Consider the following 53,435-nt stretch of genomic DNA (forward strand, 5'->3'; position numbering starts at 1 on the left):
CGGCCGTCGATGCGCAGCAGGTCGCCGCTGCGCGCCAGCGCCGGGCGGGTCCGCCCGACACGTCGGCGCACGGTCATCTCCAGGCGGGCGTCGACCCGGTCGGTCTCGGCGATCTCCACTCGGCCGGCGGCCAGTCGAACCTCGACGGCGCCGACCCCCGCCACCGTCTGCCCGATCTCCGCCGGCGGCCGGTACAGCAGCGCGATGCCGCCGGCTGCCGCGCACAACAGGATGACGGCCGCTCCGACCACGACCACGGTTGTCATCCGTTCCCCGTTCTGTGAGCAACTGATTCGTTGAGCAACTGATTCTCCGAGCGACTGATTCGTCGAGCGACCTGCTCGTCAAGCGACTGGTTCTGTCAGCGAATGCGATCCACACATTCTCGCTGGTGGCGATCCCCTGAGGAGCAGGATGCGTACGGTCATCGGCCCGACCGACAGGATTGTGATCGTGGGGGCGGGCCTGGGCGGACTGTCCGCCGCCCTGCGGCTGGCCGGCGCCGGCCGGCAGGTCACCGTGGTCGAACGCGAGGACGTCCCCGGTGGGCGGACCGGGCAGCTGCGCATGAGCGGCTACCGGTTCGACACCGGGCCGACCGTCCTGACCATGCCGGACCTGATCGCGGACGCCTTCGACTGCGTCGGGGAGAACCTTGACGACTGGCTGCAGCTGCGCCCGGTCGACCCGCTGTACCGGGCGCGCTACCCCGACGGATCCACACTCGACATCCACGCCGACCCGGACGCGACCGCCGATGAGATCGCCCGCGTGTGCGGGCCGGGCGAAGCCGCCGGTTACCGCCGGTTCGTCGCATTCGTATCACAGCTGTACCGGGCGCAGATGCGCGACTTCATCGACAACTCGATCGACTCACCGCTGGACCTGGTGCGGCCGTCCCTGGCCCGTCTGGTCGCCCTGGGTGCCTTCCGCCGCCTCGATGCGGTGGTGGCCCGGTACCTGCACGACGAGCGCACCCGCCGGGTCTTCTCGTTCCAGGCGATGTACGCAGGCCTGTCCCCCCACGACGCGCTCGCCGTGTACGCGGTGATCGCCTACATGGACTCGGTAGCCGGGGTGTACTTCCCGGTCGGAGGAATGCACGCCGTTCCGGTGGCGATGGCGCTGGCCGCCGCCAAACACGGAGTGACGTTTCGCTACGGCACCACCGTGACACGGGTGGAGACCCGCGGTCGGCGGGCGATCGCGGTCCACACGGCGACCGGTGAACGCATCGCCGCGGACGTGGTGGTGCTCAACCCCGATCTTCCGACCGCCTACCGGGAACTGCTGCCCACCTCCGTCACGCCGCGGCGGGTCCGCGACCTGCGCTATTCACCGTCATGCTTCCTGCTGCTCGCCGGATCGAGCGCCGGCTTCGGCGACCAGGCCCATCACACGATCCACTTCGGACGGGCCTGGCAGCGCACCTTCGATGAGATCATCAAGCGGGGTGAGCTGATGAGCGACCCGTCGTTCCTGGTCACCACGCCGACGATCGGCGACCCGTCGCTGGCCCCGGCCGACCGACACAGCTACTACGTGCTGTTCCCGACGCCGAACCTGACCGCGCCGCTGGACTGGTCGGTGCTCGCCCGACGCTACCGCGACGAGGTGGTGGAGACCCTTGAACGGCGGGGGTACGCCGGCTTCGGTGCCGCGATCGAGGTCGAGCACACGATCACACCCGCGGACTGGCGGGCCCGGGGAATGGCCGCCGGTACCCCGTTCGCCGCCGCCCACACCGTCGGTCAGACCGGTCCGTTCCGCCCGTCGAACCTGGCCCCGGGTCTGGACAACGTGGTGTTCACCGGCAGCGGTACCCAGCCCGGCGTCGGCGTGCCGATGGTGCTGATCTCGGGACGACTGGCCGCCGAGCGGGTACTCGGCCGGGACCGGGCCTACCGCTCCCGGGCACTTCGCTGAGCACAAACCCGAATGGACCGCAAACCGAATTGATCGCCAACCCACGCTGACCGCCAGTCCGATTACCGTGAAGCGAGAAATCCTAGATTTCCCTTAAGTCATTGTTCGAACTGGCTGACCACCCTCGTTTCAGGTCTCGATTCCCGGCATCCGCTGCGAGACTGAGGCCATGGACGAACGGCAGGCTCCAGCGACCGCGCCCACCGCGGACGGCCCCAGTCCCGTCCCATCCGACTCCGACCAGGGCGGGAAGAGCCTGGCCGACCCGGACACGATCACCGATGCCGATCATCTTGAGCGCGCCCTCTTCGAGGTCAAGAAAGTGATCGTCGGCCAGGATCACATGATCGAGCGCATGCTGGTGGCCCTGCTCGCCCGCGGGCACTGTCTGCTGGAGGGCGTACCCGGAGTGGCCAAGACCCTGGCCGTCCAGACACTGGCGACGGTGGTCGGCGGAACGTTCGCGCGTATCCAGTTCACCAGCGATCTGGTCGTGTCCGACATCATCGGTACGCGGGTGTACCGCCAGACCCGGGAAACCTTCGACGTCGAGCTGGGCCCCGTCTTCGCGAACTTCGTCCTCGCCGACGAGATCAACCGGGCACCCGCGAAGGTGCAGTCGGCACTGCTGGAGGTCATGTCCGAGCAGCAGGTCTCCCTCGGCGGCGTCACCCATCGGCTGCCCGCGCCGTTCCTGGTGCTGGCCACGCAGAACCCGATCGAGTCCGAAGGCGTGTACCCGCTTCCGGAGGCGCAGCGCGACCGCTTCCTGATGAAGATCAACGTACCGTATCCAAGCGGCGTCGAGGAGCTCGAAATCGTCCGACGCATGGGCGTGGCGCCGCCGGCGGCCGAGCGTGTGCTGGACCCGTGGACCCTGATGAAGCTGCAGAAACACGCCACGGAGGTGTTCGTCCACCACGCGATCGCCGACTACGCCGTGCGGATGGTGCTGGCGACCCGCTCGCCCGCCGAGTTCGGGATGCCCGAGCTTGCCGGCCACCTGGCCTACGGCGCGTCGCCGCGCGCCTCGCTCGGTCTCGTCGCGGCCGCACGGGCACTGGCGCTGCTGCGCGGGCGAGACTACGTCGTACCCGATGACGTCGCCGCGGTGGCTCTCGACATACTGCCGCACCGGCTGGTCCTGTCCTATGAGGCTCTCGCGGAAGGCTTGTCCGCGGACGCCATCGCCGGACGCGTCCTGGCCGCCACCACACCTCCGCAGGTCGCTCCGCGCCAGCATGGCTACGCCGGGCGCTGGACCACGAACCCGCATGGCTTTCCCGAGTACCACGCCGAGTACCAGACCGGGCAGCAGGCCAGATACCAGGCCGAACACCACGGCCGGAGGACCACCGCGTGAGCGCCGTGGGGCCCTCCCCCGGGTCGGGAACCGGCAAGCAGCTCGCCGCGGATCCCGCGATCGAGCGCACCCTGCGGCGTCTCGAGCTGACCGTCACCCGGCGTCTGGACGGGCTGCTGCTCGGTGACCATCTGGGCCTGGTACCCGGGTCCGGTACGGAAAAAGCCGAAAGCCGCACCTACCACGTCGGCGACGACGTCCGGCGGATGGACTGGGCGGTCACGGCCCGTACCACCATCCCGCACGTCCATGACCTCATAGCCGACCGTGAGCTGGAGACCTGGGCGCTCGTCGACCTCACGGCCAGCCTGGAATTCGGCACCGCGGCTTGTGAAAAGCGCGACCTCGCGATCGCCGCGGTCGCCGCGGTCGGCTACCTGACCGCACGCAGCGGCAACCGCCTGGGAGCGTATGTGCTCTCCGGCTCCGGCCCACGGGTGCTACCCGCCCGTACCGGTCGCGACGGCCTGCGGGCCCTGCTGCGGACCCTGTTGGCGACGCCGCGCACCGCGCTGGACCGCCCGGCCCGATCTCCTGACCTCTGCGCGACCACCGACCTCGCGGTGGCCGTGAACGGGCTGCGCCATCCACCCCGACGTCGCGGCCTGGCTGTGGTGATCTCGGATTTCCTGTCGACGGACATGTCGTGGGAACGGCCGCTGCGCGCGCTCGCCGGGCGCCACCAGGTACTCGCCATCGAGATCATCGACCCACGCGAGCTGGAACTCCCGCAGGTGGGGCTGCTCACCGTCATGGACCCCGAGACCGGCGCGATGCTGGACGTGCCCACCTCGTCCCGCCGCCTGCGCGAGTCCTACGCCCGCGCGGCCGCGACACACCGCCGCGAGGTGGCCGCGGCGCTGCGCCGGGCCGGTGCCGCCCACCTGGTGCTGCGGACCGACACCGACTGGCTCGCCGACATTGTCCGCTTCGTCCTGACCACCCGTCGAAGCCGCGGCGCGGGCAGGCGCCCGCGGGTCACCTCCCAACCGGCCGGGACGCCGCGATGAGCTTCCTCGCCGGCTACTGGCTGTGGCTGCTGCTGGTGGTCGCCACCCTGGCAGTGGCCTACGTCCTGCTGTCGATGCGCCGGGGTGTCTATGCGGCCCGGTTCGCCTCGGCGGGACTGCTCGCGTCCGTGCTGCCGCGGCGCCCACAGTGGTGGCGCCGCCATGTGCCGGCTGTTGTCCTGCTGCTCACGCTGGCCACCATGGTGTTCGCCCTCGCCCGCCCGGCGCGCACGGAACGGATACCCCGCGAACGCGCGACCATCATGCTGGCGATCGACGTCTCGAACTCGATGGCGGCCATCGACATCACCCCCAACCGGCTCGAGTCGGCCAAACAGGGCGCCGAGTCGTTCGTGGATCAACTGCCACCACGGATCAACCTGGGCCTGGTGTCGTTCGCGGGCTCCGCGGCTGTTCTCGTCCCGCCGACCACCGACCGCGAAGCGGTCCGCGCCAGCATCCGCGGCCTGCAGCTGGGTCCGTCCACGGCGATCGGTGAGGGCATCTTCGCCTGTCTGCAGGCCATCAGCACGCTCGGCGACCAGGTCACCGCAGACGGCCAGCCGCCGCCGCCGGCGGCCATCGTGCTGCTCTCCGACGGTGAAACCCAGCGGGGACGCCCGAATGCCGAGGCCAGCGATGCCGCGCTCGGCGCCCGGATACCGGTGGACACGATCGCCTACGGCACCCCGGACGGCACCCTCGACGTCGGCGGCCAGCAGGTTCCCGTCCCGGTCAACGAGGCGGCGCTGCGCGAGATCGCCCAGACGACCGGCGGGTCCTACCACCGGGCCGCCTCCGGCGACGAACTGCGGTCGGTGTATCAAGGGCTCGGCAGCTCGATCGGATATCGTACCGAGTTCCATGAGATCACCATGTGGTTCGTAGGATTGTCGCTGTGCCTCGGCCTGACCGCCGCGGCGCTGTCGCTGGCCTTCTCATCCCGACTCCCCTGACCCGAAAGCAGCACTGTGCGCGCGCGCGAGCTGACCGCCGCCGGTATTACCACACCGGAGTTGAGGCGCTCCTACCTGGAATGCCGCCGGCTCAACGCCGCCCATGGCCGCACGTATTTTCTGGCGACCCTGTTGCTGCCCGCCTGGAAACGGCCCTATGTCCATGCGCTCTACGGGTTCGCGCGCTACGCGGACGAGATCGTCGATGATCTCGACTCCACGCTCCCCGACCGGGAACGGGCGGCCTGGCTGCACGGTTGGAGTGCGGAATTTCTCGCCCAGGCGCGCTCGGGCCTGCGCGCGGCACCGCGGGACGGAAAGGCCCCCGGGGGCGGGGGCACCGGGGGCGGGGGCACCGGGGGCGGGGGCACTGCCGCGGCATCGGTGCTACCGGCGGTCATCGACACGATCGGGCGGTGGGGCATCCCGCTTGAGTACTTCAGGGCGTTCCTGCAATCCATGGCGATGGACCTCACCGTCACCTCCTACGCGACCTGGGAGGATCTGATGGCCTACGTCCACGGATCGGCGGTGGTGATCGGCCTGCAGATGGTGCACGTCCTGGAGGCCGCCGGTCCCGCCGCCCTGCCCTACGCACGCGATCTGGGCGCGGCGTTCCAGCTCGCGAACTTCATCCGGGATGTCGGGGAGGACCTGCTCCGGGGCCGTGTCTACCTGCCGCGGGAGTCGCTGGACCTGTTCGGCGTGACCCCGCAGCACCTGCGCGCCGGTGTGGTGGACGGCCCGGTCCGCCGGCTGCTCGCGTTCGAGATCACCCGCGCCCGGGAGCTCTTCCGCGCTGCCAGGCCCGGCATCCGACTGCTGCACCCGACATCGCGCGATTGTGTCGGGACCGCGTTCCGGCTCTACAGCGGCATTCTGGACGAGGTGGAACGCGCCGATTACCAGGTGCTGGACAGGAGGGTCAGCGTCGGGCTCGCCCGACGCGTCGCTGTCGCAGGCCCGGGAATCGTCCGCGCCGCCCATATCCGCCGGATCCACGCCGACCCGGGCGTACGTCCGCCGGGTGACGCCCCCTACTATCGGCCGGGGTTTTGACGAGTCATATCCGTCAGGGGGGAGTGACCCGATGCCTCGGGTTCTGCTGGGTCCTGCACACAGCCAGGTCCGGCCCGGCCAGGTAACGTCAAGTGTCCAGATGGCCACATGCTGACACGCGACGGCGATCCGGCGACCGGGGATGGCGTAGCCGCCAACGACACCGACACCGACACCGCTGCCGCTGCTGCCGCCGCTGCCGCTGCTGCCGCTGCTGCCGCCGCTGCCGCTGCTGCCGCTGCTGCCGCTGCTGCCGCCGACGACGGTCCGGGCGCGGCACCGGTCAGCGTGGTGATACCGGCGCACAACGAGCAGGCGGTCATCGACCGTTGCCTGCGGGCACTGCGCATCGGAGCGCCCGCAGGCGCCCTGGACATCGTCGTGGTGTGCAACGGATGCACCGACCGCACGGCGGAGCTCGCCCGGGCTGCCGGGGCGCGGGTGGTGGAGACACCGCGTCCAGGCAAAGCCGGGGCGCTCAATCTCGGCGACGCGGCGGTGACGTCGTTCCCCCGCTTCTACGTGGACGCCGACGTGGTCGTGCGCGGTGACGTCCTGCTCAAGACGGCGGATCTGCTGCGCACGGACGCCGCGATGGCGGCGGCGCCCCGGCTGGCCGTCGACCTGACCGGGGTCAGCTGGCCGGTGCGCAGCTTCTACCGACTGTGGATGCGCCAACCGTTCGTCGGCGACGGCCATGTCGGCTCCGGGGTGGTCGGCCTCAACGAAGCAGGGCGGGGACGGTTCGAGCACTTCCCCGAGATCATCGCCGACGATCTCTTCCTTTACACCCTGTTCAGCGCCGACGAGCGCCGGGCCGCCCGCCCCGGGGTGGAGTTCACCATCTTTCCGGCCCGGACTGTCCGCGCCCACCTGCACCGACTCGTCCGCGTCTATGCCGGCAACCTCCAGCTCGGCCAGACGGAGGCGAAGCCCGACACCAGCGTCAACGGCCGCAGCGGCTGGGCCCGGGTGGTACGAGAAGATCCACGCAGAGCCGTCGACATACCCTGCTATGTCGGCATGGTGGTGCTGGCCCAGCTACTGGCTCACCGCAAGCTACGTCGGGGGGACGTGAAAACATGGGAACGCGACAACACCAGCCGGACCACCAGCGCGGGCGCAGCCTGAGCAGCGCGTTACGGGCGGCACGCTCGCTACTCGACCCGCTGGGCTATGCCCACCTCCTGCGGGTCGCGCACTTCTACGGCTACTCGCACGTGCGGCCGCGCCGCCTGCTGACCATGGGGCCCGGGGTGCGCCTGGCACCCAACGTCTCCATTCGCAACGGGGAGCGCATCACCATCGGCGCCGGTGCCGAGATCGGCGAACGCTGCTACCTGTGGGCCGGTGACTCGGCCGGCCGTATCGACATCGGCGAACACGCGCTGTTCGCCCCCGAGGTCTTCGTCACCGCGTCCAACTACCGGACGCCGCCCGGTGTGCCCGTCATGCACCAGGACAAGGACGAACGCGACATCCGTATCGGCGCGAACGTCTGGCTGGGCGCCCGGGTGGTCGTCGTCGCGGGTGTCACCATCGGCGACGGATGCATCGTCGGCGCCAACTCGGTGGTGACCAGGTCGCTGCCGCCGGATGCCATCGCGGTCGGCGCACCCGCTCGGGTGGTCGGCCACCGCGGCGACGCGAGCACCGCAACACCGCCCGTTGACAAGCAGACCGTTGACGAGCAGGCCGTTGACGAACCGGGCTCAGGCAAACCAGTCGGAGACGGGCCGGCTGAGAACAAACCGACCGCAGACACGGCGACCGCAGACCCGGCGACCGGCGCTCCCAGCGACAACGGACGGGGGACAGCATGGCCGTCGACGTCTCTGTCCTGATCATCTCCTACAACACCCGTGAACTCACCACCGCCTGCCTGGACTCGCTAGTCCCCGGAGCGCTACAGGGCCAAAGGGCGTGCGACGATCGTCAGATCGCCCGCCCGCAGGCCGCAGGTCCCGCAGCGCTACAGGCTGCGCCGGACACCGTGAGCACCGAGGTGGTCGTCGTCGACAACGCCTCCAGCGATGACACCGTCGCTGTGCTCAAGGAGCGCTACCCGTGGGTGCGGCTGATCGAGCAGCCGACCAACCTCGGCTTCGCCCGTGCGGTCAACATCGCGGCGAGCGCCGCCACCGGCCGCTACGTGCTGCTCCTCAACTCCGACACGGTGGTCATCGACGACGCGGTGGGCCGCCTCGTCGCCTTCGCCGAGCAGTATCCCCACCACGGGGTGTACGGCGGACGCACGCTGGCGCCCGATCGGACTCTCGACCCCAGCTCGTGCTGGGGTGCGCCCACGCTGTGGAGCCACCTGTGCTTCGGTCTCGGCCTGACCACCGCGCTGCGCGGCTCGCGCCTGTTCGACCCCGAGGCGCTCGGCGGGTGGCAGCGCGACAACGTCGCATCGGTCGGGGTGGTCACCGGCTGCCTGCTGTTGGTACGTCGGGACCTGTTCGCCCAGCTCGGCGGGCTCGACCCGCGGTACTTCATGTACGGCGAGGACGTCGACTTCTCGGTGCGGGCCCGGGCCGCCGGCTACGACCCGGTGATCACTCCGACGGCAACCGTGATCCACCACAGCGGCGCGTCCTCGTCCCACCATGCCAACAAGACGATCCTCACGCTGACCGGCAAGACCACGCTCGCCCGGACACACCGGACCGGCTGGGCGCGCACCTTCTGCCTCGCGATGCTCGCGCTGGGTGTGGTCCTGCGGGCCGGTCTCGCCATGGCCGCCGCCCGCGCCGGCCGCGGCACAGGCGGAAACCAGGGCAGCTGGCGGACGGTCTGGGCGGCGCGGTCACGCTGGTGGCCCGGCTACCCGCCCTACCCGGTCGACGCCCCGGGGCACCTGAGCACCGCACGCTCCCCTGCCGACGTCCCGGATACCGCTGTCTCCGGTCGGTAACCGCCCATCCAGGCTGTAATCCGGCCATCCAGGCTGTGATCGGCGCGAGTTTGTCGCTATGTACGCTCGGGAGCCGAAAAAGCGTACCCAACGACAAACTAACGTCGATCATGTCGCCCGGAAGCCCCCACCGATCGCGCGCCATCCATCGTCGTGTCACGTATGGTGACACGACGGATGCAAGAGCCCCCCAGGAGCGGGCAGGCGGTAGGCATGGCGGTAGGACGACAGGTAGCATCAGGGGTATGAAAATTAGCATCAGTCTGCCGGACGACGATGTGAGTTTCATCGACGAATTCGGTGCCCAGAGCAGCAACTCGTCGAGGTCCGCGGTCATCCACCAGGCTGTCGGGCTTCTGCGCGCGGCCAGCATCGAGACCGCCTACACCGAAGCCTGGGACGAGTGGGCCGCCACCAAGGACGCCGAACTCTGGGACGCCATTGCGGCTGACGAACTCGCCGATGCGTCGCGGTGACATCTACTGGGTCGATCTGGAACCGGTCCGAGGATCGGAGGCAAACAAGACCCGACCCGCGGTCATCGTCAGCAACGACGCCGCCAACCGTGCGGCAGGACGTGCCGGCCGCGGTGTGGTCACCGTCGTACCCATCACGTCCAGCACCGACCGCGTGTTTCCCTTCCAGGTTCTACTGAAGGCCTCCGACTGCGGCCTCACCGCTGACTCGAAGGCCCAGGCCGAGCAGGTACGAGCCGTGGCCGCGGATCGGATCGGCAACCGGATCGCAGAAGTCCCGCCCGCGACGATGGCCGCGCTGGACAACGCCCTGCGGCTGCACCTCGCGCTCTGACGCGATCGCCTGCCTTCACGTCCGCTCGCGCTCAACCCTCGCTCCCGCCGGCGGGCCGGAACCTACCTTCGGGATCGCCGATAGCGGGCAATGGTTAGGATCGCCACAGTGCACCGGGGGGATGATGAGAAAGTATGCGCCGTTAGGCGTCCCAGACACCGCGCGGCCATCGAAACATGACTGTTGACCAGGCGCGGGTGGCGGCCGCGTTACCCGACTACACACTGGGCGCAGAGCGGGCCAGGGGCGCCTTCGGGCAGGTGTTGACTGGCAGGCACCGCAACCTGAACCGCAATGATGCGATCAAGGTGCTGGCCGCGAAGCATGACCAGGATGCGACCGGCTTCGCCACCGAAGCGCGGCTGCTCGCAGCCCTGAACCATCCCCACATCGTCCAAGTCCATAATTACGCTGCAACCGACGACCTGCATCTGATCGTCATGGAACTGCTGGCCGGGGGGACGCTAACCCACCGCCAGGCAGGCATGTCGCCGGAAGCCGCCTGCGCGGTCGGCCTGGCAGTTGCCGCGGCGCTGTCCTTCGCGCACGACAAAGACGTGCTCCACTGCGACATCAAGCCGGACAACATCCTGTTCGACACCGCCGGCCTGCTCAAAGTCACCGACTTCGGCATCGCGAGGCTCTTCACCGGGAACAGGCCTACCCTGATGGCTGGCACCCCGACCTACATGGCCCCCGAACAGGTCGCCGGCGGCCAGCTGAGCCCGGCCACCGATCTGTACGCGCTCGGGAGCGTCCTGTGCCAGCTGCTCACCGGCGCGTCGCCACCCGCCCGGCGCCACATTGACAGCCTCCCACCCGCGCTGGCTGAGGTGATCCAGCAGGCGCTGGACCGCGACCCGGCCCACCGCCCGCAGTCCGCGCGCACCTTTGCACTCGCTCTGGCTGGTGCCGCCGCCACCGCCTACGGTCCGGACTGGATCACCCAGTCGGGGATCCGCCTGTACGTCGACAACGACATCCGCGCCGCCGCCGGCCAGCCGACCCCGACCCCTGACTCCGACGTCGCCTCCACGTCCGATCCGAAAGACATACCTTCCGATACTCCGCCGGATGTCGCACCGCAGCGGGACTTGCGCGGTGTGCCCGGCCGTGTGCTTTCCTGGCTGCGACGGCGGCGCTGGCGCGTCGCCGCAGGAGTGCTGCTGGTCGCGCTCGCCGGCACCATCGCGGCCTTCATCTTCGTGCACCCGCCCCCGCACCCGCCCCCGCCCACCACCCCTCCCGCGTCGCAGACGCCGGCCATCCCCGGCCCGCTGGCCAAGCCGCTGACCGGCCACACCGGCTGGGTGTCGTCGGTGGCGTTCGCCCGGCACGGCAGCACGCTGACGCTGGCCACCGCTGGCGCGGACCGGACAATACGGCTGTGGGACGTCACCGACCCGGCCACACCCCGGCTGCTCGGCGTGCCACTGACCGGGCCACTTGGCGGCCACACCGACGCCGTGACCTCAGTGGCGTTCGCCCCGGACGGCAACACCCTGGCCAGCGCCGGCTGGGACCGCACGATACGGCTGTGGGACGTCACCGACCCGGCCACACCCCGGCTGCTCGGCGTGCCACTGACCGGGCCACTTGGCGGCCACACCGGCGCCGTGTTCGCGCTGGCGTTCGCCCCGGACGGCCACACCCTGGCCAGCGCCGGCGCGGACAGGACGGTGCGACTGTGGGACGTCACCGACCGGAACGCGCCCCGCCCGCGGAGCGAACCGCTGAAAGGCCACACCGACTGGGTGACCTCGGTGGCCTTCGCCCGGGAGAGGAACATCCTGGCCAGCGCCAGCTACGACGGCACCGTGCGGCTGTGGGATGTCACCGACCCGGCCGCCCCCCGCCCGCTGCGCGAAGAACCGCTGACCAGCCACACCGGCGCCGTGTTCGCGCTGGCGTTCGCCCCGAACGGCCACACCCTGGCCAGCGCCGGCGCAGACGGGATGGTCCGGCTGTGGGACGTCACCGACCTGAAGGACCCCCACCAGCTGAGCGAACCGCTGACCGGCCACACCGACTGGGTGACCTCAGTGGCCTTCGCCCCGGACGGCCACACCGTCGCTGCTGGCAGCAAGGACCAGACGATCCAGCTGTGGGACGTGACTGACCCAAGCGCACCCCGCACACTGGGCGGGCCGCTGACCGGCCACACCGACTGGGTGACCTCAGTGGCGTTCGCCCCGGACAGCAAGACCCTGGCCAGCGGCGGCGTCGACAAGACAGTGCGGCTCTGGCAGGCGCGCTAACTCCCACCAAAGCGGACCGGGATCCGGACTCCCGCCAATCGTCATGCATCCCTGCCAGACTTGCATCCTGATGGAGTCCTGATGCATCCTGATGGAGTCCTGATGCATCCTGATGGAGTCCTGATGGACCGTAACGCGGTCAGCCAGATCATAGATGATCTTATTCGACTCGGTCGCGACAGCTACCGGATCGAGGTGAAGCGGGCGCGGGGCGGCATGCCGACGTCGCTCCACGAGACACTCAGCGCCTTCTCCAACGCCGACGGCGGCACGATCCTGCTGGGCATAGATGAGAAGGCGGGATTCGCCATCGTCGGCCTAGCCGAACCGGAACTCATTCTCAACCGTTTCGTCACGCTCTGCCGATCCATGGATCCGCCAATCGCCGCCGCTGTTGATCTCATCGACATCGACGGCATAAAGATCCTCGCGGCACAGGTGCCGTCCCTCCCCAGGGAACGGCGGCCGTGCCACCTCGCTGGCCGTGCGCCATGGGAGACGTCATTCGTCCGGATGGCGGACGGAGACCGCAAACTCTCGGCCTACGAAGTTCAACTCCTTCTGGAAAACCGTGCCGCGGTGAAGCATGACGCGACCGTCGTCTTCGACGCGACGATCGACGACCTTGATCTGGAACGAACGAAAGCCTTCCTCGTTCGTGTACGAGAACAACGGCCCATACTTTCGCAACGCTCCGACCACGAGATCTTACGACTGTTGAACGTACTACGGGAGACCGACGACGGCCCCCGGCCGACCATGGCCGGACTGCTCACGTTGGGGGTTTTCCCACAGCAGTATCACCCCCAGCTCGACGTTACCGTCGCGGTTTTTCCGACACCAGATCCCGCCGTGCCGGGGCCGCGCGGGGAACGCTTTCTGGACAACCGTTCCATCGACGGTCCCATACCGGTCCTCGTCCGCGACACGATCGCAATGCTGAAACGTCACATGAAACAACGCAGCATCATCTCCGGTCTCTTCCGTGTCGACGAATGGGAATATCCGGAGGAAGTACTCCGGGAAGCAATCGTCAACGCCATCGTGCATCGCGACTATTCACCGGCGGCGCAAGGAGCCCAGGTCCAGATCGAGCTGTACCCGGACCGCCTTCTCATCCGCAATCCGGGCGGACTCTACGGGCCGCTGCACGTCAGGGATCTCGGCCTCGGTACCGTCCCAGCCTCGTCACGCAACCCCGTCCTGCTCAAACTCCTGGAGGACACCCCGCTCGAAGCCGGCCGTACCGTGTGCGAGAACCGCGGGACAGGAATCGCCCGAATACGCACGTCGCTGACGGAGGCCGGCATGGAGCCGCCGACCTTCGACGACCGGATCGCGACATTCAGCGTCACCTTCCCGAATCACACCCTGCTGGACGAGGAAACACTGCAATGGCTGTCGTCTCTTGACGTCTCCGGACTGAACCGCGCCCAGTTCAGCGCGCTGGCGCTCGCCCGACGGGGTGAGACCCTTACAAACGTCAACTACCGGACCGCCACCGGCGTCTCGGACTCAAGGACGGCGACCGCGCATCTTCAGGAACTACGCGGGCGCGGCCTGCTCGTCCAGGAAGGCAACCGCGGCCAGGCCGTCTACCGGCTCGGGCCGGGTACCGTGCGCACCCCAGACGTCGACTCCGGCTCTTCCTACTATGAACAGGTGTACGCCGCGTTGTCGACCACACCGATGACCCGGCGCGAAATCGCCGAACGAACCGGCCTCACCGAGCCTCAGGTTCGTGCGGCCCTCGCCCGACTGCAGCGGAACGGGGCGATAGAACTGGTGGGTCCGCCCCGCTCCCGCCACGCACGCTGGCGTCGGATCGAGCACGAACAGTAGTCACCGCACCCACAAGATCCGGAACAGCCGGTTACTCCTGGAGTTGAGGGTAGGTTTCGACGTCGGTTGCCTTGAACGACGCCCACACGCTCACGCCCGGTTCCAGGCGCAGCTCGGCGAGGGCGGCCGGGGTGACGTCTGCGAGCAGCGGAGGGATCGTGTCGAGCGCCACCCGGGCCCGGTCACCCAGCAGTTCCAGCCCGGCGATCCGGCCGGCGAGGGTGTTTCGGGCGCTGCCGTGCGGCTCCTCGATCCCGAGGACGACGGCGGAGGGCCGCAACGCGGCCAGCACCGGCCCGCCGATCGCGGTGTCCGCGATGGTCAGGACACCACCGCCGGCCAACCGCACCCGGCCGGCGTCGGCCTGCCCCCGGTAGAGGTTCAGCCCGACGAGCCTGGCCACGTAGTCGGTCCGGGGCCGGCGTGCGACCTCGGCCGGCGGCCCCTGCTGTACCACCCGACCCGCTTCGATGATCACAATCTCGTCGGCGAGCACCATCGCCTCGATCGGATCGTGGGTCACCAGCACCGACGGGCCCGCGAAACCGGTGAGGTGCCTGCGAAGATCCGCCCGGACGGCCAGCCGGGTGGACGCGTCCAGGGCGGCGAGAGGCTCGTCCAGCAGCAACAGGCGCGGCCCGCCCGCGAGTGCCCGGGCCAACGCCACCCGCTGGGCCTGCCCGCCCGAGAGCGCACCGGGGCGGCGGTCGGCGAACTCGGCCAGGCCGAACGTCGCCAGCCACTGCCCGGCGGCGGCGCGGGCCGCGGCCCGGGACATCCCCCGGGCACGCGGACCGAAGGCGACGTTGTCCCGGGCGGTCAGGTGCGGGAACAGCAGATAGTCCTGAAAGACCATCCCGACCGCGCGCCGCTGCGCCGGGACGAAGATCCCGACAGCCGGGTCGTCCACGACCTCGTCGCCGAGGCTGACACGTCCCCCGTCGATCGGCAGCAGGCCCGCGAGCACCCGTAGCAGCGTCGTCTTGCCCGACCCGTTCGGGCCGAGAACGGCCACCGTCCTCCCGCCCGCTGCGGTCAGTGCAACCTCAAGGGTGAAACCGTTCGTACGCTCCACCCGCACCCGGGCCTGCAGGGCAGCCTCGCTCACAGTGCATTACCCGGCCGCAGCCAGCGCTCCCGCAACAGCAGCAGAACGCCCACGGCCACCGCGAGCAGAACGAGGGACAGGGCGATCGCCGCATCCGGGTCGGTCTCCAGCGCGAGATAGACCGCGAGCGGCATGGTCTGGGTCGTCCCCGGATAGTTACCGGCGAACGTGATCGTCGCGCCGAACTCGCCGAGAGCGCGCGCCCAGCACAGCACCGCGCCCGCACCGAGCGACGGCGCGATCATCGGGAGGGTGACCCGGTGGAAGGTCACCCACCGACTCGCGCCGAGGGTGGCGGAGGCGTCCTCGAAGCGGCGGTCGGTCGATCGCAACGCCCCCTCCACCGTCACGATCAGAAACGGCATCGCCACGAACGCCTCCGCCATCACCACACCAGCGGTGGTGAACGGCAGGGTGATGCCGAACCAGGCGTCCAGATGGCGGCCGACGATCCCGCGCCGGCCGAACGCAAGCAGCAACGCCACCCCACCGACCACCGGCGGCAGCACCAACGGCACCGTCACCACCGCACGCAGCAGGCCCCGGCCGGGAAAGGTCGCGCGGGCCAGCAGCCAGGCCAGCGGCACGCCGACCAGCAACGACAGCACGGTCGCGATCGTCGAGGTGATCAACGACAGTCGCAACGCCTCCCCCACCGCCGGGGTGACCAGCAGCGCGGGCAGGCTGCGCCACGGTGCCCGCAGGAGGAGGCCGGCCAGCGGCAGCAGCAGGAACCCGATCGCGACAGCGCCGGCGACCGCCAACGGAACCGGCACCCGGCCGCCGCCCCCGGACCGCTCACCCTGCCGGACGCGGACGCGGACGCGGACGCGGGTGTGGACGTGGACGGGGGAGCCCGAACGCCGTCGGTCCGCACGACCCAGGACGCGACCCAGGAGCGGGACATGGCTCACGAACCGGGCAAGAACCCGGCTTTGGCCAGCACCGCCTGTCCGCTGGGCGACAGCACGAACGCCTCGAACGCCGCCGCCCCAGCCGGGTTCGGCGCCTTGGTCAGGGCAGCGATCGGATAGGCCGTGGTGGCGTTCTGCGCCGCGGGGATCGCGATCCCCTTCACCTTCGCGGCCGCGGTCTGGGCGTCGGTGACATACACCATGCCGGCGTCGACCTCACCGAGTTCGACCGTGGTCAGGACCGCCTTCACGTCCGCGCCGTAGGTCGTCGCCGTGACCGTGACACCCGCGTTGGAGAAGACCTTCACGGCGGTCACCCCGCACGGGACCTGCGCCTGACACAGCGCGACCTTCACCCCCGGCTTCGCCAGGTCGGCGACGGCCGCGATGTTCGCCGGGTTGTTCGGCGGAGTCACGATCTCCATCGAGTTCTTCGCGAACGTCGTCGGGTTGGCCGCCTGCCCGGCAGTCACAACGGCTGCCATGTTCGTCGCGCTGGCCGAGGCGAACACGTCCGCGGGCGCACCCTGGGTGAGTTGGGTCGCCAGCGTCGAGCTCGCTCCGAAGTTGAACTTCACGCTCACCCCGGGATGCGCCGCCTCGAACTGCTTGCCGAGTTCGGTGAACGACTCGGTCAGCGACGAAGCCGCGAACACCGTCACCGTCCCGGTCAGCGCAGGTGTCCCCGCCGGCGACGTCGACGGCGGGGCGGTCGCGTTGGAACTGGTCGTACTCGAACCACATCCCACCAGAACCGCACACACCAGCGCACACAGCGCCCAGAATTTCGATCGCGTTCCCACGCATCCCCCTCAACGAAGAACATCCGCCGGCGTCGATGCACCGGCCGGACAGGCGGTTCAGCGGCGCTGCTGAGGAAGTTCCATCACCACGTTCGTCGACTTCACCGACGCCACGGCGATCACTCCGGGCTCCAGACCGAGCTCGTCGGCGGACTCCCGGCTCATCAACGACACGATCCGGTGCGGACCGGCCTGGATCTCGACCTGCGCCATCACCCCGTCCCGCACCACGCGGGTCACGATCCCAGGGAACCGGTTACGGGCCGACTCGCCCACCACCGCGGCGTCGACCGCCGGCGGCCGGTCCACCGACGCCGCGAGCTCCGTGCTGAACCGGGCCAGCGCCGCGCCCTCGACGGCTTGGCGGCCGCTGTCGTCGCGGACCAGCGGCAGTTTGCCGGCGTCCGCCCACCGTCGGACCGTGTCGTCACTGACACCCAGCAGGCCGGCCACATCCGAGATCCGCAAAGTCGTCACAGATGCACAATAGCCGACGTGCCTGCGGACTGCATTCGGGACAAACAACCGAACGTACGATTCAGCTGGGCCCACCGGCCTAGCCCTTGAAGCGATGATGCGCCGGCTTCGCTCCATCCAGACGGCGCCCCCAGTAGACCCACCAGGACAGCGTCTGGGTGACCAGGGCGAACCCGAACAGCAGATCCTCGACCGGGGCGTACACGAACCGGGGGCCGAGAATCGCGCGGGGATCGTAGGTGACGATCGCCAGGCCGGTCAGGACACCGTTCGTGATCAACTGGAAGACGATGATGATGGCATAGGCAACCCAGAAGGCCTTTCGGACAAGCACTCTGGTCCGCAGCACCGCGAGATCGAGGAGCACGGTGGCGGCGACGCCGACGGCCGCAAGCGCGGTGTAGCTCAAGGGCTGTCACCTGCGGGCATGTCACCCGCCGGCTCGTCACCCGCGGGCTCGTCACCGACCGGCCAGCCCTTGACCGCACGGACGGCTTCCAGCGTCAAGACTGCGCAGACCGGCACCACCAGAAAGAACAGCAGCTCCTCCAGCGGCAGCCCGCCGACCGGGCGCACCCCGGACATCTGGGCACGGTCATAGGCCCAGTGCCGCCGTGAGATCGCATAGACATCCCAACCGGTGAACACGACGCCCACCGGCAGCAACGTCAACAACAACCGCACCGGCCGCGCGTACACCCGGGTGCGAAAGATCACCTCCAGCGGCGCGGTCCCGATCAGACAGGCCGCGAGGACCGCGAGGTACGTCAGGTGCCGCACCGTGCTCGGGTCAGGCCGCGCGGAGCCGGCCGGTCAGGCCCGCCGCGGCGGCACCCGGGTCCGCTGCCCCGGTGATGCCCCGGACGACGACCACCCGCCGGGCGCCGGTGTCGAGGATCTCGTCGAGCGTTGTCGCGTCCACCCCGCCGGTGACGAACCACGGCTTGACCCCGGATGCGAACGGCGGGGCGAGCCGAGCGGCCAGACGCGGCAGATCCAGCCCGACCGGGGCGCGCCCTTGTTTGGTGGGCGTCGCCCACACCGGCCCGACGCAGAAGTAGTCCACGTCGGGATCCTCGATCGCGGCGGTGAGCTGTTCGGGATCATGGGTGGACCGCCCGATCAGCACGTCCGGGCCGAGCAGCGTCCGGGCGAGCCGGGGTGGGATGTCGCACTGCCCCACGTGCAACACGTCCACGCCGGTGAAAGCGGCGAGGTCGGCACGATCGTTGGCACTCACCAGCGCCGCGCGCCGCTGGGCGATCTCCCGCATCACGGCGAGCAGATCGGCCTCGGGCTGCCATTCCAGGCCTTTTTCACGGAGCTGGACGATGTCCACACCGCCGGCGAGAACGTCGTCGACGAACGCGGGAAACGCCGGCTGGCGCCCGGTGCACAGGTAGAGCCGAGCATCGGCGAGCCGCGCCTGCCGCACCGGCACCGTCGGCGACGGTACCTGCGAGATCAGATCACCAGAAGGCAGCACCATAGCCATGACCCTATGTGTGCCATGCCCCGGCCTGCGGCGCACCCCACGGTCAAAAGGCCAGGGCCTGGGCCCGGCGTTTGACTTCCCGGCCACGGTTTTCCGCCAGCGCCCGCACGGGGGTACCGGGCAGGGTCGGGTCTTCCCGGAAGAGCCAGTCGATCACCTCCTCGTCGGAAAACCCCGCGTCCGTCAGCACCGTCAGCAGGCCGGGAAGGCCTTTGACGATCGCTCCATCCACGATGAACTCAGCGGGCACCCGCAGGACGCCCGCTGAGCGTACGGCGAGCAGCTTGCGGTCTCCCACCAGCTGTCGTACCCGCGTGATGGGCAGCCCGAGCATGTCAGCGACATCGGGCAGTGTCAGCCAATCCACGGTCAAAGTAAACACCGGGCAACGGCTCTTGGTCACGCCGGGGTGACGGGGGCCGCGCCTGCGGCCACCGATCGGGTGGCCGCCTCCATCACGGCCACCACCCGCCGGGCCGCCTCCACCGGATACGGCATCGGCCAGCCCGAGACCAGGCGGTCCGCCAGCTCGCTGTGGAAGCCCGAGGTAGCCGGTGGCGGAAATGCCAGGCGGGTCCGGTTTCCGTCCCCGGTGACCAGGTTCAACGGGGCGGGGAAGGCCTCGGGCGTGCGCTCGGAATGCCGCCCGGATCGCGAGCCCGGCCCCGCCGACTCCGCCATGACCTCGCTGACGATCGAGCCGGTAGCGCCCATGGCATGCAACCTCGGCCACGCCACCGCGGCGAGGTCGGAGATCGTGACCTGCGCTTCGGCACCGTCGGCGAAGTGGAGCAGGATCCGGATATGGTCGGCGTTGCTGACGTGGTGCCAGACCCGCTTGTGGGCGGATGCCGACACCCACTCGACGGGTTCGGTCAGCAGGTCGAGAATCAAGTCCAGATGGGCGAACCCGCGATCGTAGATGACGCCCCCGCTCACTCTGACGTCGTCATGCCAGGTTCCGGCGGGACGCGCGAACGCACCCTGGAACGTCTCCAGCCACAGCACGTCGCCGACAGCGCCCGATCTGACCGCGGCCCGCAGTGCCCGGCAGCCGGGATCGTCGCGCTGGTCGGGGTGCACGGCCAGGACGAGGCCGCGTTCGGCCGCGGCGGAGATGAGATCGTCAGCCTCCTGGGTGGCCAGGCAGAAGGGCTGTTCGACGACGACATGCTTTCCGGCATCCAGCGCCCGCATGGCCCACTCGGCATGGGTGTGGGTCGGCGTGGCAACGATGACCAGACCCACCTCGGGGTCTGCCACCAACTCAGCTGGATTGGCGATCCGGCGGGCACCGCGGTCGCCACCACGACCCGACGGACGGGACCCACCGTCACAGACAGCGGTCATCTCCAGGCCTTCGGTCGCCTCGACGGCCATGTGGTGGGCGGCGGCGGAGTCGGCCGTGCCGAGCAGCCCCACCCGCACCGGCGGCGCATCAAGGACCCCGAGGGCGTGGCGTAGCCACCGCCCGATCAGCCGATGGTATGCCGGATCAGCCAGCACCCGGCCGCCCGAGCCGAGGGTGAACATGCCCAGCCCCGTGGACGGACGCCAGGTGCACACCGCATGATCGGCCAACTCGTGGCGAACCATCAGCAACTGCTGCACGTCGTCGACAATCTTGTCAGGTATGACCCACTGGTCGACCGGGCGGAAGTCGCCGATACGGGCGGTGAAGTCACCACCGTCCGGGCCAGGAATCAGGCTGAGCTCGTGAGCCGGGATCACTCGCCCGGGAAGCAGCCCCGACGCCTCGACCAGCGGACTGTCAGGTGGCAGCGACCGCAGGGTGGGGCCGGCGAGCAGCACGGGGACGGACTGGCGCGCGCGATCCAACACGTCCTGTTCGACCCCGTCGAGCGGCCGATCGATGAGCACGAGGAGGGCGTCGGCGGATCTCGCGGAGGTGGGCCCGAGCCCAGCGCCCCGCAGGTGGTCGCCGAGAACGCTCGCGCCGGGCAGGTTCGAGACCAGGTGAATGCGGGGCACGCAGGAACTGTAGTAATCGCCCGGGCGGCATCCCGACGGGGGTCTCGTCCCGAAACACCGATGACTCATGACCATACCGGTCGCTGCCCGCCCATCGGGCCAACAGCCGCGCAATCATGTTCCTACCCGCGCATGTTCGCCTACGCGCGGCCCCCAGTAAGAGCGCCCGGCCGAAGGCCGGATCAGCCCAACGGTGTCGACGCGTCCGCGAACCGGGTCGGGTCGATCGTGGCACCGGCGACCATCAGGCGCCGGCCACGCACGACATCCGCCGGTCGCCCGACGGCGACCACAGCCGCCAGCTGGCCGGCATCGTCGAACCAGCCCGCCGACCAACCCTTGGGCTGGCTCGGGTCGCCGCGCCACACCGGCTTCGCGTCGGCCGGGCGGCGACCCGCAAATTGGATCATTCGATCGAACTGGTCGGACCAGAAATAGGGCACCGGGTCATAGACCGCGACGTCCTCCGGAGGGGTACCCGCGTCTGCGGGCAACGGTGTAGTCGCGTCTGCACGCAACGGTGTAGTCGCGTCTGCACGCAGCAGGGTGGCCGCGGCGACAACCGGTGACTGCTGGGCACAGTCCCAGTGTTCGACCCGCATCCGTGTCGAGTAGCGCAGCGACCACCATGCGGCGCTGTCGCCGACGCAGACAACCGGTGTGGACCAGTCCGCGGCAAGGTGTTCGTCCACGACGACCCCACGGTCGAGCGCGAGCCCGCAACCGACGAGCCAACCGGTGGCCGGCCGGACCCCGACGCCAACCACGATCTCGTCTGCGAGCAGGTGCTCGCCGCCGACGAGTGCAAGCCCGTCCGGCTGGACGGCGTGGACCGCGGTGTCCAGCCGCAACGTCACGCCGGCCTGGGCATACCAGTCGATCATGCGAGAGCCGACCTCGTCCCCGAGCGCCTGCGCCAACGGGACGTCCGCAGCCTCGACGACGGTCACCGCCGCACCGGCGGCCGCGGCGGCCGTAGCCACCTCCGCGCCGATCCAGCCCGCCCCGACCACCGCGAGTCGCAGACCCGGACGCAGGACCTCCCGTAACGCGCGGGCATCGTCGATGGTGCGCAGTACCCGCTGGCGCCCGTCACCGGGCAGCCGCACCGGATCGGCACCGGTGGCGATGACCAGGCCGTCGAAATCGAGCGGACCACGATCGGTGTCGAGGGCCCCCGGCCGCAGCCCGGTGGCGCGGCGGCCGAGAAGCAGCTCGACATCGCCCAGGTCAACAGGCAACGTGGTGTCGTCCCTGCGTCCGGCGAGCACAGCCTTTGACAGTGGCGGTCGGTCGTACGGGAGGTGGTCCTCGGCACCAAGCAGGGTCAGCGTCCCGGTATACCCGCCAGCCCGCAGCTCCTGGCAGGTCCGGCCCCCGGCGAGTCCCGCGCCCACGACGACAATCCGCTCCATGTCGGCGAGGGTAGCCCGGTACCCGTTTCCCCGCGCAGGTTTCCCCGCGGTTTCGATCTGCCTGCGCATGACAGCTGCCGGCGCATCACAACGGGCCCCACCGGCGCATCACAACGGGCCCCATCCGACCGGATGCCCGCGACCGGAGCACGCGATCGTAAGCTGTGCCATATGGACGCGACCGTCACAGACCCCGTCATCGGACGGTTACTGGACGGGCGCTACACCGCGCAGGAACGCATCGCGGTAGGCGGCATGGCGACGGTCTATGTCGCGCACGACAACCGGCTTGACCGGCTGGTCGCTCTCAAGGTCATGCATCCCGCCTTCGCGCACGATCAGGACTTCGTCCGGCGCTTCCACCGAGAGGCCACCGCCGCGGCGCGGCTGAACACCCCGCGTGCGGTCTCCATCCTCGATCAGGGCAGTGACAACGGGCCCCACGGGCATGTCATCTATCTGGTGATGGAGCTTGTCCGGGGGCAGACCCTGCGCCAGCACATCGGCAACCGTGGTCGACTGACCCCGGCCGAGGCTGTCGAGATCATCGAGCCGGTCCTCGAAGCTCTCACGGCCGCCCACGACGCCGGCCTCATACACCGTGACATCAAGCCGGAGAACATCCTGCTGGGCAACGACGGCCAGGTGAAGGTCGCGGACTTCGGGCTCGCCCGGCCCGTCAACCAGGCGACCTACGCCATGACACAAGGTGTCGTGATGGGGACCGTCGGCTATCTCGCACCCGAGCAGGTCAGCGACGGCTCGGCCGACACCCGCAGCGACATCTACGCCGCCGGAGTCGTGCTGTACGAGATGCTGACCGGGCAGTTGCCCCACAGCGGCAGCACCCCGATGTCGCTTGCCTACCAGTCCGTGCACGGCGATGTTCCCGCGCCGTCCGCAGCCGTTCCGGGCATCCCCGCCGCGCTGGACACGCTCGTGCTCCGCGCCACCGCACGCGACCCGAACCGGCGGCCCGCCGACGGCGCCGCCATGCTGGACGAGCTGCGCGAGCTCGCGGCGTACCTACCGGAGCCCGGCCAGGAGCCAGCCCCGTCCGACGGCTACCCCGACCGCTACCCCGACGGCACCCACCCGGGGCTGGCTGCGGTCGACGGCTCCCGGGCGACCACCGGCTACGAACGTGGCGGGGGGGACCTGCACGGTCTCGCGCCGCACTACCGGCGACGGTCGCGATGGTCGGTCGGCAGGCTCGTGGCGATAGCCGTGGTCACGCTCATCGCCCTGGTCGCAGTGTTCGCCGGGGCAAGGGCGCTGTCCGGGCCGGGCACGGTACGGGTCCCCCCGCTGGTTGGTCTCGACCGGGCCACGGCGGAACGGACGCTCACCGAGGCCGGGCTGGCCGTGGTCTTCGATGATGCCGCCACCAGCGACACGTTCACCGAGGGCCGGGTCATGGAGCAGAATCCGGCCAGCACCGCCGAGGTGAAGCCCGGAAGTACGGTGCGGGTACGCCTCAGCCTGGGCAAGGCAAAGGTCCACGTGCCCGACGTCGCCACCCTGTCGGTGGCCGAAGCCCAGAGCAGGCTCACCCGCCAACAGCTCAACGTGACGCCTACCTCACGCCAGGAAGCCAACGCCGCGATCGCGGCCGGTAACGTGATCAAAACGGACCCGGCCGCGGGCACCGAGCTCGCCCAGGGCACCGCGGTGACGTTGATCGTCAGCACCGGCCCGGCCACCGTCATCATGCCGTACGTGATCCAGCTGACGTTCGAACAGGCCCGCAGCCAGCTCCAGACACTCGGTCTCACCGTCAACCGTGCGGACATCAACGACGACACCGTCGCCGCCGGCAGCGTCGTGCGCACCTCCCCCGACCCCGGGCAGCAGGTCAACCGCGGCTCGGCGGTCACCCTGTTCGTCTCCAAGGGTCCGCCCGACACAGGTGGAGGGGGCAACGGCGGGGACGGCAGCGGTCAGCTGGTCGACGTTCCCGATGTTGTCGGCCTCAAGTACCAGGCCGCCGCGCGAGTACTGCAACACGCCGGGCTGAAGGCCGAACGCGACTGGTTCCCCTTCTCCGGCGACACCGTCAAGAGCATGAACCCGCCCGCCGGAAGCCAGGTCCAACAGGGCACCAAGGTGACCCTCACGGTGGGATAGATCAAATGATGATTTGGCGATCGTTCAGGGTGGATTCCGTGCCGGCCGGATCAAACCGTCCGGACGAATCACCGTGGACGGCGAGGGCGAGATACGTGCCCGCGCGGGGTGTTCCCCGTCACCATGGGAGCGGACGGTGTATGCGGGTGCCGACCAGCGCCTGGGCTGCGCACCGTACAGGGGGAACGGGGGGGACGCCATGGGAGTATCACTCACCAGGCGACGAGCGGAACGCCTTGACCGGTTGATCGACGGTCGGCAGCCTGTCGTGGGCATGCGCGACCGCACCAGGCTGGACGTCGTCACCGCGCTGCGAGCCTGTGAACAGGTGTCGCCGCGCGAGGAGTTCCGCGCGTCCCTGCGCGCCCATCTGCTCGCCGAACCCCCGACCAGCGAGCTCCACAACCGCGAGCTCCACAACCGCGAGCTCCGCAACCGCGAGCTCCGCAACCGCGAGCTCCCAGCCACCGAAACCGTCAACGGCAAACGTCTGACCAACGAACGCCTGACCGGCGAGGAAAGGGCACCCGGGCGCGGCTCGCGCGCGTGGGTCGGTGCCCGCCCGGCTCTGATCGGCGCCCTTGCCACGTCGGTCCTGGTGACGGGTATCGCGGTCAACGCTCATCGGGCGGTTCCCGGTGAACCCTTCTACGGGCTCAAGCTCCGGGTCGAGCAGATCCAGCTTGATCTCACCAGCAACCGTGTCGAAAAGGCCAAGGTCCACCTCGACATCGCCCGGACCAGGCTGGGTGAGATCCAGACTCTCATGGACGACGGACGGCTTCCGACGAAGACCACCGAGATTCGCGGTCTTCTGGCAGCCTGGCGCAACGAGGCGGCGGCCGGCGGGGACGTGCTGGTCGCCGAGGCTCGCAACGGCAGCGACGACGCACTGCGCGCGGTCCGGGATTTCACCGCCGACCAGACCCGGGATCTGCGGACCCTGCTCGACGGCCTGCCCGGTGGTCAGCTGCGCACGATGGCATCCGACGCCCTCGACTACGTGCACGGTGTGGACGACACCCTCACCGCCGCCGGGTTCACGCCACCGTCGCGGGCGGGCGCTCCGGCCGCCGTTTCGACCCCGGTGGACCATTCACCCACGCGGGAACCGGTCGTCGGGGACCCGACCGCGGCGCTGCCGGTGAACCCCTCCGCCGCGCCGGCTTCCAGCGCGGGTCCTCCCACCGAGCCCACCGCATCGGGCCCGGCCACCGCTGACGTTCCGCCGAGCGCGGGCCCCGCTCCGAGCACCCCCGGGCGCCCGGGGAACGCACACGCCCCCACCGCCAGCCCCACGCCGGCGGCGACAACGCCGACAATCGGGACGTCGACGACACCGAGCACACCGCCCACCGGGACCGGTCCCGACCCTGACGGCATCGTGGCGAACCTGTTGAACCCCACCGACTCCGCCTGACACCTCCGGGCCTCACAATCCAAGGCCACTGGTTGACGAGCGATCGACATCTTCTTCATTCGCACGACTTTCCAATATTAACAGGAGTTTTGAATAACATTTCCAGATAATACGTGCCACCTGCGATACCCGACCGCGATAGCCGGGCTTAACCCGGCTGTCGACCGGGTACCGCAAGGCGTATGGGTGATACCCTGAGCGGGAAAGCTCTTTTTCGCATACTAGGACCACTGGAAGTATACGATCCGGACGGCGAGCCCGTGGATATTCATCAGGGCAAACCACGGGTACTGCTTTCCTTGCTGCTGCTGAACTCCAACACCTGGGTCGGCGTTGACCGGATTTGCTCCTCCCTCTGGGAGGACGAGCCGCCTCGTTCCGCCTCCGGAAACATCAAGACCTATGTCTCCCAGTTGCGTCATGCGCTGCCGCCCAGCCGGGATGCATTCGGCAGAATTGAAAGCAAAAGAGGCGGGTACCGCATCAACGTGTTGCCCGAAGAAATGGACTTCTCCATATTCGGGAGGATGGCGGACAGGGGTCGGGAAACATTGCGTTCCGGCACCCGCGAGAAAGCCATTGAATACTTCGAGGAAGCTCTGAAGCTATGGCGTGGTCAACCCTTCGAAGAATTGCCCGCGGACATCGCGCTCGCCGAGACCGCCCGGCTTGAGGAACAGCGCTGGGCAGTCTGGGAGGACCTGATGGATGCCCGCCTCGCCCTGGGCCAACCTGAGATCATCCTACCCACGCTGCGTGCACTCATAGTGGAATATCCGCTCCGGGAACGCCTCTGGGGTCAACTCCTGGTCGCACTGGACCGTTCGGGCCGTCGAGCCGAAGCCCTGTCCGCCTACCGGACCGTGTACGACCGCCTTGCAAACGATCTTGGAATAGAGCCCGGTGTCGACCTACGGCGGCTTCATCATCAGATCCTTTCGGCCGACAACGAGACGCTGGTGGCCGACAACGCCACCAACCCGGGCCTACCGTCCGATCAGTGCGGGTACCGATGAGGCGCATCAATCGGCGGATGTATGCAGGCTGAACCAAAATTGAACCTCTCGGTGGAACAGTTAACACCAGCCGGACACGGAACGTAGACAAGATACTGGTCCCGATCAGCGATCGGCCCAGTCGGAAAAGATCAGATCGTCCGGCGACCAGACAACCACAGACTTCGACGGGAGGGATCCATGAAGGCTTCCTACGAGGCGCCTGCTCTGCACGAGGCCGGCGCCTTCGCCACGATCACCGGTGGCCACTACTGGGGACACGGGCGTGACTTCTTCGGCCGGCGCCGCGGCTTCCGCGACTTTGGCGAATTTGAGGGACGCCGAGGCAGGTTCGGAGGTAAGTAGCCGGATCGACTCCTCACGTGTCGCGTGGGTGTCGGGTAGGACGCGTGGGTGTCGGGTAGGAGAAGTCTGGATTTCCGCCCACACCCGGCAGCAATCACCTGACAGGCCGTGAGCCGAACGGGGCGGGTGGTGGTGGCCCTACAGCTGCCGCCACCCGCCCACTCATCGGGGTATCGGGGTACTGGTACCGACCGCCGAGAAGGAACGGGGCCCTGACGAGATGACCGGATTTCCTACGCTGCCCACCGGAACCCCGTGGTTCGTGGTGCTACCGGACTCCGGTGTCGCTGCCGCGGTCGCCGCCGAGATCACCGACCATGCCACCGAGTCGGTCCGCTACGATTCTGGCCGGCCATGGCTGTTGGGCGACTGGCCCCGGGATGGGATCATTACAGCGGTCACGGGACGGTCCCGGATAACGCTGATAGGATGTTGCCCGGTCGACGTCGCCTACCTCACGCGCGTTCTCGAACGCACCCGGGATGTGGCCTCGCTCGACACCTTGGCCTGCTCGTTGCCAGGAAGCTTCCACATCATCGCCGAGATCGACGGCCGTCGCCGTGTCCAGGGCACCGCGTCAGGTACACGGCGGGTCTTCTACGTCGTGGTCGACGACCAGGTGATCGCCGCGGACCGGGCCGATGTACTGGCCGCTGTCACCGGTGGCGAGTTGGACATGCACGCCGTTGCACTGGCACTCCTCGACCCGATAGCGCCGTACCCGTTGGACGACCAGCCGATGTGGCGAAACATCGAAGCGGTACCGTCGGATCATTTCCTCCTGGTTGCCGGAAACGGGCGGCCAAGCCGGATTCGTTGGTGGCGACAACCCGAGCCTGTACTTCCGTTGGCGCAGGGCGCACGGCTGCTACGGCATGCACTCACCGAGGCCGTAGGCGTTCGCGCCGGTATGGGTGGCACTGTGAGCAGCGACCTGTCCGGCGGACTCGACTCGACCTCGTTGTGCTTTCTCGCCGCTCGGCATCCGATCGCTCTCGTCGCCTACACCGGAATCGGACGGGACCCGGGGGACGACGACGCGGAGTGGGCTGCTCTCGCCATCGAGAACCTGCCGACGGCAGTACACGAGATCCTGCCACGTGAAGATCTTCCACTTGTCTATGACGGAATCGCGACCACCGACGAACAGTTGGACAGGCCCTTCATCGGGATTATCGACCGGGCGAAAATGCTCGCCGGATTCCACCGGCTGGCCCCGTACCAACCCCGGGTGCACCTGACCGGACTCGGTGGTGACGAGGTCCTCGAGGGAACGCCGAACTACCTGTACACGCTGGTCCGCCGCCACCCGTGGACCGCCTTCGACCGGCTCCGCGGCTTGCGGGCCCACAACCGATGGCCATTGCCGGCAAGCCTGTGGATGATGCTGCGCCCGCGCTCGTACCACGCCGCTCTGTCCGACGTGGCCGCGCAGGTGACCGGCTCCGGGCGGAGGCAACCGCTGCCCGACCTGGACTGGGCCGCTGCGCCACGGCTGGCGCCGTGGGTGACCGCGGACGGCGTCTGCCTGGTGCGTGAGGCGTTCGACGCGGTCCTGGGATCGGCCCGCCCGCTGGCTGGCACCCGTGACCAGCACTGTGACATCCTGTCCATCCGCTCCGGGGCCGGAGCCGTTCGCCTGTTCTCCCAGCTCGCCGCGCCCAGCCGCATCCCGATCGCCGCGCCCTTCCTCGACGACCGGGTCATCGAGGCGTCCCTCATGGTACGTCCGGAAGAACGGTCCACCCCCTGGGAGTACAAGCCGCTACTCAAGGAGGCTATGCGCGGAATCGTGCCAGCGGTCTCGCTGGGGCGCGTCACAAAAGCGGAAGGATCGACCGAGGAAGAAGCAGGGCTGTCTGCCAACCGTGACTGGCTGCTGGCATTGTCCGAGGACTCGATGCTTGCCGCTCTCGGACTGGTCGACGCCGAGAAACTACGGGCCGGCTGTCGGTACTCCCACGGGCCTTCGCTGGCTCACGAGCCCCTTCAGCAGACCTTCGCTTGTGAGATGTGGTTGCGGGTACTCGCCGGCGACCGGACCGTGAAGGCGCAGCCTACTCAGGCGTAAGGACTCCGTGGGAGAATAGATGCTGGTGCTACGCAAAGGCGTCGTCCACGCGGAAACCGACTATGGGATCGGGCTCCTGGATGAACGCAGCGGCCGTTACTGGACACTCAACCCGATCGGGGCACTTGTCCTGCGGCTACTGCTCGACGGCGGCAGCACCGCCGAAGCAGCCGACGCTGTGGTCAACAGTTACGAGGTGGATGTCACCACCGCGAACCGGGACATACAGACCCTGCTGGCCCAACTCGACACGGCCGGGTTGATCGCCACCGACTGCGCCCGCTGACGGGAGCCACCCCCGTCCGTCGTCGCACGCCGAGCGGAGCACGTTCACGAGGAAGGTGCCGCCCGATGAGCACACCCATGTCGTTGCCCCGTCGAGGAGGAGAACTGCCACTGCGCCGACGGCCACTGGCGATCGCCGCGGTCGTGGCCGCCAGACTTCTGGCCACCCAGCCGCCCGGCCGGATCCGTTCCGTCCTGACCTGGCTGCAGCACGGCGCTCGGCCGGCCGACTACGAGCAGACACTGGCCGCACGGGAGGCCGTTATGACGGTGAGCATCCTGTGCCGGGGCGCGCAGGGCTGTGTTCCCCGGTCTGTTGCCACCGCGCTGCTCTGCCGGGCGTCAGGAGTGTGGCCGACGTGGTGCGTCGGCATTCGCAGGGTCGCTCCGTTCGCGGCGCACGCTTGGGTGGAGGCGGAAGGCATCATGGTGGGCGAACGGGAACCGACCGGCTACTTCCGGCCGCTGGTCGCCGTTCCTCCCAAAGGCGTCCCGGTGCCATGAGCGACGCATCCCGGGGTATCGCGACGGAGCCGCTTCCAGCGGTTCCCGAGGGTCGCAAATGGCCGATCGGTGACTTGTGGCGCCTGCTGCGCGGGCACGGTCGACCCATCGGCATCGCGACCGGGCTAACCCTGATCGGAACTGTTCTCGGAATTGCGCAGCCGCTCCTGGTGAAAAACGTGATCGACGCCGCGCAGGCTGGCGGGATCCCCACCTGGATGGTCGCGCTGCTTCTCGTGTTGTTCGCCGGCCAGGCATTGATCGACAGCTGTGGGAACTACCTGTTGGGGCGCACCGGCCAGCAGATTCTGTTCGGCCTGCGGACACGCCTGATCGGTCACCTGCTGCGGCTGCGCATCGGAATCTACGACCGGCAGCGGATGGGTGACCTGATCTCGCGCGCCAACACCGATACGACCCTCGTCCGAGAGGCCGTGGCCTACAGCTTCACGGTGATCGTCACGAGCTCGATCGGTGTGATCGGGACCGTGGCGGCGATGATCTGGCTTAACCCGTTGCTGTTCCTGATCGTACTGGTCGCGGTCGCGGCAGCCGCCACGATGGTGCTGGGCGTGTTGGTGCGTATCCGTGTCACCTCAGAACGCAGTCAGGCCAGCGTCGGGAACATGACCGCCGACCTCGAAAGGGCGCTCAGCGCAATTCGTACCGTCCGGGCCAGCCGCGCCGAGCAGCGAGAGGCCGAACGTATCGGCGTGCATGTCAAAGAGGCCTATCACGCCGGGGTGCGGATGGCCAAACTGGACTCGATTGTCACCCCTGCGGTCGAGTTGACCATCCACGGTTCGATTCTGGTGATACTGCTCGTCGGTGGAGTGCTCGTCGCGAAAGGCTCGACATCGCTGGGCGATCTCGTCGCATTCCTGCTCTACGTCACATACCTTGTCATGCCCCTCTCCGAACTGTTCGAGGCCGCGGGCACGATCCAGCGGGGTATGGGCGGGCTGCAACGGGTCAACGCGGTCTTCACGCTCCCGCGCGAAGCCGATGAACAGGACGGAGCCGGGCAGTGGTACCCCAGCTGGGACAACGGCCGGCCAGTGGCCCAGGCTGCGCGCACCGACAGCAATGGCAAGGTAGTCGGCCGGTCGCACGACACACCGGCGATCGAGTTTCGTGGCGTGCAGTTTGGTTACGGGACAGAGCCGGTACTTCGCGACGTGTCATTCACAGTGCCGAGTCACGGCCACATCGCACTGGTCGGTAGGTCCGGTGCCGGCAAGTCCACCGTGCTCCAGCTCATCGAACGATTCTACGACCCGGACCGTGGGGAGATTCTGTTCGACGGGCGGGACGTCCGCACCATCGACCGCTCGACGGCCCGCGCCTGGGTGAACCTGGTCGAGCAGCAGGCCCCGGTACTACAGGGCACCCTCCGCGACAACATCCAGTATGCCGCACCCCACGCGACCGAGGAAGATCTCGAATGGGCCGTCCGCACCGCGAGCCTGACGGATCTGCTCGCGCGGGTGCCCGCCGGCCTGGATACCGAAGTCGGTGACCACGGTGTCCTGCTGTCCGGCGGGGAACGCCAACGGGTGGCCATCGCCCGGGCTCTCCTGGCCCGGCCCGCCGTCTTGCTCATGGATGAACCGACTTCGCAGATGGATTCCATGAACGAACACGCGCTGACCCAGGCGATGCGGGAGATCTCAGCCACCGGCGCACTTCTGGTTATCGCACACCGGATCTCCACGGTACAGGCGGCGGACCGCATCATCGTGCTCGACAAGGGGCAGGTGGTGGCCACCGGCCGGCACGAGGAACTGTTGCTGACGAGTTCTCTCTACCGACGACTAGCTTCCAGTCGGCCGGAATCCGGCATAACCGCTGACCGCTGACCGCTGACCGCTGACCGCTGACCGGGAAATATCGGTGTGACGTTGCGACGGCCGACGAAAGGGATATGCGGGATGCGGTGGACAACCGGGTGGCCGGGAGCGAGGCAGGCGTCTAGATTCGCCGGACAGGCCTGAGACAAGGAGCTATTCATGATCTTAAGGCGCTCTTTCGTTATTTCTATGATGATTGCCGCCGTCGTGCTTACCGGCTGGGGTGGCGGAGTCGCCCGTGCGGCGCCGGTATCACCGTCGGCGACGCCCTCGCTGAATCTTGATCAGGCCCTGACCGCCATCCGGTCACAGGGGTACACCGCCACCCAGACAGGCGGCTTCAAACAGAACGACGATCTCAGCGTGATCGTCGCGCGGCGGAGCGGCTCCGTGGACGGGCACCCGCAGCGCGCCTTCCTCTTCCACCGCGGCCGCCTGGTCGGAGCCGACACCGCACGGCCGAGTGCGACCATCCGGTGGATCTGGTCCACCAGCGACGTCGTGGCCATCGGATACGATTTGTATCATTCCAACGATCCTCTGTGCTGTCCGACCGCGGGTGCGGCGACGGTACGCTACCGCTGGGACAAGATAAAGGTCGCGTCCCTTGACCCCGTTCCGCCCGCCAGCTGGTCGGCTCCCGTAAGCCGCCGAGCGGTGAACAGCACGGGATAACGAGTCACGGGCTAGCGATACGGGATCCAGGAAAGCTCGGCTCTCCTCCGCTCCTACCGCGGCGATCTGCGTCGTGTGCTGGCAGCAACTTGGGCATGACGCGCTCCTCCTCAGCGCACCCACATCCTGACCTACCGGACCTGCTCCCGGCTTGAGGAATTCAACGCTTGGCGGTCCACAGACATCGAGATAGTCGGCGAGCTGGGCCGCGATGCGGTGGCTCTTGGGACCGTGGGGCGGTGATGGTCAGCTCGTCCTCGATGCTGTCGGCTTCGCGGAGGGTGAGGTAGGTAGAGGCTCCGCCAGCGACGACGAATCGTCGGTCATGCTGACATACCGGCCGTCTCTACCCATTTCCTGCCCGTCTGGCACGTCGAGGGCCTGTACCAGTACGGTCGTGGCGGTCTGAACGGATGCCATCAGGTCGTCCAGTAGCGATCCAGGGATGGATCCTGCGCCCAGACCGGCTCGCTCGACGAGCGCCGTCAACTCGCTGGCCTGGGCCGGGGTCATCTGCGCCCGGCAGACGGGATGGCCCAGTACTTCCCGGGCTGCGAAGGCGTCTGCGGATTGTTCGGCCTCGTCGATCAGCTCAGCGCACAGGAGCTCTACCTCGTCGTGGAGTGCCCCCGCGGAGAGGTCGACCGCTGTCAGGCCAAGTCGGATATGGAACAGTGTTGTGGGTCGGTCGGAGGAGAGGCGGGCGGCCCGGACCGCGTCGAGCATGGCGTCAAGGTCGACGATGTCCCGCCGTGCGGCTTTGATGTTGGTGTATGCGCGAAGGCATGCCGCCACGGCGTGTTCCCACGGTTGGCTCGCCACGCTGCTGTTGATGAGGGTGAGCGCAGAGTCGGTGTATCCGCCGAGCGCGTCCGCGATGATACGCGTCTGACGGGATTCACGGAGCTTTTCCTCGGCGTCGTCGTACCGTGCTGCGTGCGCTGCGGCATTCTCCCAACGGCCGGCGGCGACCAGGTGGCGGGTGCCATCGTCGCGCATGACAGCGCGAAGCCACCGGGCCCCTGTGGACTGCTCGCCGTCCACAGGGGTGAATCCGTTAAAGGAGATGAGCTCGCCGTGGATCACGGCGTCACCACCGGCGCGGACGGCGCGATCTATCCGGTCAAGATCGCGGTAGGCCCCTTCGGGGTTTCCGGCCCGGCAGGTTAGACGAGCGAGGTTCACCAGCGGCTGAAGTGAGGCTATGGCCGCGCGGCCGGATACGGGCCACGCGGCATGGAATATCTGGAATTGCCGTCGGCACAGGTCAACCGCGAGGAAGGGTAATCCGCAGTCGGCCGCGATCAACGCCGACAGGTTCCACACCGTACAGGCCAGATCGATCCGGTCATGCGGGTTGGCCGGCTCGTGGCAGGCCTCCGCGCACTCGCGCACGGTGCGTACGCGGGTTTCGAGGTCTGTGCAGCGGAAACGGCGCTGCTGGACGAGGGGAAAACGGGCCACGGCCCGTTCCGCGTCGCCGCCGGCTGGCAGGGCTGGACGTATCGGCTGTGTTGTGGCGCCGTTGCGTCGGATCGCTGGATGGCGGTCGGCTGGCCCGGCGGGCGGTTCTAGGATGGCGGCGCGTGCCGCCCAGGCGAGGATGCTCTGTACCCGGACGGGCAGTCCGAGACGGTTCCAGTGAAAGATCACCAGATAGCTCGTCACCTCTCGAAGGCCCCGCCCCAGTGTGCCCGCGCGGGCCGCGGCGCCCAGGGTCTGGCCGGCCTGGCGGAAGGCGTCGGCCCAGCCGGCCGCGGAGGCAAGAGGGCCGTCGGTGCGCAGCAGGGGCCCGCCCGGAGTAGCGTCGACGAGCATCAGCCGCCTGACGTCGCCGGCCATCGCTGTCAGCTTCGACGTCGCGACGTCAGCAGGCAGGGGCCGTTCCAGGGCGACCCGGTGCCAGACGTCGCCTTGTTCGTACCATTCCAGACCCGCCGCGCGCAGCAGGCTGGTACACAGGAACAACGACAATTCGCGTCGGCCGAGCCCCGCGCCGCGGTTGCGGATCAGGTTCACGATGGCGCTGCTGTCGGCACAAAACAGTTCGTGGGCCAGGTCCATTCCAATCCGGCCGCCGAACGCCGCCGTCTCTGCCTCGTATATTCCTGTCCACCACCGGGCGATCTGGCCGTCGGCGACGAGGTCGTCGAGGGCCGCCGCGAGGCTGGTTTTCACGGTGTGCCCGGCCGGTCCTGGTTGGAGCCGAAGCCTCCAGCAGGGGTATTTGCGCATGAACCACCATGCGGTGACGGCGCCGCGGTTTTCGGCATGGTGTAGCAGCGGCGCGATACGGCCGACGGCGGTCTGCTCGGCGGTGTTCCAGTCGGTGAACTCGATGTAGAGCTGCCACCAGCCCACGGTGAGGTGTTGTTCGAGGGCGTGCCGTCCGGACTGCCGGTAGATCGCGGCGGCTTCAGCCAGGTCCGCCGGCTCCATGCGCTCTTCGTGGGCGGCTTCGCCCAGTGGCGTGCCGGTCAACACCTTCAGAACGGCGCTCTCGACATCTCGCACGACACCAAGTGCGTTTTCCGTGCAGCCTTCTTCTCCCGCTGCTCGCGGCATCAGTCGATCAGCAGACATGCGTCCCACCTGGAGAGTGGCGCGACGGTGTGCGCGGCGCTGTGCAGGGCGAGGGCCGTGCCGGCCGCCCCATCCAGGAGCCCGGGACCGGCCGCGAGTCCGAGGCGAGCGCACCGAACCAGGTTCTCGGCCAAGCGCGGCAGATGGTCGGCAAGGGTCGGGGTTGCGGCGTCGTGGGCCGCGCGCCAGACGGTCTGGTACACCCCGGCCCAACCGTGGCACAGCCCACCGTTTTTGATCCGCCCCAGCTGCACGGAATCGTCCAGACACCGGACGAGTACCTGCTCATACGTCTGCTGGCGGCGGGCATCACCGAGGGCGAGGCCCGCGAGCTGGCCGGCGCGGGCAAGACCGGGCGTGCCGTAGCACCAGCTGGGGCGAGCCGGGCTGGGTTGGCTTGCTCGGCCGCGGCGCAGGTCGGACAGGGTGATCCATTCTGGCCACCAGGGTCCGGCTTCGCCGTCCTGCCGCCAGGCGTCGAGCCATGCGCAGATGGCTGTGATCGCCTCGTGCTGCCCGTCGACGGTGATGCCGCGCCGCATCGCCTGACTGAGCAAGGCCAGCGGCCCGGAAATCCCGTGGGCCATGCCGAGGTTGCCGTGCCCGCCACGGTAGGCAGGAGAAAGACGGCGGTGCGGATCGTGGCCGACCCACCAGCCCGGCAGGACCTCGCCGTCGACCCTATGCGGCTTGGACAAGGCGACGAGGTAGTCGAGAATCCGCTCCATCGCGCTGCCCCGGGGGTCGCGTCGCAGCAGCAGCGCGCCGATCCCGCTCAGGCCGAAGAACACGTCGTATTCGCGGAACCCTGGGAGCGCCCCGGTCGTGATGCGGGCCATCGCGGCGTCAGCTCGGCGGTGCGCGATCGCGGCCACGTGCCCGTCGACATCGGCGAGGGCGCCGCGGTAGTGGCCTGTGTCGTCTGCTGCCGCGGCGCCCAGCATGAAGGTGATCGCCGGTGCGCCGAGGTACAGGCCGGTGTTGTCTGTTGTGTTGGCGTGACCGGCAACCGCGCTGCGGATCCAGCTGTGGGCCTGCTGCCACGTGCCGTGCCCGGCGTGGGCGCGTTCGATGTGCAGCAGGGCAATTCCCGCGGCGCCGCTCGTGAGGGACTGTGGTGCCCAGGGTTCGTTCTCGGGCGGGGGTTCGGGCAGGGCCAGCCGTGCGGCGTAAAGATCAACGGTCTGCGCGATGCCGGGTTGGGAGGTTGTCGAGGTAGCCACTCAGCTCTCCGTGCGGTGAGCGGTGTGGCGCAGCGCGCAGGTCCGTGCGAGCCGACCGGTGACCCGTTCGACAACCGGGTCGACACCGACAGCGCGAATGTGGTGCAGGTGCAGGAGCGATCGCAGGACCGTCATCGGGTCGCGTTGGTCGGCGAGGGCATCTCGGTAAACCGCCAGCGCGACGGCGCGCGTGCGCCATGCGGCCAGGACGTCGCATCCGCCGGGCAGGGATCGCAACCTCGTCCAGGTGCCGTGTGGGTCGGCCAGTTCCAGTGCCTGTTCTCGTAGCGCGGGGTCCAGCCTTCCGTGTTCTTGACGAAGTTCGCGGATCAGCCAGCCCAGCCCTGTGTGTGCGGACCTGGTGTAGCTCACCGACAGGTCGACCAGGCTGGCGGCGGCCAGGGCCTGGGGATGCACCCCTGCGCGGATGGCTGCGCTGATCTGGGCGACGGCGGAGGCCGAGTCGGCGGCGAAGACGTCCTGGACGTAGTCCAAGACTGGGCCGTGTCCGTAGCGTCCCGACTGGGGTTCGTAGGTGGTGAGCGAGACGTGCGAGAGCAGGTGTTCTCGGCGCAACCCATCCGCCCACCCGGCGAGGCGTTCGGCAGCTGAGCCGTACGCGGACGGCTCCGGCAGCCAGAGGTACACGGCGAGGTACTGATCGATCTCGGGGCTGCGCATCTCGCGATGCCGGCGGAACCACCAGCGCGGCCTGTGGACACCGAAGGCGTCGATCAGGCGGGGAATGTGCTGGGTCAGGAGCTCATCGAAACGTTCCGGATGCCCGTACAGCTGCGCGTACACGATCGTGGACCCGCCAGGGAGGTGTCCGGCATCGGTGGCCACGGCTCGCGGTGAGCCGATGATCGACCCGTGGGCCGTGGTGGCCTGAGCGTCCAGCACCAGGGGGATAAGCACCTCGTGCGCCCGACCCAGCCAGGCCACGTCCGGCAGGGTCGACGTCTCACGCAGTTCAAGGCGGCCGGCGCGCTCCAGCCGAGTGCGCAGCAGGAGACGGTGGAGCGGGTGGCCGAGATCCACCGGTTGCCGCCGGTCGTGCTCAACCATCGCGACGTGCTCAGGAATTCGCCACCCGGCGCGCCAGGCATCCAGCGCGGCGTCCCACTCGGCCATCGAGGCGCCGCGGCCGGGGAGTTCACCGGCTGCCAGCAACCAACGTGCCGGGGACAGAACAGTGCGTCTGTATCGAACGCGTGGAAGGTGCGGAAGCTGTGCCGCCGCGCCGAAGTGGAACCCCTTGTACACAGCGGATCGGGCGGTTGTGATCTCGGCGAGGAACCTCGCGAGTGGCGGGGTGTGCACGCCGGCCTCCAGGGCGTGGGTGACCCGCGGCTCGATGTACCGGCCGGTGGACATCTGGACGAGGTAGAAGCGGCGGTCGTCCACGGTGACCGCGAGGTCCGTCAGGGGGATCAGGTGTACGTCCGGTTCGCGGTGTTCGGCCACAGAGATCACGTGCGTCAGGAGCTGCTCCGTGCGAGCGACGTTCTCGTTGCGCCGCTTACGCGGGGCGAAGGAGAGCTGCGCGGTGATCGCGTCGGTGCCGGTCGCGGCGAAGGTTGCCGCGATCAGGTCGCGGCCGTCTGGCGGCAGCAGGTGGACGTGGCGGCCGGCCATGCTGCTGCCAGGCCGTGGCGTCCCGGTCACCGCCACCGTGAACCGGCCGCGGGCCAGCGCCTCGACGGACGTGGATCGGATCTCTACGGCCACCTCGACTCGAGCGGGCATGTGCACGTCGGCCGGATCGCTGGCCGCAAGGTCATCGATGACCTGATCAGTCAGGACGATCTCGCCGCTGCCAGCCAGCGTGGCCCGCTGGATCAACGCCAGCAGTTTCTCGTCACGTTCGCTCACCTGCCGGGCAGTGCGCCCGTGTGCCGAGCCCAGATAGTCGGCCGGAACTCCCAGCCCGCTGTCGGAAATCAGGTCCGTGACCAGCACGCAGGCGCCTGTCCCGTAGCGGGCCCGGAACCGGGAGTGGTAGTCGCGCCAGGCGGGATAGCCCAACGGATACGGGGAGAGGCGGTAGAGGACGTGGACGGCGTCGCGGGCTTCCCGAGCGACCTGGTCCGGGATGTGAACGTCGCACTTCAGGATCGTGTCGACGATCAGCGGCACGTCGGTGGCCTCACTCAGCGGGTGCATCCGCTCGGTCACGACCGACCTCGACGCGAGAACCCGGCCGGCAACCGAAACCCCCTGGTGGATCTCGAAGATCGCGTGGACAAGATCTCTGATCTCTGGAATGGTGTGGGCGTCGACGGCTTCCAGCTGCGCGCACGCATGGCCGAGCGCATCCAGGGAGGTCATCGGCGCTGACAGATTGCTCAGCAGGATCCCCTGGTCGAGCAGGCCCGTGAGCATCTCGTCGATCCGCGGCGCAATGGCGCCCTGGAAGCGGTCCATGAGCAGCGTGCGCAGGTCGCCGAACGTCACGGGTTCCCGAGCGGCATCCAGCGCGGCGCGGACCGCTCGGCTGTGGCGCACGGACACCTCGATCGGAGCCAACTCGTGCGTGACTCCATCCGGCGTCGGCGCGGGCGCCACGAACCGGTCGCCGCGCACCATCCCGGCGCCGTTGACGACCACCGACAGCCGCTCTCGCAGCATCGGGCACCGGTGCAGGCGTGCGAGGACATCACCGAGCCAGCTTGCGTCCGCCCGGACCGCGACCCGATGGTCGCGGCCCCACCGCACCTTCGCCCCGGCACCGATCCGGGCCAGCCCGACCCCGGCGAAAAGCCCGAACGGAGTGGGGCGCCGCTGCCACCGAAGCAGGTAGGACGCCACCGAGATCACGGCCCGACGAACCGTTCGGGCGTCACCGCCGCTAAAGGTCAGGACGTCGTCAATCTGCTGGGATAACGCGGGACTCGCCTGACCGATCGCCGCGCGAATCTCCTCACGCTGCCACGTCGCCGACAGCCACGCCAGCCCTTCCTGCGCGGCGTCGGCGCCGAACAGGTCCAGGTCTTCCGGTAGATCCAATTCGCCCGGATCGGTGCTGGCACGTAGCAGTGCCGCGCCGACCCACCGGTACACCGCCGGCGATCTCATCGTCATGTCGCCTCCCGCGACACCGCGGCTATGCGGGGGCTGTGGGTGGCAGGGTGGGCCGCACCGACAGTCCCCGCATACGTCAGGACGGGTCGTCCGCGAACGAGTTGCAGGAGCTGTCGTTGCCCGAGCAGGTGTTGCCGCAGCCGTCGTCGGTAGGGCAGTCCCCCATGATCGGCCCGTACGCCACGAGAACCCGTACATCGAGCGTGAACTCGTCGTCTTCCTCGCCAGGCCGTTCGGCCAGCGCCGTGGCGCCCCCGGACACCGGAACCTCTGACATGTGCCTCATCCTTCTTACTCGGCGTGATGATGCTGTGCGCCCCGACCAGCCGCGACGTTCGCCGCTCCCGGCCAGGAGATCGTGATCCGGCTGTGCTTCTTGTCGATGACGCATCCTGCCGGCAGCTGGTCATCGGTGGTGCCGACGGGGTGAACGCGGAACTGCGGTCCGGGCCCGTGGCGGTGTTCCCGCCCCCAGACCCGCAGCTGGTCAGCAACATGCCCGGCCAGCTCGGCCGCGCCCGGACCGAAGGCATGCACACCGAACTCGACGTCCATCTGGTCGACCGCGCCGCGCGTCGTGACGTAGGCGAGGTTCCCGCCGGCGACGGCGGCCATCGCGGCGGAGTGGCTGCCCGGTGGGGAGACGAGACCGGTATCCAGTTTCCTGTCCAGCACGACGCGGCAGAAGCCCGGCAGCATGGTTGCGAGCCACATCTGTGCGCTGGCCCACGGCTCGAAGCGGCCTATGGTAGTCCCGCTCCAGACTTCCACCCGCGGCGTGTCGAGTACGCCCTCCAGCAGGCCCGGGTCGACCGGGGACTCCTCCTCGAAGCGCAGGGTGATCTCGCCCCCGCGCATAACCAGCAGCGTGCCCTGGTGCGCCCCGGAGCCCTGCATGGGCACGAAGCCGAACAACCGGGACGACCGACTGGCCAGATACCCGTCGGCCCGCTCGAATGCGATCACGCGCGACAGGCCCCGCAGCTGCAACGGCACCACCAGACGACCGTCCTCGGCCAACTGATCCACCCACGCCGGCGGAACGTCCCACGCACCGACAGTGACTAGTATCCGGTCGTACGGGGAGCGTTCGGGGACGCCGAACTCTGCGTCGGCGAGCACAACGTTCACCTGTGGGTAGCCGGCTTGCGCGAGCAGACGGCGCGCCCGGTCGGTAACGTCCTTGTCGATGTCGACCGTGGTGACCTGACCGGACGGACCGACGAGCTTGGCCACCAACGCGGCGTTGTACCCGCCGGAGCCGATCTCCAGGACCTTCATGCCGGCGGTGATCTTAGCCTGTTCCAGCATGTACGCCTGGACCTGCGGAGCGGATACCGAGCTGATTGAGCTCCCGAAATCGTCACGCTTGGTGACTACTCCATTGTAGAGCTGGTAAGCCTCCTCCAGCTCCACCCCCGGAGCGAATACCTCCCGGCGGACCTTGCGCATCGCGGCCTCGACCGGCATCGAGACGATCGCGCCCTCGGCGAGGAGATCGTCAACCATCTTCCTGCGCAACTGCGTTGCGCGGTCGAGGCCGGCAACGTCGCTGTTCGGCTCTGCGGGTGAAGCCACGTTGATCACACGATCTTCCTTGTCGTCCGTGGGTGCGGGTGGCGAGTCGTACGGCCATCGGCGGCTGATCGGCTCGTCCGATTGAGAATGCCGGTCGCGAGCACGATCGACTAGGCCAACGGGTAGCCGTGTTGATGGTCATCGACCGAACACCTGGACATATGCTGGACAGCATGGTGGCCGTTCCTTCACTTTCCGTCGATGAAGTCAAGGACAGTCTGAAGCGCGTCCGTCAGGGCCATGGCCTGGCCCGTCCCACCGCGCTGCTCACCACGCTGCCCGAACCGCTCCGGGCCCACCTGGCGGACGGCAGGGTGAGCGGCCCTGCCTCGGCGGAGGAGGTCACGCTGCTCGTGGCCGTGTTCCGGCAGGCGATCGAGGGGTTGACCGAAGACGAGCGCCTGTACGTCGAGGTCGACTTCAACCTGGTCGCCGAGCATCGGTACCCGACGCTCACCGAGCGGCAAGAGTCGCTGGCGCGCCAGCAGAGGTGCGCGGCGAAGACGGTGCGCCGTCGCGGCGACCGAGCGCTGGACACCCTCGCCTACCTGCTCCTGGCCAACGAACCTTCGGTGATCATGTCGACCGCCAGGAGCCCGGCGACCACGTCATCCCCCGATCAGCGTCGGCCGCCGGCTGATCAGAACGCGCTCTGGTGTGAGGACCTGCGGGCGTTCTGGCGGCTGTCCCACGGGTCGCGCGTCGACATCGTCTGCTCGGAGATCCCCGCGAACGAGCGTCCGGAATATGCCTCGCCGGCCGACCGCAACTATCTTCGTTACGCGAAATTCGCCGACCTTGACACGCTGATTTACCTGCGGACTCGATTCGCTCAACTGGCCCCGACCGTGACGATCCGCGACTTCGCCCCATCCGAGTACTACGACACCCAGGCCGACGTTCTGGTGGTGGTCGGCGGACCACCATGGAACGCCAAATACCGCGAGTTTCTCCCGCGGCTGCCGTTCTTCTTCGAGCCCCATCCACTGGGCGAGGACGACCCCTTGGTGGTGCCCGGCTTGAAGGGTCTGGTTCTTGGTCCACGCTGGACTGAGCGCCATGAGCTGCTGGAAGACCTCGCCGTCTTCACCCGGCTCACGCTCGCCCAGGGCACCACCGTCTTCCTGCTCAGCGGCTGCCTCACCCTCGGGGTGCTCGGCGCCGCCCGCTGCCTGCTTGAAGCCGAGCGCGGGGCACGCAGCTTCCGCTACATCGCCGAGCACGTCGGCGACGCGGACTTCGTCCTGGTAACCGAAGCCCGGCGGATCGGCGGCCTCACCGATGTGGCCGATCTGACCATGGTCAGTCCGCTGCTCCTGCTCGCCCGCCGCAACAACGACCCCTTCGCCGTGCACGTCGACAACTCCGGCCGTTACCTCAACGACCAGACCGGTACGGGGATCCGCCGCATTGATCACGTCCGCTGATTTCCGTACGTATGTGATCAATCTACCTCGGCGGCCCGACCGGCGGGCGTGGATGACAAGCACGCTTCCGCCGGAGCTAAAGGTGACGTTCACCTCGGACTGGAGCGGCCCCTTTGACGGCCACGACCTCACCAGAAACCATCTCGACGCCGCTGGCTACACTCTCTTCCCCTGGCAGATCGAGTCCGACAACCTCTGGTGGGCCAGGCCCCTGAAGTACGGCGAGGTCGGCTGCACATTGGCGCACCTGGCCTGTTGGCGCGATGCTGCCCAAACCGGCGACGAGCCATTTGTCATCGTTCTCGAAGACGACGCAGTCCTCCTGGCCGCCTTCCTCGAGCAGCTCCTCGCCGGCCTGCACCGGTTGACCCGACGCGGCCCCTTCGACCTGCTCTATCTCGGGCGCTTTCCCCTTGAACCCGACCACGACCGGCCGGTCCTGGAAGGATTCGTCTCGCCCGCCTACAGCCACTGCACCTTCGGCTACCTGCTCACCCGGCCCGCTCTCGACCTGGTGCTCGCCACCCACCTCGAAGAGGCCGTCGTGCCGGTCGACGAGTTCTTGCCCTCGCTCTACATCGACCATCCGCGCCCTGATCTACGCGCCCGGTTCCCCCGACAACTCACCGCCCTTGCCTTCGACCCACCACTGGTCTCCCAGCGCCCCAAGGGTGAGGCCGGAAGCGATACCGAGGACTCGGCTTTCGTCAAGCCCACGGGGACCGGGAGCCGGACCAGAAGGCGATGAACCGTCGTCGCCGGCGGGACGTTTACTCAGCCCCCGCACCCGGCCCTCCGTAGGGCAGCCTCGGGAAAGGAACGCTCCACTCCACCGTGCTTCGCCAGCGATGTCCTCTGTCATAGCTTGCGTGCCTTCGACAACGACTGCCAGTGGCGGATCAGACCTTGCAGCCGGCGTCCCTGCCACTGCTCGGCCGGAACGCGGACGTTGACACCCGTCACGACATGCTCCGGCGCAACGTCCTTGGTCACCACTGCGCCCGCGGCAACGTAACTGCGTGGGCCGATCCGGACGCCGCCCACCACTCGCGCCCCGTAGCCGACCACGGAGTCCGCTTCGATCACCGGAGGCTCCTCGTCGACCTCCCACCAGCCCTCATGGGGACGGGTGTACTCGTGCACGAGCTCGCCCATCACCGTGGAGCGATCGCCGATGGTCGTGCCGTCACAGACGAATCCCGCCACGCAGACGTCCACGCCGATCGTGACGCGGTCACACACATACGCTCCGTACACAATGCGGGTTCGCTCGCCGACCGTGCTGTTGTAGCCGATCCGCACGCGGTCCTCGATGACGCAGTCGGCGCCGATCCGGACCCCCTCGTGGATCACGACATGATTGCCGATCAGGCAGTTCGCCCCCACCACCACCGGTTCACCGATCGACGTCGAGCCGGACCGCCGCTGCTCGGCCCGCAAACGCGCCTCCTTCGGATAGCCGAAAACGCAGTGCTCGCCCACCACCGTGCTCTCCTCGATGTGGACCGGCGCGTACAGAGACGCGATGTTCATGCTCGGTCCCCGTCGTCGACAAGCCATTTCGCCGTGACGGTGATCGCCTCGTCCTCGCGTTCCCGGGTGTCAAAACCGTGATCCGAACCCGGGACGGTGTGGAAGTCGGTGTCGGGTCTGGCGTCAGCCGCCTGCTGTGCAATCTCGTACGAGACCGCCGTGTCCCGGTCGCCGTGCACCACGAGGGTCGGGACAGCACTCGCCATCAGGAAGTCCAGCGGCCGGTAGTGATGAAACTCCTCGAACATCACCCTGCCGACCTCGAACTCCCCGTCGAGCACCAGGAACCCCTGAACGGACAACAGCTTCTGTTGATCCGGGCTGAAGTTCTCCCTTCCCCACGGCAGTTCCGGTCTCAGGAACGTCCGCCACAGATCGAGTACCGGGTTCCACAGGACAAGCCTATTGATGCGGTCGGTCAACCAGGGCAGCGAGATGGACGCCGACACCGCCCCGAAGCTCGACGCCACGATCGACAGACGACCGGAAGACCGCGCCTCCACGTACTCGACCGCAGCCTGAAGATCGAGCAACTCACCGGCGATCGTCGCGCCACGCTGGGTCCCCCCGCTACCCCCATGACCACGGAAGGAGAACCGGAGAACATGGAAGCCGGCGCTCGCGAGACGATCGGCGAGTCGTACGAACATCCCACCCTCGGTCATGTTCGCATTGATTCCATGCATCTGGATGACCACTCCCCGGCTTTCCCCGCCGGTGGCTGGGTGCACCGCGGCCTCCAGCCGCACTCCGTCGATGGACGTCAGCTCCACCCGCTGCATCTCCCGCTGCTCCCGTTCCCGGCCTCTGGCGACAGCCAGTGCTCCTCACGTGACCAGCATGGACGCACCGTCCCGCCGATGATCCGCTGAGGGCTCCTGGCCCCACCCCACGGTCAGCTCGGCTCCGTCGCCTGCTCACGAGCAGGTTGAGCGGTGTTCAGCGCCCTACTTGGCGGTCCCCGGTGGGAGCGAGGCGGGGGGAGCCCTGCTGGAGCCTTTCCGCGACCAGGAAGGCCAGCTCAAGCGCCTGGCCGGTGTTCAGCCGGGGATCGCATGCGGTCTCGTACCGTCCGGCGAGATCGGCCTCACCGATCTGTTCGCCGCCGCCGAGGCACTCCGTCACGTTGTCACCGGTCAACTCGATGTGCACACCGCCGGGATGGGTACCCAGCGACCTGTGCACCTCGAAGAAGCCGAACACCTCGTCGAGGACGTCGTCGAAGTGCCGGGTCTTGACCCCGTTCACATCGCGGGTGTTGCCGTGCATGGGGTCGCACGACCACACCACGGGATGGCCGGCGGAGTTGACCTTCTCGACGATCGCGGGGAGCACCTCGCGGACGCGTCCCGCGCCCATCCGGGTGATGACCGTGAACCGGCCCGGGATGTGCTCGGGGTCGAGCCGATCGACCAACGCCAGGACGTCGTCCGGGGACGCGTTCGGACCCACCTTGCACCCGATGGGATTACCGACCCGCGACATCAGGTCCACATGCGCACCGTCGAGATCACGGGTACGCTCGCCGATCCAGAGCATGTGTGCGGACACGTCGTAGACCGCGCCGGTCGCATCCTCCGTCCGGGTCAGGGCGCGCTCGTAGTCCAGCAACAGTGCCTCGTGGCTGGTGAACAGCTCGACGCCGTGCAGATTGGACGTGCGTTCGAGGTCGATGCCGCAGGCGGCCATGAACGACAACGCCCGTTCGATGTCGGTCGCCATGATCTCGTACCGACGCCCGGCCGCCGAGTCCCGCACGAACGTCTTGTTCCACTCGTGCACCTTCGACAGGTCAGCGAACCCACCGGTGGCGAAGGACCGGACGAGGTTCAGCGCGACCGCGCTGGCATGGTAGGCGTCCACCAGCCGGCCGGGGTCGGGCCGGCGGGCCACCGCCGTCGCGGCGATGTCGTTGACCGCATCGCCGCGGTAGGACGGCAGCCCCGTGCTCGCCTCGATGTCGGCTGACCGCGGCTTGGCATACTGGCCGGCTATCCGGGCGACCTTCACCACCGGCACGCTTGCCCCATAGGTGAGCACGACCGCCATCTGCAGCAGCGTTTTCACCTTGTCGCGAATTTTGTCGGCGGTGTTCGCGGCAAAGGTCTCGGCGCAGTCCCCACCCTGGAGCAGAAACGCCTCGCCCCGGGCAACCGACCCCAGCCGTTCGGTCAGAACCCGAATTTCCGGCGCGGTGACCAACGGCGGGAGGGCCGCCAACCGGTCGCGGGCCGCAGTCAGCTCCGCAGGGTCGGGCCAGTTCGGCTGTTGCTTGACCGGCAGGGTCCGCCAGACATCCAATTCGTCCACGGTAGTATAGGTTACGGTGTGACGGTCGGGTCGGGTCGGATCTCAACCGTGTCATCCTCGCGGACCTGTCATCCTCGCGGATCTGTCACCGGCTCGGACCTGTCACCGGCTCAGCCGAAGAACACCTCCGCCTCGGTGTAGAGCTCCTCCGGTACGAGCTTGAGCTCACGGGTCGCCTCCGCCAGCGGTACCCGGTCGATCCGGGTTCCGTGCAGGGCCACCATCGTGCCCCAGTCACCGTCGTGTGCCGCGTCGACGGCATGCAGACCGAAGCGGGTCGCAAGCCACCGGTCGAACGCCGTCGGCGTGCCGCCCCGCTGGACATGGCCGAGCACGGTCGCGCGGGACTCCCGCCCGGTCCGGCCACGGATCTCAGTCTCCAACACGGACGCGATTCCCTGCAGCCGGACATGCCCGAAGGCGTCCAGCTCCCCTTCCTTGACCACCAGGCTGCCGGCCACCGGACTCGCTCCCTCAGCCACCACGATGATCGGCGCGTAGTGCGAGGCGAAGCGGTGTTCGACGAAGGCACAGACCTTGTCGATGTCGAAGGGTCGTTCCGGAATGAGGATCACGTTGGCGCCCGCCGCCATTCCGCTGTGCAGGGCGATCCAACCGGCATGCCTGCCCATGACCTCGACGATGAGGACGCGATGATGGCTTTCGGCGGTGGTGTGCAGGCGGTCGATGGCCTCCATCGCGATGTTGACCGCCGTGTCGAACCCGAAGGTGTAGTCGGTGGCCGACAGGTCGTTGTCGATGGTTTTGGGAACCCCGATAATCGGGATTCCTTCGGTGTGGAGCCGGGCGGCGACGCCGAGGGTGTCCTCGCCCCCGATGGCGATGAGGGCGTCGATCCCCAGGTCGTCAATAGTTTTCCGGATGCGGGCGATGCCGTCGTCCACCTTGTAGGGGTTTGTGCGACTGGAACCGAGAATCGTCCCACCGCGCGGAAGAATCCCGCGGACCGCGTCGACGCCGAGCGGCACCGCGGCATTTTCCAAGGGACCACGCCAGCCGTCCCGAAAACCTATGAACGAATGTCCATAGATATCTACTCCTTTACGGATGACCGCCCGTATGACCGCATTCAGCCCGGGGCAGTCCCCACCGCCTGTCAGCACGCCGATCCGCACGACCGCACCTCTTCTTCGCCGCCTGGACGCCCCGTTTCGGGCTCGTCAGAGCGGAGCGTAGTCGCAGCGAAGCGGTGCAGAAATACATCTGACAGCGTGGCGCGGCCGGAGGCCCCGCGAAAACCTACCCCGCGGCTGCCGGCGACAGCGCTGCCCGCAGCGGTGCCAGCACCCGCCAGCGGGCCAGGTTGTGGCGAGCGTCGGCAAGCGCGTCGTGAGCGTCGTGCGGTGGCCGGGGCAGTGCTGGACGGCCGACCTCCTCCCAGAGCTGGCGCAGGTCGCGGGTGAACCGGGGGAACGGGCGGGGAAGATCCGTCATGGTGCCGAAAAGCTGACAGAGCACAACATGGTCATAAGCGGCATACCAGGCCCACAGCTCCGGCGGCCCGTCGACGCTGAGGAACTCGGCGATGTCCGACTGGATCCGCGACCGCGACCGCCAGGACGGATCCGCCGGCGGCGGCAGCTTGGCCAGGACGTTGCGCTGCACCCACAGCACCGCGAACGCCGGATCGAACTCGGTGGATACGGCGTAGTACTCCCTGGCGCCGTCCTCACTGACGATTCCGATACTCACCAAGTCCAACCAGTGGTGACCCGCCTCGGAACGTTCGATGAACTCGGTGTCATAGAGATATCGGGTGCCCACCCGTCCAGTTTGCCTGGCCACGTCAGCGAAAGCGCTGATCGCTGGAAACGGCCACCCGTCCACCGCGGCCGCGGCGCATTCTCCACCGCAGGCCGCTGAGGACCGACGCCATTCCCGCGGCACCCGCCAGCGGCAGCGCCCAGAGCAGCACGCCGTTGACCCCGTCCTGCGCGCGGCCGGCAGCCTTGTCAGCGACTGGTCCGGCGGTCTCGTCCGTCCGGGCCACGCTGCCGGCCGACTGCCCTGCAGCGGACGCGGTCGTCGACTGCGCAGGTGAGGCTGGGCAGGGGTCACCCGCCGCCGGTGGCACCACCGGCGGTGCCTGCTCGGCGGTGGCCGGTTCGACCCTGACGTCCACCCGGGAGGCTCTGGCATCGGTGACCAGGCAGACCACGCCCGCGCCCGGGGCGGAGACGACCGTCGCCCCGCTCGCCCGCACCACGTAACCATCTGGATACACACGTGCCGGCACACGGATCTGGGTCGCGACCCGGCCACCGAAGGTACCGCCCCCCGCCGGCGCCGGTATGTAGGCCAGGGTCAGCAGCCGCCCCGAGGGACTGTAGGTGAAGCCCACCGGCACACCGGCGACGGCGGCCGGGTAGGGCCTGACGATGGCGGCGAGAGTCACGTCGCTCAGTGGCCGGTCGAAGAACCACCCGATCTGCGTCGTGTCGGCGGCCGACACCAACCGCAGCACAGTCGCGGGATCGCCAGCCGCCCACCCGACGAGGAGCGCCGCCTCGTCGTTGGTCACCACGTTCGCGGTCGGGTCGAACGACGCGGCGCTCTGCCGCCACAGGAGATGGTGCGCATCGGTGGCCCGGACAGCCCCGTTGAGCCCGGGGGAACCCGTCGATGTCGTGAGCTCGAAGCCGACGAGTCCGACGACGTCATGGAACCGGCCAGCCACACGCCGTAAGCCCTCGGCGTAGGCCTCGTCACCAGCCTTCGCAGCCGACGCCGTCGGCACAATCTGGATCATCGCGCGCAGACCCTGGCCGACGACGGCTTCGACAGCGTCGGCGAGCTGGTCGAGCCCGGGGTCGAAACCGTCGGCGGTTACGCGAGCCGGCACGCCCCCTCGACCGGAGGTACCGGCGAACGTCCCGTCAGCCTCCATCCGCACGCCGATACTCACCGCGTTGAAGCCTGCGGCCGCCCACTGCCGCACGGTGGCGGTGTCAACGGTGCCGCCCGGCGGCACCGACGGGCCATGCAGCAACAGCACCCGACCCTCGGGATCAACGACAAAGCGGCCCGCGCGCAGCACCGTCCCAGCGGGTGGGCCGGCCGAGGCGATCCGGGTCGGAGTCGGGCTCACCGGTGCCGCGGCGCGCGCGGGCTGCGCCAAGGCCCCCGAGAGGGCCGTGACGGCCACCGCCGCGACCATGGTCATGGTCACGACCGTGCCCCTCACGGCCGACCACCGCGGGGCACCCAGCCTCGCGAAACGCATGCGCTCGGCACACCCGACCAACGGGCGTCCGCCCCTGCGCACGCCCGACGCCCTGGGATCCCCCGATGAGTACACACCGACCATCCTGCCGTGCCCATCGCACCGGGCATCAGCCTGCCTGGCGGGTACCCGTCCCGTCGCCGACGTCGCGGCTGTCGCGGTCGGCGCTCCCACCCTTGGCGCGTGCGGTGTGGGGCATCACGGCGGTCGTGTGATCGTGCGTCCGTCCGACGGAATCCGGAGATCCCGAGCCGCCGGCCGCCTCGATCGCAGCCTCGCGCGCGGCGGCGATCTCGACCTTGGCCCGCTGGGCGTACATGTCGACGTACTCCTGGCCCGACAGCACCATGAGCTCATACATGATCTGGTCGGTCATGGATCGAAGCACAAAGCGGTCATCGGCCATTCCCACATACCGGCTGAAGTCAAGAGGGCGCCCGATCCGGATGCCGACGCGCCCGATCCTGGGAATTAGCCTTCCCTGCGGCTGCACCTCGAAAGTACCGATCATCGCGATGGGGATCACCGGAACCTTCGATTCCAGCGCCATCCGGGCAACGCCGATCTTGCCGCGGTAGAGTCGTCCGTCCGGCGATCGGGTACCCTCCGGATAGATCCCCAACAGCTTGCCGCGTTGCAGCACCTTGACCCCGGTTCGCAGCGCAGCGTCACTCGCGGCCCCGCCGCTGCGGTCGATCGGGAGCTGACCCGCACCGCTGAAGAACAACCGCTTAAGCCACCCCTTGACCCCCGGCGAGGTGAAGTAGTCGCTTTTGGCCAGGAAGGTGACCCGCCGCGGCACCACCAAGGGGAGGAAGAAGTGGTCGGCGAAGGACAAATGATTACCGGCGAGGATGGCGGGACCCCGCTCCGGGATGTTTTCCAGCCCCTCGACCCACGGCCGCCAGAAGAGCCGCAGGAAGGGGGTGAGAAACGCCTTGACGACCCAGTACAACACGTCAGCTCCCGGTGTGGTCGTCCACCAATATCCGCCGGACACACCCGTACACGGTGGCCGGAATAACCCTATGGACCCCTGCTGGCGGCGTCCACCGACATGCGCCGCGGCACCCAGCCGTGTTACTGCCGTCACAGCCGCCTCGCACCGGCCCGCGCGGCCCATCGAGCACCGGCCCGCGCGGCCCATCGAGCATGGCCTGTGTCTCCCGAGCGTGCGAGCATGCTGCAAGGCTGGTTTGCGCGATGATGACGGAGAAACACCGCGCGCCCACAGAGGGCGAACGGTCCCACGCATGTGACGAGAGGGCGGAAACCATGGCGAGCGGACCGCAGCGTTCGGTCACACCGGGTGCGGAGCCGTTTGAGCGCGACGGTGGTGGTATCGGCGTGCTACTGATCCACGGATTCACAGGCACACCTCACAGCATGCGCCCATGGGGCGAGTTCCTCGCGCAGGCCGGCCTGACAGTGTCCTGTCCGCTGCTGCCGGGCCATGGCACCCGCTGGCAGGACATGAACGCCACAACCTGGCGGGACTGGTTCGGTGCGGCAGACGCCGCGTTCAATCAGCTCCGGGAACGCTGCGAGACCGTTTTTGTCATGGGATTGTCCATGGGCGGAACGCTGGCCCTGCGCCTCGCGGAGGTGCACGGTCCGGCCGTGGCCGGCGCGGTCACGGTCAACCCGAGCCTCGGCACCGACCGGAGAATTTCAACGATCACCCCGCTACTCTCCCGGATCATACCCGGCATACCCGGGGTCAGCAGCGACATCAAAGCTCGCGGTGTGCGGGAGATCGCCTACCAGCGGGTGCCGCTGCGGGCCTACGTCTCCCTGACCGACCTGTGGCGGGTGACGGTGCCGGACCTGGGACGCGTCGTGTGCCCCGTGCTGACCTTCCGCAGCCGCGTCGACCACGTCGTCGAAGCCTCGTCCGGACGGATCCTGCTGGCCGGCGCGACATCGTGCGACATCTCCGAACGCGTCCTGGAGGACAGCTATCACGTGGCCACGCTGGACAACGACCGCCAGACGATCTTCGACGAAAGTCTCGCGTTCGTCCAGACCCACGCGATGCTTGAAAGCCGAAGGCTGGACGATCGTGGTGCCGCCGCGCCCGGGGTTCCGCCCGGATCGCTGTCGGGTTGAGCCATGGCTGACATGACGCCCGGCGATCGAAGAGGGCCCGATCATGGCTCGGGCCGGGATCGGGCACCCGAGCATTCCTCGGATGACGGTTGCGCAGCCAAACGGTCCGCAGACGAACACGCAGCCGGCCAGGGGCCGGTTGACGAAGGCGCTGACAAAGAATGCCCTGATGACGCGGGATCTACGGGCAGGGCACAAGCCGGGGCCGACGCTGTGGGCAGTGACGCGATGGAGTGGGACACGGCGTTTGCGGCGCTGGTCGCGGGCCTGACCGACGAGGCGGATACCAGCGACTTCCATCAGGCAACAGGCTCCCGCCAGGAGCCGGACCCGTACGATCCCTCTGATCATTACGAGCCACCGCCACCGCCACCGCTGCCGCGGATGCGTCCGGTCACCCGGTGGGCACTGGGCTCCATCGCGCTCGGCGTCGGGATCCTGCTCGCGCCGGTGGTAGCCGGAATCGAGCACGGTACGAGCCATGACATAGCCGGAGTCATGCTTGTGCTGGGCGGAGTCGTCACACTGGTAGCACAGATGGGGGATCGACCGCCCACCGATTCCGACGACGGCGACAACGGTGCGGTCCTCTAGGGGCTGTCCGATGGATATTGGTCGATCGGACAGCCCCTAGTCCCGGATTCGGATGGACAGACCTCGGCGCCAGGGCCAGGTCACGGAAGGGGTGGCTGCGTGCGGTTCCACGAAACGGTCGAGATTCACGGTCACCTGATGGACACCGGAGTTCTCGCTCGGGTACTCGACGATGTCCTGAGCTACGGAGGCGACTACGAGGTCGAGAGCATCGATCTCGGAAAGAGCCACGACGACGAGTCACACGCGAAGATCATCGTTGGTGCGGACTCGGCGAACCTGCTTTCCCGCATTCTCATGCGCATCCAGGTACACGGCGTCAACAGCGTGAGCCCGGGCGAGGCAGTCCTGCGGCCCGCCGACCGTGACGGCGTGTTCCCCTCGGACTTCTACGCGACCACGAACCTGGAGACCATGGTCCGCATCGGCAGCCAGTGGGTGCCGGTGGAACATCCCGAGATGGACTGCGGCCTGGTCGTCGCCGGCGGGCGGGTGCGGACCGTCCCGGTGTCCGAGGTCCGGGCCGGCGACATGATCGTGTGCGGCGTGGCCGGCGTGAAGGCCGTCCTACCGGTCAGCGACCACTCGACGCGGATGTATGGAACCTTCCAGTCCCTGTCGTCGTCAACGACACCGATGTCACCACAACGCCAGGCTCTTCTGGTTCGCACGATCGCCCGCCAGATCCGCGAGCTCAAGACCGAGGGTTTCTCGGTGCTGTGGGTCACCGGGCCCGCGGTCGTCCAGGCCGGGGCCACTCCCGCCATGGTTGCCCTGGTCGAGGCGGGTTATGTGGACGTGCTGTTCTCCGGAAACGCGTTCGCCACCCTCGACATAGAGGCGGCCCTCTACGGAGAGGCGATCGGCAACGAGTTGACCCGCGGCACTGCGGCCGAACGCGGTCACGAACAGCACATCCGGGCGATCAACACGATCCGACGCGCCGGTTCGATCACCACGGCGGTTGAGGACGGCATCCTCACGGGCGGGATCATGCATGCGATCGTCAAAGCCGACAAGAAGTTCGTCCTGGTCGGCTCGGTCCGCGATGACGGCCCGCTGCCAGACGTCCACACCGATGTGCTGGCCGGGCAGCGCGCAATGCGCAAGGC

At 68.5% G+C, this 53,435-nt stretch carries 48 protein-coding genes and 1 pseudogene; 26 read left to right on the top strand and 23 right to left on the bottom strand.

Features of this window, described 5'->3' with window-relative positions; translation table 11 throughout:
- Positions 1-266 (bottom strand): annotated as a pseudogene (locus tag U9983_RS05805) (hypothetical protein); the annotation flags it as partial.
- 148 nt (positions 267-414) lie between these two features.
- Here U9983_RS05805 and crtI point away from each other — a divergent pair.
- The 12 genes from crtI to U9983_RS05865 all read left to right on the top strand — a co-directional run bounded on the left by crtI (position 415) and on the right by U9983_RS05865 (position 14,141).
- Positions 415-1,926: a phytoene desaturase family protein gene (gene crtI / locus U9983_RS05810; RefSeq protein WP_322753030.1), complete on the top strand. Its 1,512-nt coding sequence runs from the start codon at positions 415-417 to the stop codon at positions 1,924-1,926.
- Positions 1,927-2,095: 169 nt separating this feature from the next.
- Positions 2,096-3,289 carry a MoxR family ATPase gene (locus tag U9983_RS05815; protein ID WP_322753031.1) on the top strand — a complete coding sequence of 398 codons (1,194 nt, stop codon included), beginning with the start codon at positions 2,096-2,098 and terminating at the stop codon, positions 3,287-3,289.
- On the top strand, positions 3,286-4,299 hold the full coding sequence (locus U9983_RS05820) for a DUF58 domain-containing protein (protein ID WP_322748142.1): 1,014 nt from the start codon (positions 3,286-3,288) through the stop codon (positions 4,297-4,299). Before U9983_RS05815 ends, U9983_RS05820 begins: the two co-directional genes overlap by 4 nt.
- Complete coding sequence (locus U9983_RS05825) at positions 4,296-5,255, top strand: VWA domain-containing protein (RefSeq protein WP_322753032.1); 960 nt, start codon at positions 4,296-4,298, stop codon at positions 5,253-5,255. Before U9983_RS05820 ends, U9983_RS05825 begins: the two co-directional genes overlap by 4 nt.
- A 15-nt stretch (positions 5,256-5,270) precedes the next feature.
- Positions 5,271-6,314 carry a phytoene/squalene synthase family protein gene (locus tag U9983_RS05830; RefSeq protein WP_322753033.1) on the top strand — a complete coding sequence of 348 codons (1,044 nt, stop codon included), beginning with the start codon at positions 5,271-5,273 and terminating at the stop codon, positions 6,312-6,314.
- A gap of 108 nt (positions 6,315-6,422) precedes the next feature.
- A complete protein-coding gene (locus U9983_RS05835) occupies positions 6,423-7,445 on the top strand; it encodes a glycosyltransferase family 2 protein (protein ID WP_322753034.1) in 1,023 nt (340 codons plus the stop codon).
- A complete protein-coding gene (locus tag U9983_RS05840) occupies positions 7,397-8,158 on the top strand; it encodes an acyltransferase (protein ID WP_322753035.1) in 762 nt (253 codons plus the stop codon). Before U9983_RS05835 ends, U9983_RS05840 begins: the two co-directional genes overlap by 49 nt.
- Positions 8,134-9,231 carry a glycosyltransferase family 2 protein gene (locus tag U9983_RS05845; protein WP_322753036.1) on the top strand — a complete coding sequence of 366 codons (1,098 nt, stop codon included), beginning with the start codon at positions 8,134-8,136 and terminating at the stop codon, positions 9,229-9,231. Before U9983_RS05840 ends, U9983_RS05845 begins: the two co-directional genes overlap by 25 nt.
- A gap of 245 nt (positions 9,232-9,476) precedes the next feature.
- A complete protein-coding gene (locus U9983_RS05850) occupies positions 9,477-9,707 on the top strand; it encodes a ribbon-helix-helix domain-containing protein (protein WP_322753037.1) in 231 nt (76 codons plus the stop codon).
- Entirely contained in the window at positions 9,694-10,041 is a 348-nt protein-coding gene (locus tag U9983_RS05855) for a type II toxin-antitoxin system PemK/MazF family toxin (protein ID WP_322753038.1), read from the top strand. Before U9983_RS05850 ends, U9983_RS05855 begins: the two co-directional genes overlap by 14 nt.
- A 176-nt stretch (positions 10,042-10,217) precedes the next feature.
- Complete coding sequence (locus U9983_RS05860) at positions 10,218-12,299, top strand: serine/threonine-protein kinase (RefSeq protein WP_322753039.1); 2,082 nt, start codon at positions 10,218-10,220, stop codon at positions 12,297-12,299.
- Positions 12,300-12,422: 123 nt separating this feature from the next.
- Positions 12,423-14,141, top strand: coding sequence for an ATP-binding protein (locus U9983_RS05865; RefSeq protein WP_322753040.1), 1,719 nt, complete (start codon positions 12,423-12,425; stop codon positions 14,139-14,141).
- A gap of 31 nt (positions 14,142-14,172) precedes the next feature.
- Here U9983_RS05865 and U9983_RS05870 read toward each other — a convergent pair whose 3' ends face one another.
- From U9983_RS05870 to U9983_RS05915, 10 genes are all read right to left on the bottom strand, one after another.
- Positions 14,173-15,249, bottom strand: coding sequence for an ABC transporter ATP-binding protein (locus U9983_RS05870; RefSeq protein WP_322753041.1), 1,077 nt, complete (start codon positions 15,247-15,249; stop codon positions 14,173-14,175).
- Positions 15,246-16,025: an ABC transporter permease gene (locus U9983_RS05875; protein ID WP_416211289.1), complete on the bottom strand. Its 780-nt coding sequence runs from the start codon at positions 16,023-16,025 to the stop codon at positions 15,246-15,248. The genes U9983_RS05870 and U9983_RS05875 overlap by 4 nt, the downstream gene beginning before the upstream one ends.
- 134 nt (positions 16,026-16,159) lie before the next feature.
- Complete coding sequence (gene modA / locus U9983_RS05880; RefSeq protein ID WP_322753043.1) at positions 16,160-16,966, bottom strand: molybdate ABC transporter substrate-binding protein; 807 nt, start codon at positions 16,964-16,966, stop codon at positions 16,160-16,162.
- Between the two features lie 57 nt (positions 16,967-17,023).
- Entirely contained in the window at positions 17,024-17,443 is a 420-nt protein-coding gene (locus tag U9983_RS05885) for a TOBE domain-containing protein (protein ID WP_322753044.1), read from the bottom strand.
- Positions 17,444-17,522: 79 nt separating this feature from the next.
- A complete protein-coding gene (locus U9983_RS05890; RefSeq protein WP_322753045.1) occupies positions 17,523-17,852 on the bottom strand; it encodes a lycopene cyclase domain-containing protein in 330 nt (109 codons plus the stop codon).
- Complete coding sequence (locus U9983_RS05895; protein WP_322753046.1) at positions 17,849-18,223, bottom strand: lycopene cyclase domain-containing protein; 375 nt, start codon at positions 18,221-18,223, stop codon at positions 17,849-17,851. The genes U9983_RS05890 and U9983_RS05895 overlap by 4 nt, the downstream gene beginning before the upstream one ends.
- Positions 18,224-18,233: 10 nt before the next feature.
- Positions 18,234-18,932 (bottom strand): thiamine phosphate synthase, encoded by a 699-nt coding sequence (gene thiE, locus U9983_RS05900; RefSeq protein WP_322753047.1) that lies wholly within the window; start codon positions 18,930-18,932, stop codon positions 18,234-18,236.
- A 49-nt stretch (positions 18,933-18,981) separates the two neighbouring features.
- Entirely contained in the window at positions 18,982-19,305 is a 324-nt protein-coding gene (locus tag U9983_RS05905) for an Rv2175c family DNA-binding protein (RefSeq protein ID WP_322753048.1), read from the bottom strand.
- Between the two features lie 32 nt (positions 19,306-19,337).
- Positions 19,338-20,930: a Gfo/Idh/MocA family oxidoreductase gene (locus U9983_RS05910; RefSeq protein ID WP_322753049.1), complete on the bottom strand. Its 1,593-nt coding sequence runs from the start codon at positions 20,928-20,930 to the stop codon at positions 19,338-19,340.
- Positions 20,931-21,112: 182 nt separating this feature from the next.
- The gene (locus U9983_RS05915; RefSeq protein WP_322753072.1) at positions 21,113-22,345 is read right to left on the bottom strand and encodes an NAD(P)/FAD-dependent oxidoreductase; all 1,233 of its coding nucleotides are present in this window, start codon (positions 22,343-22,345) and stop codon (positions 21,113-21,115) included.
- Positions 22,346-22,516: 171 nt separating this feature from the next.
- Between U9983_RS05915 and pknB the strand changes: the two genes are divergently transcribed.
- The 9 genes from pknB (at position 22,517) to U9983_RS05960 (ending at position 32,638) form a co-directional block, all read left to right on the top strand.
- Positions 22,517-24,472 (top strand): Stk1 family PASTA domain-containing Ser/Thr kinase, encoded by a 1,956-nt coding sequence (pknB, locus tag U9983_RS05920; protein WP_322753050.1) that lies wholly within the window; start codon positions 22,517-22,519, stop codon positions 24,470-24,472.
- A gap of 199 nt (positions 24,473-24,671) precedes the next feature.
- Positions 24,672-25,892: a DUF5667 domain-containing protein gene (locus U9983_RS05925; RefSeq protein WP_322753051.1), complete on the top strand. Its 1,221-nt coding sequence runs from the start codon at positions 24,672-24,674 to the stop codon at positions 25,890-25,892.
- Positions 25,893-26,074: 182 nt separating this feature from the next.
- Positions 26,075-26,908, top strand: a complete 834-nt coding sequence (locus U9983_RS05930) for an AfsR/SARP family transcriptional regulator (protein ID WP_322753052.1) — start codon at positions 26,075-26,077, stop codon at positions 26,906-26,908.
- A 180-nt stretch (positions 26,909-27,088) separates the two neighbouring features.
- Positions 27,089-27,253, top strand: coding sequence for a lasso RiPP family leader peptide-containing protein (locus U9983_RS05935; RefSeq protein WP_322747434.1), 165 nt, complete (start codon positions 27,089-27,091; stop codon positions 27,251-27,253).
- Positions 27,254-27,473: 220 nt separating this feature from the next.
- Positions 27,474-29,324 (top strand): lasso peptide isopeptide bond-forming cyclase, encoded by a 1,851-nt coding sequence (locus U9983_RS05940; protein WP_322753053.1) that lies wholly within the window; start codon positions 27,474-27,476, stop codon positions 29,322-29,324.
- A gap of 19 nt (positions 29,325-29,343) precedes the next feature.
- Positions 29,344-29,610 (top strand): lasso peptide biosynthesis PqqD family chaperone, encoded by a 267-nt coding sequence (locus U9983_RS05945; protein ID WP_322753054.1) that lies wholly within the window; start codon positions 29,344-29,346, stop codon positions 29,608-29,610.
- Positions 29,611-29,675: 65 nt separating this feature from the next.
- Positions 29,676-30,113, top strand: coding sequence for a lasso peptide biosynthesis B2 protein (locus U9983_RS05950; protein ID WP_322747431.1), 438 nt, complete (start codon positions 29,676-29,678; stop codon positions 30,111-30,113).
- Entirely contained in the window at positions 30,110-31,972 is a 1,863-nt protein-coding gene (locus tag U9983_RS05955; protein WP_322753055.1) for an ABC transporter ATP-binding protein, read from the top strand. The genes U9983_RS05950 and U9983_RS05955 overlap by 4 nt, the downstream gene beginning before the upstream one ends.
- Before the next feature lie 150 nt (positions 31,973-32,122).
- Positions 32,123-32,638 (top strand): LppP/LprE family lipoprotein, encoded by a 516-nt coding sequence (locus U9983_RS05960; RefSeq protein WP_322753056.1) that lies wholly within the window; start codon positions 32,123-32,125, stop codon positions 32,636-32,638.
- 246 nt (positions 32,639-32,884) lie between these two features.
- Here U9983_RS05960 and U9983_RS05965 read toward each other — a convergent pair whose 3' ends face one another.
- The 5 genes from U9983_RS05965 to fxlM form a co-directional block, all read right to left on the bottom strand.
- Positions 32,885-35,221 (bottom strand): thiopeptide-type bacteriocin biosynthesis protein, encoded by a 2,337-nt coding sequence (locus tag U9983_RS05965; RefSeq protein WP_322753057.1) that lies wholly within the window; start codon positions 35,219-35,221, stop codon positions 32,885-32,887.
- Positions 35,203-36,444: a lanthionine synthetase C family protein gene (locus U9983_RS05970; protein ID WP_322753058.1), complete on the bottom strand. Its 1,242-nt coding sequence runs from the start codon at positions 36,442-36,444 to the stop codon at positions 35,203-35,205. The genes U9983_RS05965 and U9983_RS05970 overlap by 19 nt, the downstream gene beginning before the upstream one ends.
- The gene (locus tag U9983_RS05975; protein WP_322753059.1) at positions 36,445-39,528 is read right to left on the bottom strand and encodes a lantibiotic dehydratase; all 3,084 of its coding nucleotides are present in this window, start codon (positions 39,526-39,528) and stop codon (positions 36,445-36,447) included.
- A 76-nt stretch (positions 39,529-39,604) separates the two neighbouring features.
- Positions 39,605-39,805 carry an FxLD family lanthipeptide gene (locus U9983_RS05980; protein ID WP_322753060.1) on the bottom strand — a complete coding sequence of 67 codons (201 nt, stop codon included), beginning with the start codon at positions 39,803-39,805 and terminating at the stop codon, positions 39,605-39,607.
- 14 nt (positions 39,806-39,819) lie between these two features.
- Positions 39,820-41,115, bottom strand: coding sequence for a methyltransferase, FxLD system (gene fxlM, locus U9983_RS05985; protein WP_322753061.1), 1,296 nt, complete (start codon positions 41,113-41,115; stop codon positions 39,820-39,822).
- 164 nt (positions 41,116-41,279) lie between these two features.
- Here fxlM and U9983_RS05990 point away from each other — a divergent pair, with 164 nt between their 5' ends.
- On the top strand, positions 41,280-42,533 hold the full coding sequence (locus tag U9983_RS05990) for a hypothetical protein (RefSeq protein WP_322753062.1): 1,254 nt from the start codon (positions 41,280-41,282) through the stop codon (positions 42,531-42,533).
- 52 nt (positions 42,534-42,585) lie between these two features.
- The gene (locus U9983_RS05995; protein ID WP_322753063.1) at positions 42,586-43,281 is read left to right on the top strand and encodes a glycosyltransferase family 25 protein; all 696 of its coding nucleotides are present in this window, start codon (positions 42,586-42,588) and stop codon (positions 43,279-43,281) included.
- Positions 43,282-43,391: 110 nt separating this feature from the next.
- Here the strand turns inward: U9983_RS05995 and U9983_RS06000 are convergent, their stop codons facing one another.
- The 7 genes from U9983_RS06000 to U9983_RS06030 form a co-directional block, all read right to left on the bottom strand.
- Complete coding sequence (locus U9983_RS06000; RefSeq protein WP_322753064.1) at positions 43,392-44,066, bottom strand: DapH/DapD/GlmU-related protein; 675 nt, start codon at positions 44,064-44,066, stop codon at positions 43,392-43,394.
- On the bottom strand, positions 44,063-44,848 hold the full coding sequence (locus tag U9983_RS06005) for an alpha/beta hydrolase (protein ID WP_322753065.1): 786 nt from the start codon (positions 44,846-44,848) through the stop codon (positions 44,063-44,065). Before U9983_RS06005 ends, U9983_RS06000 begins: the two co-directional genes overlap by 4 nt.
- 157 nt (positions 44,849-45,005) lie before the next feature.
- Complete coding sequence (locus U9983_RS06010; RefSeq protein ID WP_322753066.1) at positions 45,006-46,376, bottom strand: class II 3-deoxy-7-phosphoheptulonate synthase; 1,371 nt, start codon at positions 46,374-46,376, stop codon at positions 45,006-45,008.
- A gap of 110 nt (positions 46,377-46,486) precedes the next feature.
- The gene (locus U9983_RS06015; protein ID WP_322753067.1) at positions 46,487-47,512 is read right to left on the bottom strand and encodes a 6-phosphofructokinase; all 1,026 of its coding nucleotides are present in this window, start codon (positions 47,510-47,512) and stop codon (positions 46,487-46,489) included.
- A 124-nt stretch (positions 47,513-47,636) separates the two neighbouring features.
- Complete coding sequence (locus U9983_RS06020) at positions 47,637-48,161, bottom strand: polyadenylate-specific 3'-exoribonuclease AS (RefSeq protein WP_322747425.1); 525 nt, start codon at positions 48,159-48,161, stop codon at positions 47,637-47,639.
- A gap of 22 nt (positions 48,162-48,183) precedes the next feature.
- Positions 48,184-49,581, bottom strand: coding sequence for a hypothetical protein (locus tag U9983_RS06025; RefSeq protein WP_322753068.1), 1,398 nt, complete (start codon positions 49,579-49,581; stop codon positions 48,184-48,186).
- Positions 49,582-49,729: 148 nt separating this feature from the next.
- On the bottom strand, positions 49,730-50,578 hold the full coding sequence (locus tag U9983_RS06030) for a lysophospholipid acyltransferase family protein (protein ID WP_322747423.1): 849 nt from the start codon (positions 50,576-50,578) through the stop codon (positions 49,730-49,732).
- 317 nt (positions 50,579-50,895) lie between these two features.
- Here U9983_RS06030 and U9983_RS06035 point away from each other — a divergent pair, with 317 nt between their 5' ends.
- The 3 genes from U9983_RS06035 to U9983_RS06045 form a co-directional block, all read left to right on the top strand.
- Entirely contained in the window at positions 50,896-51,729 is an 834-nt protein-coding gene (locus U9983_RS06035; protein ID WP_322753069.1) for an alpha/beta hydrolase, read from the top strand.
- Between the two features lie 228 nt (positions 51,730-51,957).
- Positions 51,958-52,323 carry a hypothetical protein gene (locus U9983_RS06040; protein ID WP_322753070.1) on the top strand — a complete coding sequence of 122 codons (366 nt, stop codon included), beginning with the start codon at positions 51,958-51,960 and terminating at the stop codon, positions 52,321-52,323.
- Positions 52,324-52,422: 99 nt separating this feature from the next.
- The coding region (locus tag U9983_RS06045; protein WP_322753071.1) for a TIGR00300 family protein at positions 52,423-53,435 on the top strand (1,013 nt) is incomplete at its 3' end.

Origin of the sequence: Protofrankia sp. Cas3 (genome assembly GCF_963555955.1) — a bacterium.
Lineage (GTDB): Bacteria > Actinomycetota > Actinomycetes > Frankiales > Frankiaceae > Protofrankia.

Coding starts and splice junctions, on each gene's coding strand:
- crtI (WP_322753030.1), top strand. CDS start 415: ATGCGTACGGTCATCGGCCCGACCGACAGGATTGTGATCGTGGGGGCG.
- U9983_RS06000 (WP_322753064.1), bottom strand. CDS start 44,066: ATGAACATCGCGTCTCTGTACGCGCCGGTCCACATCGAGGAGAGCACG.
- U9983_RS05960 (WP_322753056.1), top strand. CDS start 32,123: ATGATCTTAAGGCGCTCTTTCGTTATTTCTATGATGATTGCCGCCGTC.
- U9983_RS05850 (WP_322753037.1), top strand. CDS start 9,477: ATGAAAATTAGCATCAGTCTGCCGGACGACGATGTGAGTTTCATCGAC.
- U9983_RS05935 (WP_322747434.1), top strand. CDS start 27,089: ATGAAGGCTTCCTACGAGGCGCCTGCTCTGCACGAGGCCGGCGCCTTC.
- U9983_RS06005 (WP_322753065.1), bottom strand. CDS start 44,848: ATGCAGCGGGTGGAGCTGACGTCCATCGACGGAGTGCGGCTGGAGGCC.
- U9983_RS05930 (WP_322753052.1), top strand. CDS start 26,075: ATGGGTGATACCCTGAGCGGGAAAGCTCTTTTTCGCATACTAGGACCA.
- U9983_RS05835 (WP_322753034.1), top strand. CDS start 6,423: ATGCTGACACGCGACGGCGATCCGGCGACCGGGGATGGCGTAGCCGCC.
- thiE (WP_322753047.1), bottom strand. CDS start 18,932: ATGGTGCTGCCTTCTGGTGATCTGATCTCGCAGGTACCGTCGCCGACG.
- U9983_RS05865 (WP_322753040.1), top strand. CDS start 12,423: ATGGACCGTAACGCGGTCAGCCAGATCATAGATGATCTTATTCGACTC.
- U9983_RS05940 (WP_322753053.1), top strand. CDS start 27,474: ATGACCGGATTTCCTACGCTGCCCACCGGAACCCCGTGGTTCGTGGTG.
- pknB (WP_322753050.1), top strand. CDS start 22,517: ATGGACGCGACCGTCACAGACCCCGTCATCGGACGGTTACTGGACGGG.
- U9983_RS05975 (WP_322753059.1), bottom strand. CDS start 39,528: ATGACGATGAGATCGCCGGCGGTGTACCGGTGGGTCGGCGCGGCACTG.
- U9983_RS05980 (WP_322753060.1), bottom strand. CDS start 39,805: ATGTCAGAGGTTCCGGTGTCCGGGGGCGCCACGGCGCTGGCCGAACGG.
- U9983_RS05925 (WP_322753051.1), top strand. CDS start 24,672: ATGGGAGTATCACTCACCAGGCGACGAGCGGAACGCCTTGACCGGTTG.
- U9983_RS05995 (WP_322753063.1), top strand. CDS start 42,586: ATGACAAGCACGCTTCCGCCGGAGCTAAAGGTGACGTTCACCTCGGAC.
- U9983_RS05955 (WP_322753055.1), top strand. CDS start 30,110: ATGAGCGACGCATCCCGGGGTATCGCGACGGAGCCGCTTCCAGCGGTT.
- U9983_RS05950 (WP_322747431.1), top strand. CDS start 29,676: ATGAGCACACCCATGTCGTTGCCCCGTCGAGGAGGAGAACTGCCACTG.
- U9983_RS05860 (WP_322753039.1), top strand. CDS start 10,218: ATGACTGTTGACCAGGCGCGGGTGGCGGCCGCGTTACCCGACTACACA.
- U9983_RS06035 (WP_322753069.1), top strand. CDS start 50,896: ATGGCGAGCGGACCGCAGCGTTCGGTCACACCGGGTGCGGAGCCGTTT.
- U9983_RS05825 (WP_322753032.1), top strand. CDS start 4,296: ATGAGCTTCCTCGCCGGCTACTGGCTGTGGCTGCTGCTGGTGGTCGCC.
- U9983_RS05990 (WP_322753062.1), top strand. CDS start 41,280: ATGGTGGCCGTTCCTTCACTTTCCGTCGATGAAGTCAAGGACAGTCTG.
- U9983_RS05845 (WP_322753036.1), top strand. CDS start 8,134: ATGGCCGTCGACGTCTCTGTCCTGATCATCTCCTACAACACCCGTGAA.
- U9983_RS05945 (WP_322753054.1), top strand. CDS start 29,344: ATGCTGGTGCTACGCAAAGGCGTCGTCCACGCGGAAACCGACTATGGG.
- U9983_RS05855 (WP_322753038.1), top strand. CDS start 9,694: ATGCGTCGCGGTGACATCTACTGGGTCGATCTGGAACCGGTCCGAGGA.
- U9983_RS05965 (WP_322753057.1), bottom strand. CDS start 35,221: ATGTCTGCTGATCGACTGATGCCGCGAGCAGCGGGAGAAGAAGGCTGC.
- U9983_RS05915 (WP_322753072.1), bottom strand. CDS start 22,345: ATGGAGCGGATTGTCGTCGTGGGCGCGGGACTCGCCGGGGGCCGGACC.
- U9983_RS06040 (WP_322753070.1), top strand. CDS start 51,958: ATGGAGTGGGACACGGCGTTTGCGGCGCTGGTCGCGGGCCTGACCGAC.
- U9983_RS05840 (WP_322753035.1), top strand. CDS start 7,397: ATGGGAACGCGACAACACCAGCCGGACCACCAGCGCGGGCGCAGCCTG.
- U9983_RS05815 (WP_322753031.1), top strand. CDS start 2,096: ATGGACGAACGGCAGGCTCCAGCGACCGCGCCCACCGCGGACGGCCCC.